50 protein-coding genes and 1 pseudogene (2 of these 51 cut by a window edge) are annotated in these 57,671 nt (G+C 40.7%); 23 read left to right on the plus strand and 28 right to left on the minus strand.

The genetic code is table 11. From position 1 onward, the window contains the following. From ntrB to H6G86_RS03015, 5 genes are all read left to right on the plus strand, one after another. On the plus strand, window positions 1–762 hold the 3' portion of the coding sequence (gene ntrB / locus H6G86_RS02995) for a nitrate ABC transporter permease (protein WP_190933036.1). 78 nt of this gene lie to the left of the window's left edge; the window shows 762 of its 840 coding nt (coding positions 79–840); its start codon lies beyond the left edge, outside the window; its stop codon occupies window positions 760–762. Window positions 763–871: 109 nt separating this feature from the next. Continuing rightward, window positions 872–2,872 carry an ABC transporter ATP-binding/substrate-binding protein gene (locus H6G86_RS03000; RefSeq protein WP_190933037.1) on the plus strand — a complete coding sequence of 667 codons (2,001 nt, stop codon included), beginning with the start codon at window positions 872–874 and terminating at the stop codon, window positions 2,870–2,872. Window positions 2,873–2,956: 84 nt separating this feature from the next. After that, window positions 2,957–3,259 (plus strand): hypothetical protein, encoded by a 303-nt coding sequence (locus H6G86_RS03005; RefSeq protein ID WP_190933038.1) that lies wholly within the window; start codon window positions 2,957–2,959, stop codon window positions 3,257–3,259. A 319-nt stretch (window positions 3,260–3,578) separates the two neighbouring features. Further along, window positions 3,579–4,436, plus strand: coding sequence for a nitrate ABC transporter ATP-binding protein (locus H6G86_RS03010; RefSeq protein WP_190933039.1), 858 nt, complete (start codon window positions 3,579–3,581; stop codon window positions 4,434–4,436). A 28-nt stretch (window positions 4,437–4,464) separates the two neighbouring features. Further along, on the plus strand, window positions 4,465–5,790 hold the full coding sequence (locus H6G86_RS03015; protein ID WP_190933040.1) for a DUF58 domain-containing protein: 1,326 nt from the start codon (window positions 4,465–4,467) through the stop codon (window positions 5,788–5,790). A gap of 222 nt (window positions 5,791–6,012) precedes the next feature. On the opposite strand, the gene H6G86_RS03020 is transcribed toward H6G86_RS03015, so the two are convergent. The 3 genes from H6G86_RS03020 to fabG all read right to left on the minus strand — a co-directional run bounded on the left by H6G86_RS03020 (window position 6,013) and on the right by fabG (window position 10,004). Continuing rightward, entirely contained in the window at window positions 6,013–7,230 is a 1,218-nt protein-coding gene (locus tag H6G86_RS03020) for a glutathione S-transferase family protein (RefSeq protein WP_190933041.1), read from the minus strand. A 532-nt stretch (window positions 7,231–7,762) separates the two neighbouring features. Further along, window positions 7,763–8,983: a chromate efflux transporter gene (chrA, locus tag H6G86_RS03025; RefSeq protein WP_190933042.1), complete on the minus strand. Its 1,221-nt coding sequence runs from the start codon at window positions 8,981–8,983 to the stop codon at window positions 7,763–7,765. Between the two features lie 274 nt (window positions 8,984–9,257). Then, a complete protein-coding gene (gene fabG / locus H6G86_RS03030) occupies window positions 9,258–10,004 on the minus strand; it encodes a 3-oxoacyl-[acyl-carrier-protein] reductase (protein WP_190933043.1) in 747 nt (248 codons plus the stop codon). 460 nt (window positions 10,005–10,464) lie between these two features. Between fabG and trxA the strand changes: the two genes are divergently transcribed. The 4 genes from trxA to H6G86_RS03050 all read left to right on the plus strand — a co-directional run bounded on the left by trxA (window position 10,465) and on the right by H6G86_RS03050 (window position 13,218). After that, complete coding sequence (trxA, locus tag H6G86_RS03035) at window positions 10,465–10,782, plus strand: thioredoxin (RefSeq protein WP_190933044.1); 318 nt, start codon at window positions 10,465–10,467, stop codon at window positions 10,780–10,782. A gap of 202 nt (window positions 10,783–10,984) precedes the next feature. After that, complete coding sequence (locus H6G86_RS03040; protein ID WP_190933045.1) at window positions 10,985–11,149, plus strand: hypothetical protein; 165 nt, start codon at window positions 10,985–10,987, stop codon at window positions 11,147–11,149. A gap of 194 nt (window positions 11,150–11,343) precedes the next feature. Beyond that, window positions 11,344–12,273: a hypothetical protein gene (locus H6G86_RS03045; RefSeq protein ID WP_190933046.1), complete on the plus strand. Its 930-nt coding sequence runs from the start codon at window positions 11,344–11,346 to the stop codon at window positions 12,271–12,273. 15 nt (window positions 12,274–12,288) lie between these two features. Continuing rightward, on the plus strand, window positions 12,289–13,218 hold the full coding sequence (locus H6G86_RS03050) for a GUN4 domain-containing protein (protein WP_190933047.1): 930 nt from the start codon (window positions 12,289–12,291) through the stop codon (window positions 13,216–13,218). 96 nt (window positions 13,219–13,314) lie between these two features. On the opposite strand, the gene H6G86_RS03055 is transcribed toward H6G86_RS03050, so the two are convergent. The 4 genes from H6G86_RS03055 to H6G86_RS03070 all read right to left on the minus strand — a co-directional run bounded on the left by H6G86_RS03055 (window position 13,315) and on the right by H6G86_RS03070 (window position 19,636). Continuing rightward, entirely contained in the window at window positions 13,315–15,234 is a 1,920-nt protein-coding gene (locus H6G86_RS03055; protein ID WP_190933123.1) for an iron uptake porin, read from the minus strand. Between the two features lie 1,115 nt (window positions 15,235–16,349). Next, window positions 16,350–17,108, minus strand: a complete 759-nt coding sequence (gene uppS / locus H6G86_RS03060) for an undecaprenyl pyrophosphate synthase (RefSeq protein ID WP_190933048.1) — start codon at window positions 17,106–17,108, stop codon at window positions 16,350–16,352. A gap of 23 nt (window positions 17,109–17,131) precedes the next feature. Then, window positions 17,132–18,070, minus strand: a complete 939-nt coding sequence (locus H6G86_RS03065) for a ferritin-like domain-containing protein (RefSeq protein ID WP_190933049.1) — start codon at window positions 18,068–18,070, stop codon at window positions 17,132–17,134. 309 nt (window positions 18,071–18,379) lie between these two features. Next, a complete protein-coding gene (locus tag H6G86_RS03070) occupies window positions 18,380–19,636 on the minus strand; it encodes an alkaline phosphatase PhoX (RefSeq protein ID WP_190933050.1) in 1,257 nt (418 codons plus the stop codon). 242 nt (window positions 19,637–19,878) lie between these two features. Here H6G86_RS03070 and H6G86_RS03075 point away from each other — a divergent pair, with 242 nt between their 5' ends. Then, window positions 19,879–20,277 (plus strand): hypothetical protein, encoded by a 399-nt coding sequence (locus H6G86_RS03075; RefSeq protein ID WP_190933051.1) that lies wholly within the window; start codon window positions 19,879–19,881, stop codon window positions 20,275–20,277. A gap of 247 nt (window positions 20,278–20,524) precedes the next feature. After that, on the plus strand, window positions 20,525–22,942 hold the full coding sequence (locus tag H6G86_RS03080; protein ID WP_190933052.1) for a helix-turn-helix domain-containing protein: 2,418 nt from the start codon (window positions 20,525–20,527) through the stop codon (window positions 22,940–22,942). Window positions 22,943–23,069: 127 nt separating this feature from the next. Here H6G86_RS03080 and H6G86_RS03085 read toward each other — a convergent pair whose 3' ends face one another. Further along, window positions 23,070–24,344, minus strand: coding sequence for a WGR domain-containing protein (locus H6G86_RS03085; protein WP_190933053.1), 1,275 nt, complete (start codon window positions 24,342–24,344; stop codon window positions 23,070–23,072). 308 nt (window positions 24,345–24,652) lie between these two features. Here H6G86_RS03085 and H6G86_RS03090 point away from each other — a divergent pair, with 308 nt between their 5' ends. Beyond that, window positions 24,653–25,717, plus strand: a complete 1,065-nt coding sequence (locus H6G86_RS03090) for a DUF3326 domain-containing protein (RefSeq protein WP_190933054.1) — start codon at window positions 24,653–24,655, stop codon at window positions 25,715–25,717. A gap of 94 nt (window positions 25,718–25,811) precedes the next feature. Continuing rightward, on the plus strand, window positions 25,812–26,414 hold the full coding sequence (locus H6G86_RS03095) for a CPBP family intramembrane glutamic endopeptidase (protein ID WP_190933055.1): 603 nt from the start codon (window positions 25,812–25,814) through the stop codon (window positions 26,412–26,414). Window positions 26,415–26,563: 149 nt separating this feature from the next. On the opposite strand, the gene H6G86_RS03100 is transcribed toward H6G86_RS03095, so the two are convergent. From H6G86_RS03100 to H6G86_RS03130, 7 genes and pseudogenes are all read right to left on the minus strand, one after another. Then, on the minus strand, window positions 26,564–27,310 hold the full coding sequence (locus tag H6G86_RS03100; RefSeq protein WP_190933056.1) for a creatininase family protein: 747 nt from the start codon (window positions 27,308–27,310) through the stop codon (window positions 26,564–26,566). Between the two features lie 562 nt (window positions 27,311–27,872). Further along, a pseudogene (locus H6G86_RS03105) lies at window positions 27,873–28,146 on the minus strand (cupin domain-containing protein). Between the two features lie 21 nt (window positions 28,147–28,167). Beyond that, complete coding sequence (locus tag H6G86_RS03110) at window positions 28,168–28,527, minus strand: Mo-dependent nitrogenase C-terminal domain-containing protein (RefSeq protein WP_190933057.1); 360 nt, start codon at window positions 28,525–28,527, stop codon at window positions 28,168–28,170. Window positions 28,528–29,208: 681 nt separating this feature from the next. Next, window positions 29,209–30,798: a protein kinase domain-containing protein gene (locus tag H6G86_RS03115; protein ID WP_190933058.1), complete on the minus strand. Its 1,590-nt coding sequence runs from the start codon at window positions 30,796–30,798 to the stop codon at window positions 29,209–29,211. A gap of 47 nt (window positions 30,799–30,845) precedes the next feature. Continuing rightward, the gene (locus H6G86_RS03120) at window positions 30,846–31,394 is read right to left on the minus strand and encodes a GIY-YIG nuclease family protein (RefSeq protein ID WP_190933059.1); all 549 of its coding nucleotides are present in this window, start codon (window positions 31,392–31,394) and stop codon (window positions 30,846–30,848) included. A 72-nt stretch (window positions 31,395–31,466) separates the two neighbouring features. Then, complete coding sequence (locus tag H6G86_RS03125; protein ID WP_190933060.1) at window positions 31,467–31,796, minus strand: hypothetical protein; 330 nt, start codon at window positions 31,794–31,796, stop codon at window positions 31,467–31,469. 660 nt (window positions 31,797–32,456) lie between these two features. Continuing rightward, the gene (locus H6G86_RS03130; protein ID WP_190933061.1) at window positions 32,457–32,657 is read right to left on the minus strand and encodes a hypothetical protein; all 201 of its coding nucleotides are present in this window, start codon (window positions 32,655–32,657) and stop codon (window positions 32,457–32,459) included. A 430-nt stretch (window positions 32,658–33,087) separates the two neighbouring features. Between H6G86_RS03130 and H6G86_RS03135 the strand changes: the two genes are divergently transcribed. After that, window positions 33,088–33,585: a GNAT family N-acetyltransferase gene (locus tag H6G86_RS03135; RefSeq protein WP_190933062.1), complete on the plus strand. Its 498-nt coding sequence runs from the start codon at window positions 33,088–33,090 to the stop codon at window positions 33,583–33,585. Between the two features lie 89 nt (window positions 33,586–33,674). On the opposite strand, the gene H6G86_RS03140 is transcribed toward H6G86_RS03135, so the two are convergent. Beyond that, window positions 33,675–34,298 (minus strand): class I SAM-dependent methyltransferase, encoded by a 624-nt coding sequence (locus H6G86_RS03140; protein WP_190933124.1) that lies wholly within the window; start codon window positions 34,296–34,298, stop codon window positions 33,675–33,677. Between the two features lie 374 nt (window positions 34,299–34,672). On the opposite strand from H6G86_RS03140, the gene H6G86_RS03145 reads away from it, so the two are divergent. The 5 genes from H6G86_RS03145 (at window position 34,673) to arsS (ending at window position 39,211) form a co-directional block, all read left to right on the plus strand. Continuing rightward, window positions 34,673–34,960, plus strand: coding sequence for a Mo-dependent nitrogenase C-terminal domain-containing protein (locus H6G86_RS03145; protein ID WP_190933063.1), 288 nt, complete (start codon window positions 34,673–34,675; stop codon window positions 34,958–34,960). Window positions 34,961–35,154: 194 nt separating this feature from the next. Continuing rightward, window positions 35,155–35,829 (plus strand): response regulator transcription factor, encoded by a 675-nt coding sequence (locus H6G86_RS03150; RefSeq protein ID WP_190933064.1) that lies wholly within the window; start codon window positions 35,155–35,157, stop codon window positions 35,827–35,829. Between the two features lie 265 nt (window positions 35,830–36,094). Next, on the plus strand, window positions 36,095–37,063 hold the full coding sequence (gene arsM / locus H6G86_RS03155; RefSeq protein ID WP_190933065.1) for an arsenosugar biosynthesis arsenite methyltransferase ArsM: 969 nt from the start codon (window positions 36,095–36,097) through the stop codon (window positions 37,061–37,063). Between the two features lie 146 nt (window positions 37,064–37,209). Further along, complete coding sequence (locus tag H6G86_RS03160) at window positions 37,210–38,169, plus strand: inorganic phosphate transporter (RefSeq protein WP_190933066.1); 960 nt, start codon at window positions 37,210–37,212, stop codon at window positions 38,167–38,169. A 52-nt stretch (window positions 38,170–38,221) separates the two neighbouring features. Next, entirely contained in the window at window positions 38,222–39,211 is a 990-nt protein-coding gene (arsS, locus tag H6G86_RS03165) for an arsenosugar biosynthesis radical SAM (seleno)protein ArsS (RefSeq protein ID WP_190933067.1), read from the plus strand. 254 nt (window positions 39,212–39,465) lie between these two features. Here arsS and H6G86_RS03170 read toward each other — a convergent pair whose 3' ends face one another. Continuing rightward, a complete protein-coding gene (locus tag H6G86_RS03170) occupies window positions 39,466–41,388 on the minus strand; it encodes a right-handed parallel beta-helix repeat-containing protein (protein WP_190933068.1) in 1,923 nt (640 codons plus the stop codon). A 464-nt stretch (window positions 41,389–41,852) separates the two neighbouring features. Between H6G86_RS03170 and H6G86_RS03175 the strand changes: the two genes are divergently transcribed. Together H6G86_RS03175 and H6G86_RS03180 are read left to right on the plus strand one after the other, a co-directional pair. Further along, window positions 41,853–42,857 carry a zinc-dependent alcohol dehydrogenase family protein gene (locus H6G86_RS03175; RefSeq protein WP_190933069.1) on the plus strand — a complete coding sequence of 335 codons (1,005 nt, stop codon included), beginning with the start codon at window positions 41,853–41,855 and terminating at the stop codon, window positions 42,855–42,857. Between the two features lie 9 nt (window positions 42,858–42,866). Further along, entirely contained in the window at window positions 42,867–45,086 is a 2,220-nt protein-coding gene (locus H6G86_RS03180) for a pentapeptide repeat-containing protein (protein WP_190933070.1), read from the plus strand. Between the two features lie 205 nt (window positions 45,087–45,291). On the opposite strand, the gene H6G86_RS03185 is transcribed toward H6G86_RS03180, so the two are convergent. From H6G86_RS03185 to ilvN, 6 genes are all read right to left on the minus strand, one after another. Then, complete coding sequence (locus tag H6G86_RS03185; protein WP_190933071.1) at window positions 45,292–46,428, minus strand: sensor histidine kinase; 1,137 nt, start codon at window positions 46,426–46,428, stop codon at window positions 45,292–45,294. A gap of 42 nt (window positions 46,429–46,470) precedes the next feature. After that, window positions 46,471–46,869: a hypothetical protein gene (locus H6G86_RS03190; protein ID WP_190933072.1), complete on the minus strand. Its 399-nt coding sequence runs from the start codon at window positions 46,867–46,869 to the stop codon at window positions 46,471–46,473. Further along, complete coding sequence (locus tag H6G86_RS03195) at window positions 46,870–47,370, minus strand: Rab family GTPase (RefSeq protein WP_190933073.1); 501 nt, start codon at window positions 47,368–47,370, stop codon at window positions 46,870–46,872. A gap of 14 nt (window positions 47,371–47,384) precedes the next feature. Beyond that, window positions 47,385–49,169, minus strand: a complete 1,785-nt coding sequence (locus H6G86_RS03200; RefSeq protein WP_190933074.1) for an OmpA family protein — start codon at window positions 49,167–49,169, stop codon at window positions 47,385–47,387. A 226-nt stretch (window positions 49,170–49,395) separates the two neighbouring features. Beyond that, window positions 49,396–50,004 (minus strand): hypothetical protein, encoded by a 609-nt coding sequence (locus H6G86_RS03205; RefSeq protein WP_190933075.1) that lies wholly within the window; start codon window positions 50,002–50,004, stop codon window positions 49,396–49,398. A 1,058-nt stretch (window positions 50,005–51,062) separates the two neighbouring features. Beyond that, window positions 51,063–51,581 carry an acetolactate synthase small subunit gene (gene ilvN / locus H6G86_RS03210; RefSeq protein ID WP_114080075.1) on the minus strand — a complete coding sequence of 173 codons (519 nt, stop codon included), beginning with the start codon at window positions 51,579–51,581 and terminating at the stop codon, window positions 51,063–51,065. Between the two features lie 346 nt (window positions 51,582–51,927). On the opposite strand from ilvN, the gene H6G86_RS03215 reads away from it, so the two are divergent. Continuing rightward, window positions 51,928–52,296, plus strand: a complete 369-nt coding sequence (locus H6G86_RS03215; RefSeq protein ID WP_114080076.1) for a BON domain-containing protein — start codon at window positions 51,928–51,930, stop codon at window positions 52,294–52,296. A 145-nt stretch (window positions 52,297–52,441) separates the two neighbouring features. Here H6G86_RS03215 and H6G86_RS03220 read toward each other — a convergent pair whose 3' ends face one another. The 4 genes from H6G86_RS03220 to H6G86_RS03235 all read right to left on the minus strand — a co-directional run bounded on the left by H6G86_RS03220 (window position 52,442) and on the right by H6G86_RS03235 (window position 55,273). Next, on the minus strand, window positions 52,442–53,395 hold the full coding sequence (locus H6G86_RS03220; protein WP_179072450.1) for an alpha/beta fold hydrolase: 954 nt from the start codon (window positions 53,393–53,395) through the stop codon (window positions 52,442–52,444). A 54-nt stretch (window positions 53,396–53,449) separates the two neighbouring features. Further along, on the minus strand, window positions 53,450–54,469 hold the full coding sequence (locus H6G86_RS03225; protein WP_190933076.1) for an aldo/keto reductase: 1,020 nt from the start codon (window positions 54,467–54,469) through the stop codon (window positions 53,450–53,452). A 198-nt stretch (window positions 54,470–54,667) separates the two neighbouring features. Continuing rightward, complete coding sequence (petJ, locus tag H6G86_RS03230; RefSeq protein ID WP_190933077.1) at window positions 54,668–55,003, minus strand: cytochrome c6 PetJ; 336 nt, start codon at window positions 55,001–55,003, stop codon at window positions 54,668–54,670. Window positions 55,004–55,048: 45 nt separating this feature from the next. Beyond that, entirely contained in the window at window positions 55,049–55,273 is a 225-nt protein-coding gene (locus H6G86_RS03235; RefSeq protein ID WP_163930055.1) for a hypothetical protein, read from the minus strand. A 324-nt stretch (window positions 55,274–55,597) separates the two neighbouring features. On the opposite strand from H6G86_RS03235, the gene H6G86_RS03240 reads away from it, so the two are divergent. Beyond that, window positions 55,598–56,398 carry a histidine kinase gene (locus H6G86_RS03240; protein WP_190933078.1) on the plus strand — a complete coding sequence of 267 codons (801 nt, stop codon included), beginning with the start codon at window positions 55,598–55,600 and terminating at the stop codon, window positions 56,396–56,398. 80 nt (window positions 56,399–56,478) lie between these two features. On the opposite strand, the gene H6G86_RS03245 is transcribed toward H6G86_RS03240, so the two are convergent. Continuing rightward, window positions 56,479–57,671, minus strand: partial view of a GAF domain-containing protein gene (locus H6G86_RS03245; RefSeq protein WP_190933079.1) — the end only. The gene runs 1,384 nt beyond the window's last position; only the last 1,193 of its 2,577 coding nucleotides appear in the window; its start codon lies beyond the right edge, outside the window; it ends in the stop codon at window positions 56,479–56,481.

A 57,671-nucleotide genomic window follows, 5' to 3' on the forward strand; every position in this document is an offset into this window, starting at 1 on the left:
GACCTGATACCACCAGCGATCGCCATCACAATCTTCCTCGTTCTCTGGCAACTCTTCGCTTGGATTCCAGGAGCCACATTACCAGGGCCAATACAAGTTATCCAAGACACTTGGGTTCTGATTTTCTGGCCTTTTTATGACAGAGGTGGCATTGATAAAGGTCTATTTTGGCAGATTCTCGCTAGTCTGCAACGGGTTGCGATCAGTTATACCCTAGCTGCGATCGTTGGTATTGGCTTGGGCATTTTGATTGGTGTCAATAGAACCATGTCCAAAGCTTTAGACCCCATCTTTCAACTACTGCGAACTGTACCCCCTCTAGCTTGGGTACCAATTTCTCTAGCAGCTTTACGACAAAACGAACCCGCAGCCTTATTCGTAATCTTCATTACCGCCATTTGGCCCATCTTAATTAACACTGCTGTCGGCGTTACCCAAATTCCCCAAGATTACAACAACGTCGCCAAAGTTCTGCAACTTAGCCGCAAAGAATATTTCACTAATATTTTGATTCCGGCGGCATTACCATACATCTTTACCGGCTTGAGAATTGCGATCGGTTTAGCTTGGTTAGCGATTATCGCCGCCGAAATCGTCATGTCCGGTATTGTCGGCATCGGCTTCTTTATCTGGGATGCCTATCAAAATAACAACGTCAGCGAAGTAATTTTGGCTCTAGTTTATATCGGCGTTGTTGGGTTGCTTCTAGATAAAGCGATGGGCTGGCTGCAAAACAAGATTTTACCAGCAGAGCAAAAATAGTGAATGGGGAATGGGGAATGGGAAATGGGAACTAAGAAAGATTTTTCCAATCCTTAATCCCCAATCATCTCTAATCTTCAATGCCCAAATACCAAATACCAAATATCTTATGTTTGTAGCTGTCGATCAAATTGAAAAAGTTTTTGAATTAACTGGTGGTGGCAAATATATCGCCCTCAAAGGAATCGACCTTCAAATTAAAAAAGGAGAATTCGTTTCTTTGATTGGTCACTCCGGTTGCGGCAAATCCACCTTATTAAATATGATTGCGGGTTTGGATTTGCCAACTGAGGGTATTGTCACTCTCGAAGGACAAAGAATCACCAAACCCGGCCCAGACAGAATGGTGGTTTTCCAAAATTACTCGCTATTGCCTTGGCGGACGGTAAGAGAAAATATTGCCCTCGCTGTGGACTCAGTAATGAAAGGTTCACCCGCAGCCGAACGCAACGCCATTATCGAAAAACATATAAATATGGTGGGTTTGCGTCCCCATGCTGATAAACAACCGGGAATGTTATCAGGTGGACAAAAGCAGCGAGTTGCGATCGCCCGCGCCTTAGCAATTCGTCCCAAATTACTCTTGCTAGATGAACCCTTTGGTGCGTTGGATGCACTCACACGCGGCAATTTGCAAGAACAACTGATGCAAATTTGCGAAGAAAATGAAGTTACCGCCGTGATGGTTACACATGATGTAGATGAAGCAGTGCTGTTATCTGACAGAATCGTGATGCTAACCAACGGCCCCGAATCTAAAATTGGTGACATTTTAGAAGTGGATATTCCCAGACCCCGTAAGCGGATGGAAGTAGTAGAACATCCCAGCTATTACAGCTTACGGAGTGAGATGATTTACTTCCTCAATCAGCAGAAGCGCATCAAGAAAATTCGGGCGCGGAAAACTGCCGACGTTGCCCGTCATGGATTAGAAAAAGTTAACCTAGAAATTGGCTTTTTACCTCTGACAGCTTGCGCCCCTTTAGCAGTTGCTAAAGAAAAAGGCTTCTTTCTCAAACATGGTTTAGATGAAGTTAACCTCGTGCGGGAAAGTAGCTGGCGGGGTATAGAAGATGGCATAAGTGGTGGTTACTTAGATGCGGCTCAAATGCCTTCAGGAATGCCAATGTGGTTAACCTTGGGAGGACATAATAACCAACCTCTGCCCGTTGTCACCGCCCTCACCATGACTCGCAACGGTAACGCCATTACCTTGGCAAAACACTTTTATGACCAAGGTGTGCAAACCTTATCAGATTTCAAAAGATACCTGCTTCGCACCCGCGAACAACGGCACACAATGGGAGTAGTACATGCCGCATCAATGCACAACTTGCTGCTGCGTTACTGGCTAGCGGCTGGTGGAATTGACCCGGATGGCGATGTGGATATGAAAACCATTCCCCCGGCGCAGATGGTAGCCGACCTCAAAGCCGGAAGTATTGATGGTTACTGCGTGGGGGAACCTTGGAACTACCGCGCTGCTGTGGAAAATGTCGGCTTTACCATTGCTACTGACTTAGAAGTTTGGTTGGGACACCCCGGTAAAGTTCTTGGTGTGCGGGAAGATTGGGCAGAAAATTATCCAAATACGCATATTGCCTTAACTAAAGCTTTGTTGGAAGCTTGCGTATATTGTGCAAATCCCGAAAATACCCAAGAAATTCGCCAAATTTTAGCAGGGCGAGATTATGTCAGCACTGATTTAGAATACATTCAACTCGAAGATCCAGATAGTCTCACCTGTGACTTAGACCATCCGTTGCGAGACTATGCCCATCACCAGTTTTATTCTGATTCTGCCATCAACCGCCCCAGTCGCACCGAACAAATTTGGATTATGAGTCAATTGGCGCGTTGGGGTGACACTCCTTTCCCCAGAAATTGGGTAGAAGTTGTGGAACGGGTGTGTCGCGTGCGTGTTTTCAGCACCGCCGCACGAGAATTAGGTTTGGATATTAGCTATATTCGCCAACCGATCAAACTGTTCGATGGTACTCCCTTTAACGCCGACGATCCGATCGCTTATCTCAACAACTTAAAAATTAAACGTGATTTTTCAATAGCGGAAGTTGTTCTTGATGCACCGAGAAGGAGACTTGCGTCATAAAAAAATCGTGAGAGAAAGAGGGAGTGGGAGAAGTAGGATATCACACGCGAACCTTTTATCTCCGTTAACGAGTCTTTGAACTGGATGAATCCACCTTTTATCTCCGTTAACGAGTATTTGAGCTGGATGAATCCACCTTTTATCTCCGTCAACGAGTATTTGAACTGGATGAATCCACCTTTTATCTCCGTTAACGAGTATTTGAACTGGATGAATCCACCTTTTATCTCCGTCAACGAGTATTTGAGCTGGATGAATCCACCTTTTATCTCCGTTAACGAGTATTTGAACTGGATGAATCCACCTTTTATCTCCGTCAACGAGTGTTTGAACTGGATGAATCCACCTTTTATCTCCGTTAATGATCTAACTTTTTACATCATCTGAAAAACCAGCAAAAGACCTAACCCCCTTCCCCCTTCCCTTGTAGGGAAGGGGAAAAATTCAAAGCCTCTCCCCTTCACACAAATCGAATTACCCCCCTTAATCCCCCCTTGGAAAGGGGGGAAAAAAGAAATCTAGTTCCCTCCCCTTTCTAAGGGGAGGGTTAGGGAGGGGTAAAACTTACGCTTAAACCCAGATGAGTAAACTATTTCAGACTTGTGTGTACACCGTAGCCTTCAAGGGGAGAGGTTTGGAGAGAGGTCAGAATATTCATTTTTGCATCGCGTACATTTAGCTTTTTAATCCCCAAATACCAAATACCATGCAAAACCGCAACTCAACAGCTACAAGCACACTAGGAAAACCATTCGCAGCTGCAACCACCAGCCGCAGACCTTTCCTAGAAATTAAAGACGTTACCAAAGTCTATCCCACAAAGAAAGGCCCCTTCACCGTACTCGATGGCGTTAACCTTAACGTCGAACAGGGCGAGTTTATTTGCGTCATCGGTCACTCTGGCTGTGGCAAATCGACACTACTAAATATGGTATCCGGTTTTAACTTTCCCACCTCCGGCGAAGTATTACTAGAAGGAGAACCCATTACCAAACCAGGCCCAGACAGAATGGTTGTCTTCCAAAACTATGCCCTGTTACCTTGGCGAACTGCTTTTGAAAACATTTATTTAGCTGTTAACGCCGTTTATCCCAACAAACCACAAGCCGAAAAAAGAGCGATCGTGCGCGATCATTTAGCAATGGTGGGACTGGCTGATGCAATGGAAAAGAAACCAATGCAAATGTCTGGCGGGATGAGACAACGGGTTTCCATCGCGCGTGCTTTGGCGATTCGTCCTAAAGTTTTAATTTTAGATGAACCTTTTGGGGCGCTGGATGCCATCACCAAAGAAGAGTTACAAGAAGAACTGCTGAAAATTTGGGGCGATAACCGTTGTACAGTGCTGATGATTACCCACGACATCGACGAGGCACTATTTTTAGCAGATAAATTGGTAATGATGACCAATGGCCCACACGCGAAAATCGGCGAAGTCATGGAAATTCCTTTTTCTCGTCCCCGCGATCGCGCCCGCATCATGGAAGATCCACAATACTACCAACTACGTAATTATGCCTTAGACTTCCTCTTTAATCGCTTTGCCCATGATGACGTAGGTTAAACTAATCGTCATTCTCCTAATTTCTAAAATGGTTCCTTCTAAACGAGTTTATTTATTGCTAATTTTAGGTATAGCGATCGCCCCGATCCTATACCTTTTTTTCAGCATTCAAGTAACCATCGCCATCATTGTGTTATTTAATGCCATCATTATTGGATTGATGATTGCAGATGGCTTGCAGGTGCGACGTTCTCGCGTACAAATTACCCGCGAATTACCATCCCGATTATCCATTGGGCGGGATAATCCGGTAATCCTAAAAGTAACATCGCCAAATACCAACGCCTTAATTGAAATCTGCGATTACTACCCAACAGGGTTTGCTGTATCAGCGCCTACACACCGGGCGATTATTCCCAGTAATACCACCCAAGAATTAACATATACCGTCAACCCAAAACAGCGCGGCGAGTTTCCTTGGGGAAATATTCAAGTCCGACAGTTGGGAATTTGGGGATTAGCTTGGGATGATTGGCAAATTTCCCAAAGTTTACCAGTGAAAGTTTATCCTGATTTGGTGGGATTGCGATCGCTCACAATTCGTTTGACATTGCAATCATCAGGATCAATGCGCCAATCTCGTAAAACTGGTATTGGTACAGAGTTTGCCGAACTGCGGAACTATCGCACTGGTGACGATTTGCGCTTTATTGATTGGAAAGCTACCGCCCGTCGGGTTGGTGCTTATGGGAATGCAACGCCACTGGTGAGGGTTTTAGAACCAGAACAAGAACAAACTTTACTAATCTTGCTCGATCGCGGGCGGTTGATGACTGCAAAGGTGCAGAACTTGCAGCGATTTGACTGGGGTTTGAATGCAACTTTATCCTTAGCATTGGCGGGGTTACATCGAGGCGATCGCGTGGGTGTTGGTGTATTTGACCGCCAAATGCACACGTGGATTCCCCCAGAACGTGGTCAACATCATTTGAATCAGCTAATCGATCGCCTAACTCCAATTCAACCAGTATTATTTGAATCTGATTATTTGGGGGCGGTAACAAATGTTTTGCAACGTCAAACTCGGAGGGCGCTTGTAGTCGTAATTACCGACTTAGTTGATATCACCGCCTCTACAGAACTCTTGGCTGCACTCTCCAAGTTAGCGCCTCGCTATCTGCCATTTTGTGTTACCTTGCGAGATCCACAAGTTGACCATTTGGCACACACTTTTACAGATAATGTTACAGAAGCTTATACTCGTGCAGTCGCACTCGATTTATTAATGCAAAGACAAGTAGCTTTTGCTCAATTGAAACAAAAAGGTGTATTGGTACTAGATGCACCAGCAAATCAAATTGCCGATCAGGTAGTTGAGCGATATCTGCAACTCAAAGCGCGGAATCAACTTTAGTAGAAACGCGAAATTGCACTTTGCGCCCCTTTTTGGTCTGGGGAAAGGTTAAAGGGCAATGGGGAAAGGAAAATTCAAACCCTTTCCCTTTCCCCTTTTCCCCTTAACCGACAAGTATTGTATACTAATGCGTCTCTACTAATTTTCAGAAAAAAGTGGTAGCTAGGAATTGTCCAGACTACCACTATGCGAGATCGGATCTTAACCTGTCGGTAGCGATCGCTAATAAAGAGATGCCAACACCTTATCTGCTGCTGCCCGGAATGCAGTTGCTGCACCAGCACTCATATCCCGTGGCGCACAGATGCGATTTCTCACATAGGCGAGTGTGATGGCTCCAACCGCAGCCACAGTCGGATCGGCGTTGTCTTTGCCGCCTACGCGCCCCCACGGTAATGCTGCACCATTGCCATTAATCAGATAGTCAGCCAGCAATCTGAGGTGGAAATCAACCGCTTCTTTAACGGCTGTTGTGTCGCCATTAACCGCCAATGCTTGCACCCCGGAGTTTTTCAGGATGTCTCCTAAAGCAACTTCTCGGTTATCAGTCAATCTCTCAGCCGCCTCTGCCCTAAATTGGATTTCCTGGCTAAGTGCTGGATCTGGGGGCAAAGGATTGCTGATTGGTATCACACCCCATCGACGACGTAGAAGTAGATTGTTGGTGGTATCATCCGATTTGACGCGGTGATAAGCAGGACGCTGTTTGAGTGCTTCAAACCAAGCGTTGATCCGAGGATACCGAGGATTTCCCTTGAGGTGATATCCCCGATAAACAGGTAAATTAGCCGCCAAGCGATCTAAATGAGGGCTATAGGTAATATCTACCACGCTAAATGTAGATAAAAAGTAGGGGCCAGAATATTTTCCTAGAAGTTGCTCAAGTTCGTCTAATTTAGCTTCAAAAGCTGTCTGTAAGCTTGCTAATTCATTCGGATCTTCAGGAGCTTGTCGGAGGAATTTATAAGCGATATCTCTCACACCATTGGTTTCAGCTTCTTCAAGCCACTGCCTAGCAACTGCGTTTTCCTCTGGGTCTTCAGGAAGCAAAGTTGAACCAAATTGTTCTTCTAATGCTAACAGAATGTCTTTAGATTCATAGACTAACTTTCCTTCAATTCTGGCAGCCGGAACAAGGGTTGTGGGAACTAAATCTGTATACCATTTAGGCTTGTTAGTCAAGTCGATAAACTCTGTTGTAAAGGGAATTTCTTTTTCTTCAAGAGCAAACCAAACCCGTTCGCAAAATGGACACCAAGAGTTAGTATCGCGGTAGAGCAATACTGGTGGTTCTGTATCTGGTGGTAGTTTATCAAGACTGCTAGGAATGGGAGCGGTGGAAGGGGATTGCCCTGGTCTACGCACCCGTCGGGCTGGGGTATTTTTTTGGGCAATTTCTAATAGTTCTTCCCAATTAGATACGGTGTTTTGAATTGACATATTTCACCTTGACAAATTTAGATTAGGGAATGGAAGTATAGATAAAAATTGGCACAAAGAATTTATCTTTAAATATTTAGAATTTTAAACTCAAATACGATGTCTGCTACTACACAAAGTAGCAAACTTTTTCTAGATATCACCCCTTAAGCTAGAAACTGGTATGTCTACTACCATGCTTATAGTCTCTAAACAGATAAAAACTTAATTGTTCAACTAGCGAAAAACTACTGCAACTTTACTGAATTACCGGAGTTAATGGTGATTATCACATGAAAATACTTTGAAAGCAAGATTTAGTATATCTATATTTTTAGCTTGTTTAAGAAGCTCTGGCGAAGGTCATGATACCAATTCTGTATGAAGCTGCGCCAAACTATATGAGGAACGTAGACACGTTGGCGAAGCCTCTCGAAGAGAAGCGGCTTCCCGCAGGTTAGGACACAAAGAAAGAAGAAGCTAAGAAAATTTGGCGCAGCCTCACCAAGAAATCGGATGATTCCAGAATTCTGTTTTGAGAAAATATGCAATTTTAACGAGTGTAGCCCAAGAGTGTAGCGCCCCATCCAATAAAAGCACTACCAAAGACTAGCCATGCAGCATTGATGCGGAAGTGAATAGCTAAAATGGCTGAGACGATCGCGATCGCCAAGCCGAGAAAATCTACAAATGGGGCTTGTGGTAATGTTAAGGTGGCTGCACCCAGTTGCAGGGTGGTAACAACCATTAGCGCTACAGCGCTAACATTCACAGCATCCAAAAATGCTCTACTCCAAGAAGAGGCCCGTAAGCGGGGAATTAAGGGATTCAGGGCAGCAACGAAAACAAAAGAAGGTAGAAAAATTCCGATTGTGGCAATAATTGCGCCAGGGATGCCGGCAATGATATAACCAATAAACGTAGCAGTCGAAAGTACTGGCCCAGGAGTAAATTGACCAATTGCGATCGCATCTAGTAACTGCTGTTGTGTCAGCCAGCCATATTCTTGAACTAATCCTCCTTGGAGAAAAGCCACCAAAAGGTAGCCACCACCAAACAAGACACTACCGACTTTCAGAAAAAACCAACCTAACTGCCATAAAGAAACGTTGGTTGCAGTAGATGCGGTAGCTACCGATGCAGCAACAACCGTTGATGCCTTTAAAGTCGCACCGGTAGTGAGACTAGCAATTAGAAAGTTGGCTTTATCTCCTGGTTTGTCGTTTTTATCGCCAGAATGTAACCAAACCATACCCAGCAATCCCCCAACTAATAGGGCAATTACTTCATTTAATTTGAATAATAATGTTATTAACGCCACAGCCAAAGCAATCACTAACAATTGGCGAGTTTTCACAGCCTTTTTTGCCAAGCCCCAGAGGGCATTAATAATGATTGCTAAAACAGCCGGTTTAATCCCATAAAGGAGCGGAGCTACTTGAGGTAAAGTGCCGTAGGCAACATAAACCCAAGCAAATCCCCCAGTAATTAGAACCGCAGGTAAGACAAAACATACACCTGAGACAATCAGCCCCAACCAACCTGCATAGATGTATCCTATGTGGATAGCCATTTCTGTGGAATTTGGCCCAGGAATTAGGTTAGTTGCGCCCAGCAAATCCAGAAAATGCTCCCTTGTCAACCACTGACGACGCTTAACCACTTCATCTTCAATCATGGCAATATGGGCAACCGGGCCCCCAAAGCCGATAACGCCAAGTTTAAAAAACAGTTTGGCGAGTTCACCCAAACGACTTGGTGCTGAGTTAGTCATCTTTGCTAGGAAATATTTTTCATTCAGTTTTAGACTAATCTTTTAAGATTAGGGCTTATACCATTTCACAAAATGCTGGATACAAATAGATTTGTCTCTAATTCTGTCCCCTGCGGTCTATTTCTATCAACCTGAAAGTGAAAGGGTATTACGCACTCACTCTACAGAAGAATTATGTTGTGTGTCAACGTAAATATATCTCTTCAGATGAAGGCAGGAGGAAAACTACCCTCTGTCTCCTGCCTCCTTGCAATGACTCTTAACTTAGCACTACTTAAGCCATGACCATTCCGCCATCGACGTTAAAAACTTGTCCGGTGATATAGTTGGCGGCGGGGTCGGCGGCTAGGAAGCGCACCATCCCAGCGACTTCTTCGGGCTGACCGAAGCGACCGAGGGGGATGTATTTTAGGATATCTTCGGGGTTATTGAGATTGCTGGTCATGTCGGTGGTGATGAAGCCAGGGGCGACGGCGTTAACGGTAATACCGCGAGTAGCCAGTTCTTTGGCAACGCTTTTGGTGAAGCCGATTACACCGGCTTTGGCGGCGCTGTAGTTGGACTGACCTGGGTTGCCCATCTGCCCAGCAACGGAGGTAATGTTAATAATTCGCCCCGATCGCTGTTTGAGCATGATTTTACTGACGGCGCGTGTACATAAGAAAACACCAGTTAAATTTAGGTCTATCACAGCTTGCCAATCTTCTGGCTTTAACCGCAAAAGTAGTGTGTCGCGGGTTATCCCTGCGTTATTGACTAAGATATCCACACGGCTAAACTTTTCCATAACGGCGTTAACTAGTGCATCTACTTGATCGCTTTTAGAAACGTCTGCTTGGATAGCGATCGCCTGACCTCCCGCATCTGTAATTTCTGTAACAACTGCCTCAGCCGCAGCACTCGAACTAGCATAATTGACAACTGCGATCGCTCCTTGTGAAGCTAATTCAATTGCGATCGCTTTGCCAATTCCTCGTGATGCACCTGTGACAATTGCGACTTTACCTTGTAATAATGTCATTTAATGTTCCTCAATCTTAGAAATACCGCGCTAATTATCTTATGGTGATTTAGGGAACATCTGAATATTGTCTAGATAAAATCTCACTCTTTAGGAAGACAATCTTGCTGTCATCCTGCAAATTAGATATTTTATAGATAAGTTATTCTTTGTATTTAGCTTTGGGATAAGGCAATAGTTATAAGGGTTTTAGCCTAGTTAATTTTTCTTTACATAATATGATTTTATTGTGCCAACTTCCCTTATTTAGACAGCTAAAATAGGTTTAAATACATATCTAATCCATATACACAAACACACACAATACATGGATTTTATTATAAAAATTTAAGATTTTTGCGGATAAATCAATCTATATTGAGTAATCTAATATTTTCCCAACAAAACCCATAAACTTGTACCGATTTTATTTACTAAGAATTACTATTGAAACAAACAATTGAAAATCGGCGTGTGTCACATGGCAACTAAAAAAGAATTTAACAGCTTTGAAGAGATGCTGTCTGCTTCTGATGTACCTGTATTAGTAGATTTTTACGCTGACTGGTGTGGCCCATGCCAAATGATGGTGCCAATTTTAGAGCAAGTCAATCTCCAACTTAAGGATCGCCTACGGATTGTCAAAATTGATACGGAAAAGTACACAGATTTGGCTACTGAGTACAAAATTGCCTCTCTTCCAACCTTAGTATTGTTTAAGCAAGGTCAACCTGTGGACAGGATAGAGGGAGTGATGCAAGCACCGCAGTTGGTGCAATATCTACAAACAAAGATTTAAGCTAATACTTAGAATTTGGTTTTGCTTCTTAGAGGCGCGAAATATCGCGTCTCTTTTAGTAAATAGTGGTTGAACTTCTAGCAGATAAAATCTTAAGTAAATATTAAGCATATTTACTTATACGTCTAGAGAAAGTAGTTTAGAAACAGAGATAGATATATTGTATAGATATAACAAAATATCTTGACAAGAAAAGCAATATATGAATAATAAGCAGGAAAGGACTGACAAAGCCTATATTTGGGTAAATATTAATTTTGATAAGGTTAAATACAGAATAAATGCGGTAACTTGCCAGATTGAGCGGGTTATACAAAAGCACCAACTTTCAAATCAACCTGGTAACTCAGGTAAAAAAAACAATTAGGTTATGTGTGAGGCGATATCTATGATGGGCTACGCACTTTATTTTGAGCGTAGCGAACCAAAGCATCTCACCAGTTTTGCATAAAAGATTTTGGGCAAAAAGACAATATTTTTATTTGATAATTGTCCACCAAATTTCTACTTGTTTATTAGTCATTATCTTATCCTCGACACTCCTTTTCAGGAGTGTTATTTTTGGGAGGATATTTGCTTGCTAGTTATGGTGTCAAAGGGTGTAAAGAAATGATGGGATGGCTATTTGGAGGTCTTGTCAAACAATTTGAGGGTGCAGCTAAGGAGGTTGTGAGAGAAAGTAGTCAAGAAATAGCTAACTTGTTTGATGACAAACTTTACCCTTTAGCAGACAAGCTTGATTATATAGCTCAAGAAAGCATTAATCATGCCATAGAAAGAAGCGAGGAATTAGAAAGTAAGGTTAAAGCTGACATTGAATATCTGTTGAATACCACAGATGAAAAAGTTAAACATCACCTTGACAAAATAGATAAAATCCGTGAAAAAGCCCTCACGGAGACTGTTAATAGAACTAATTTTTATCTAGAGAACAGAATTAATCAAATGTCACTAGCTGTAATGCAGGCGATTAGTTTGTCTCAAAACAGCATTGAGCAGAGTTTGGAAAAAATCGAATATTTGGAAAATAAGTTATTTCAAGATGCTAATCAAATAGTTGATAAAATATCTGAACTGATAGATGGCAAACTTGAACTAATTCGCAATGAATTAAAAAAATATTTAGTTCACGCTTTACCCAGTCCTCTTGATAAATGTAGACAAAGGCTCAAAATAGCATGGAAGCCTGGTGGTCTATTTTCTGATATTGAGCTTTATGAGTTAAGCGAATGCTATGAACTGAGTAAGTTAGATGAAAATACTTCTATTGACGAGGTATTGAAAATTTATGGACAATTACAACAAAATGCCGCTATGATGGCTGCTTTAGTAAGGAATTCTCCAGAATTAAAAAACAGAGCTGTTAAAGATTGGATAAAATATGGTTTACTTTGCAAGTTTTGGCGTAGCACAATGAATCGTTATGACTTCAAAAATAATGTTATATCAGAGTATAAGTTGTCACAAATATTATTAATAGATAATCAATAAAATCAACAAGTTTTTATGTTCAAAGCAGGTAATGATAACTGGAAAACACCATTAGGATATTACGAAAAAGCAATTGAAGAACTCAGGCGTAGCCGTGAAGAGTTACAGGATATGAAAGCAAATAATAATTTGCATAATATTGAATCAAATCTTGCAAGCTTCCAAACGGAAATAAAGGAATTAAAATCTAATCTTCAGACGATGCAGGAGCGATTGACAAATACTGAAGAAACAGCAATAGAAGCTCAGATTAGGTCAGCTGAGACTCAAAAAGCCTCACTAGCTGTTCAAACTGAATTACAAGCTTTGAAAGAAATTATGACTGATGAACAAAAATCAAATTATAAAATTCTTGAAGAATTACGTCAAATAAAAGAGCAAATATCCCAATTTCCATCTCACGCTTTGGAAAGAGATTCGCAAACATTAATTATTAAATCTTTATCAGATGTACAGTTACATCTGTCTAAATTGGCAGCAGAATTAACTCTTGTATCTCATACTTCTGGTATTGATTACAGAAAATTGCAAGAATTACTAGCAGAAAAAAAATGGCAAGAAGCTGATAGAGAAACTTACTTTACGATGCTCAAAATATGTGATCGTGAAGAAGAAGGTTTTTTAGATAGTGGAGAAATCCAAAAATTTCCTCGTCATGACCTTTATATTATTAATAAGCTTTGGGTTCAATATAGTGAAGGTAGATTTGGTTTCAGTGTCCAACAAGGTCTTTGGCAAGCCAAGAAAGATTGTAAGCGCTTTGCTTATAAAGTTGGATGGCTAGCAAGTCTTGCCAATAGTGAATGGGTTAAATATGAAGAATATACTTTCAGCCTAGACGCACCTAAAGGACACTTTCCATCTATATCTCGGTTAGTGGGTTTGGATTCTAGAAATATTAGTGCGCTTCAGCGCCGACTTAATATTTTTCTGTCACGATATTAGTAAGACAGGGCAATATTGTTATTACTGCGAACTTTGTTACCCAATCCCAAAATCCCCCAAATTATTGGGGGATTTTGACTCTCTACTCCCAATCTCTTAAAAGGTAAAAGTAGTCCGAAGTACGCCTACAGTCGTAGTGTCATTGTTGCTGTTACCTTCTGGGTTAAAAAGAACAAACGCACCAGGGGTAATGCTGATATTATCGCTAACTTGAAAGCGGTAATAAGCTTCTAAATGGTAAGGAGTGGCCCGATTCTCGCCTGTGGGGGTAAGTTGAGCAGAACCACCAGTATCACTACGGAAAAGCGGCTGACCAAAAAGAATCCCAGCAGTGTTTCCTGACTTGAATAAATCTCTGAAGTGAACTCCCGCCATCCAACTTGTAAAGGTGGTGGAAGCATTCACGCTATTTGAAGCAGCATCAACAAATAGTGCTGCACCGTAGCCAGATAAGGCTATTTTGGGAGACAATCGCCATGTAACCGTACCCCCAACAGAGTTGAGTTTGACTGGTGTCCCAGCCTCAACACCAGCTAAAGCACCAATATCAGCACTGATTAATCCTGTACCTAAAATATTGATTTCATGATAACTATTGGCATAGTTTAGACCAATATCTAGGTCAGGACTGGGCTTGAAGGTTAACTGTGCGGCAATAACACTACTACCACTGAATAAACCTCCTCCCAAAGGTGTAGTAGAAACTCCTGGTAGTGCCTCACTAGCAGCTTTTTGGGGTAAATTGGCATTTACACTACCGTATAAAGCTCGTAAATCCAAATTCGGGGAAATACTATAAATAAAGCCCGCCGCCGATGCTAAACCAGTACCCGAAGTCCCACCAGAAACCCGTAGCACAGGATTCAAGTTGCCAAAACGAGATATTGACTCTTGTCCTTCACCATAAAAAGGCGTAATTGCTGGGAAAGCATCTGATGTTTCCGCCGCAGTTCCCGCAAACAAGGTTAATTTATTAGCGACGGGAAAAATATACAGTAATTTGTAAAGCTGAACACTGTTTGCGCCAACGCTCGACAAAGTATTGACATTTAACCCTGGAAATTGCGGCTCAAAACTGGTACGAGCGCTACTAGAACTTAAAAGCGGCGAAGCTAATCCTAAACTTTGTTGTAAGCTACCCTGTCCATCGACTCCACCCAAAAAGTTATAGGCTTGCAATCCAGTAATTAATGAATCTTTACCAGTAAAGCTAGTGGTGAGATTTAATCGCACTCTATTGACTAGGATGATGTTCGGGTCACTGTCATTAGGAGCGCCACCACTAGCACCAACACCAGCAATAATTACCTCACCATTGAGTTTGGTCGTAGTAGAAAACTGATTTGCTTCTAGTTCTGCTGTGCGAGCTTCTACAGCATCTACTCGACCACGCAATGTTGACAATTCCGCCGCAAATTGTTCTTGTAGTTTCTGCAACGCGGCTAAATCTTCTTTCTTGACCAAATCACCAGTTGCAGTCGCAATCAGTTCGTTGATTCGGTCTAAACAAGCATTTAAGCCAGCAGCAAATTCATAGCGAGTCATCGCCCGATTACCGCGATAGGTTTGATTGGGATAACCTGCGATACAACCATAGCGCTCAACTAAAGATTGGAGTGCCTGAAAAGCCCAATCGGTCGGCTGTACATCAGACAATTGGGATACGGATGTTACTTGTGCAAGTTTGTCTGAGGATGGAGATGATCTTGCGGATTGTGCTGTGATTGGCTGCCAAAAATTAACAGCAGAATCTACTCCTAAATCTTGATTTTTTTGCTGCTGATTGACTGAGGATAAATTTTTTTGACTATCGTTAGCTATCAGCAATTGACTGGAGATATTATTTGCCAAATTGCTTTGATAAGAATCATTTTTTTGATAGCTGCCATCATCTTGATTAACAGCTACGTTTTTATCTGCAATTTCTAAACTAGGAATGGCTTGCACAGGTGACAACCCGGCAATTAAACACAAAAATCCCATCCCACTAGCAGAAGCTAGTAGATATTTTGCCATCATAACTCCTAACACCGATAAAATAGGGGAAAAATTAATTGCGATTTTAAAATTGATTGATAAGTAAATTTAAAGTAAATCTAGCAAGTGAGTCTTGTTAACTTTAAATTTTGGATATCAGGATTTTTTCTGAATTGACTTACCAGAACATCAGCTTATATCGCAAGTATTAAATAATAGTAAATACTATTTTTGGAAAGAATTAACAAAAGATTATATTGATAGTTTTTATAGTTACTATAGCAAATAATAAATGGTTTTTGAACACTAAGCTCCGTAGGATGCTTGATTCATAAGCCTTCCAAATTTTCTCTGTTCAAATATAAAATCGGGTTGCTATATTGACAAAATAATAATTAAATAAGTCTGATTTTATGATAAAGAATATAGGTATTGAGCCAAGGATTTGATATCGTTGGCGAATGTAATACATATTTGTATTCTAAAGTATTATGTAAGCTCAAACGTTCAATCTGCCGTTGCAGCTTTTAGGTGTAACACTTTCGCCAACAGTATCAGCATTTCGGCTCAATACCTACCAAAGAATAATTGATTCAAAAAAATTAAGAGAGCGCGATCGCAGATCGATTGGGGTACAGGTAAGATCGGGAGGAAAACGGTGCAAATAAGTTTTCTCACGGTTGTTAACCAGTTTCATCCAAGAGAAGCTTTATAGCGATCGCATACAGAAAATTTTTAAACTAGGAGCGAAAGATACCACATTTTGGCAAAAGAAGCAACACCTTACAGTAAGTACTATTTTTAACAAAACATTTGTAACTACCCTTGCAGTTTATTTACCCACCGCCTGCTATTCTTATAGTTACTTCGGTCTGTCATAGCAGATAGATTATCCTCAATAATGTTTTAATTTATTAGCGCTCATATACCATCCTGGTACTATGGGTGCTTTTACTTTATGCTTGATAGCAGCAACCAACCTAGTAGTCTGCCAACCCAAAAATGCTGCGTGATGGCTGGGGAAAGGGTAAGGGGTAAGAGGGATTTGAAACCTTTCCCCCTTCCCCTTTACCCCGCCAATTTCACTTGGCGAACTACTAGTCCCCTTCCCGCGTCGGGAAGGGGGAAATTTAATGGAGAGGTTTCCAAATACCCTAAGCTGACAGTGAAGCTTTAACTTGACCAAAACGGCGATCGCGACTTTGGTAGCTCAACAAAGCCTGATGAAATGCTTCTCGATTAAAATCTGGCCAAAGAATATCGGTGAAATACATCTCTGTATACGCCATTTGCCACAAAAGAAAATTACTCAATCGCATCTCACCGCTAGTACGAATCAGCAAATCGGGTTCTGGAGTATCTGCTGTATAGAGGTGTTGTTCTACAAGACTTTCATTCACTTGTTCCGCACTGAGTTGGCCCTGTTCTACGAGTTGAGCTACTTGACGGCAAACTCTGGTAATTTCGTTGCGGCTACCGTAGTTGACCGCAACAGTAAAGTGAATTGCTTGATTATTCAACGTCTCTGTCATTGAACGTTCCATTTCCGTCTGTAGAGACTTGGGTAAAGCCGATAAATCTCCAATAAATGATATTCGTACACCTTCTTGATGCATCTGAGCCAACTCGCGATGTAATAATCGCTCAAACAACAGCATCAGAAAATCTACTTCTTCAATAGGACGCTGCCAATTTTCTGTTGAGAAAGCGTAGGCTGTCAACGCTTTGATTCCCCAATCCTTGCAGCAACGTAATAGTTCTTTGAGCGTACTTGCTCCTTGGCGATGTCCAGCAATGCGCGGTAATCCTCGACTGGTTGCCCATCTTCCGTTACCATCCATAATAACGGCGATATGCTGGGGTATTTTTTGGGGATTTAAATCGCTGGGTAATTTTGATTTGTTATTTGTCATTTGTCATTTGTCCTTTGTTTTTACTAATGAGTGGTTTCAAATAAATTTTGTAAGTACTCTGGTGTGAGGGTGTTGTTCCAACTCCACAGACGACGCATTGTATAAGTGAAGGTGAAGAGGAGAGTTGCTTTGTTAGTCAATGACCAAGCATTCCAGTTGAGGGTAGCCATCATGCGGCGAAGGGTACGCATGAGGTTGTTGCGCTGATAATTTTGCGATCGCGTTTTGATGAGTGTGCGTCCAATTCGCATCAAGCCAGTATCAGGAAAAGTCCAAACTCCAAACCCCCAGAATTTGGTCATGTGGTTGATTTCATCCTGTGCTAGCTCCTCTAAAACATCCTGGAGTGCGCCAGTGGTGTGAGCCATCAACCAAATATAAAGACAGGTTGCACCGTATTCTGTGGCAATGCGGTGTAAGCCGTGGCGATATAAGTCTTCGTGAGCGTCATCTGTGGGGAGATAGCTTCTAACAGTCCGAAGTCTTGGGGTAATTTTCTCGCCTGTTAATTGGGTGTAGATTTTGATTAATGCAGGTGTGTGCTGACGTTCTTCCTTTTCCCACAAACCAAGTTCCAGCAATTCGCCATCTTTACCGACAGTTCCACCAACAAACCGAGCCATCTGAGGATGCAATTTTTCTAAATACTGGCGACTAGTTTGGCTATAGCCGCGAATTGGTGCTTCTGTATCCATTGCACCTATCAATATAGATAAAAATATCTCTGCATCTAAGCCGATAATTTGATTGCGGTTAATCGTCTGCCAATCAATGGGTTTCCAGGGACGGGGTTGGGGATTGGCAAACTGTATCGATAAATCTTGCAGACGTTCATGTAGTTTTTCGACTGCAATATATCTATCTATGAGTGAACGAATGCGGCGCTGTGTTTGCAAATAATGAGGGCTAGGATAGCTTTGACCTGCTAAGTCTTCTGTGATTGGGCTGAAGGTGTTAAGCATATTTTTATACTTAATTTTTTATCTCTATGCCCAATAGCCTAAGCGATCGCACTTCCTTTTGTCAGTCGGCTGAAGTCGGCAGTTTGATGTGATAGGGTTGCAAAAGTCGGTGAAAAAGTCTTTAGTCTAGTTGTAATCACCTACAATCAAGGTATTTTCAAACCAGGATTAACTGACTCTTAATCAGCAACGCCAGATATACTGTCCCAGTAATGGTTCTAAGTTTTTTACGTCAGACTGTCTGATTGAAGTCACACTAGGAGTTTAGCCAGAGCGATCGCTCTGGCTAGGCTGAAACAGGATGTAGCGTTACCAGGGCCCCCAGATAGCAAAGGTTATTCCTGGACTCTGCATATTGACAAACATCGTCTGACCATCGGGGGAGAAGCAGACCCCGGCGAACTCTGATGTGTTGAGGGCATTTTTAGCAAACTTATAAAGACTTCCACTGGGAGTGATGCCCAGAATGTAATCCGTTCCATCTCCATCTTCACAGAGGAAGATGTCCCGGTTGGGGAAAACCACAAGATTGTCTGGATTGTCTAGCACACCAGAATTGTTGGGTTCAATATAGAGTTCAACGGTATTATTGGCGGGCGAATAACGCCAAATCTGCCCATTTCCAGAACTACTACCACTTTTGCAAGTGAAGTAGACATAACCACCGCCATAAAAGATGCCTTCCCCACCTGAAAACCTAGCGGCACCGCTGTTATACCCTGCTGTTCTGACAGTATCAGATGTGGGATCAGGATTGCTAATCAGTACCCAGTTCACCGCCCTAGGCGTATTTTTTGGGAAATCCGTAGCTGTGTTGATTCCAGACGACCCCGTAATCCTTAAAGCGTATAGCGAGCCACCAGCACTCAGGTTGTTGCTTTGGTTGGGAATGAAGCGGTAGAAAAGCCCATCACTCCGGTCTTCTGTCATGTAGATATACCCTGTATTGGGGTCTACAGCAGCAGCCTCGTGATTAAAACGCCCCATAGCGGTTAGTGGGACGGGAGTGACAAAAGTATTTGCACTACTGGGAACTTCAAACACATAACCATGCTTCTTGCCGTTATTGGTTTCAAAAGTTTCCTCGCAGGTTAACCATGACCCTGAAGGCGTAGGGCCACCAGCACAGTTGCGAATAGTTCCCGCTAGGACACCGCGATGTTCTACCAGGTTGCGGGAAGAATTAACAACCAATTTAGTACAACCGCCCCTTCCATTTGAGTTGTACTTGCTGCCACTGGGAGCGCCCACACCATTACCAGAAGTACCGAGTTCATGATTGCGAATTAGAATCGTATTGCCATTAGACCCGGCAAAAGCACCCATACCATCATGACCACCCGGTACTAGGTAACTATCATTCATCGTTTGACCTGTTTCGGACAGTCTGCGGTAAGTGAATCCAGCTGGCAAATCTAATACTCCGTTGGGGTCGGTCACTAAATTGCCGTAGGGACCCGCAGCGATCGCAGGTTTAGCATAGAATGCTTGCAAAGGAGATAGAAGGACAGCACCTGTAGCAGATGCCCCTGCCAGGGTAAAAAACTGCCGTCTTGATATATTCAATGTATACTCCCTGATATTTTGAACGAGGCTTAATTTGTTACAAATAGCCAGCCTTAATTATCTAGGAGGAGCAGGTTTTCCAAATTAATAAGAGGTTAAAAAAAGATTATTCAAGGCATTTAAGTTAGACAAATTTCTAAACTTATCTCCTTAATATTTTTTCTTCGTCAAGTGATTATTTGTATGTAATAAGTGAAGTTCCGGTTCTATCGTTACAATTATGTAAAATTAATAATACAAAAATGATAGAGTTACAAATTGACTCTCCATCAGAAACAATAATAGACGCTCAGAAATACTGGAACGCCACTAGTATTTTTCTAGAAATAGGAGCAAGTTATAAGTTTGAAGTACAAGGAGAACAGTTTTGGTATGATGCCAAGATTAGAAGTGATGCAGATGGGTATACAAAACCGTGGCTACGTTGGGCTGAGATGTTCCGCAGAAAACCAAACGAAAACTGGTTTTCCCTAATTGGGAATATTGGCCAGTCTGGTGAACAAGAGTTCTTAATTGGAAAGAAATTGGAGAAATATAAAGCTACTTCAAGTGGGGAGTTGTTTTGTTATGCCAATGATGTCCCAATAATGTATTTTAACAATCATGGAACTTTAATTTTGACTATTACAAGATTGAGCTAATTGACAAACGTATTAAAAAACTAGTGATGCTAAATTAATTTTTTGGGTCGATTAAGTGGCTTTTGCAAGAGACTCCATTAGTTGCACTCACAAGAAGCAATGAAAATTGCGGCTGAATTTTGAATAAAGTTTGCAAAAGTCGGGAAAAAAGTCGGATTTACAGAATCTTATCCGAAAACTCTAGCAATATAACTGTAGAGTAATTTATAGTTGTCCCTAAAATCTGAACTCCCCTCGTCGTTACACAATGGACGCTGAAGCAGCATTAGCATGGTTAGATGCCACAATTCCTCCGCAGACTGGGGAACGGTTGAGCGATTTGCAAAAAGTGATTCTTGTGCAAGTTTGGTTGGGTAGAAAATACTTGGATATCGCTCATTCTTACGGTTGTACGGAAGGACACGCCAAGGATGCTGGTTCTCAGTTATGGAAGCTGCTTTCTAAGGTATTGCGAGAAAAGATAACCAAAAGTAATTGTCGCGCTACTTTGGAACGGGTTCTGAGAAAAACGACTGCAATATCATCTAGTCTGATTGATTACTCGCGATCGCCCCAACCCACCCCAAAATTAGAGGATACCAATTTTATTGGACGAGCAGAAGCGATCGCTCAACTGAATAATTTGGTAAATCAAGGATCAAAAGTCATTGTTATCCAAGGAGAGGGAGGCTTAGGCAAAACTACTCTAGCGCAGCAATATCTCCATCAGGGGTTTGACTTGGTTTTGGAACTACTGATGGCGAAGGAAACGCAAAATATCACCCCCGCCGAACGAGTAGTAGAGGAATGGCTCAAACAAGATTTTGATCAAGAACCTGGGGTAGAATTTGGGGTTACATTGGGACGACTCAAGCGCGAACTCCACAATCGGCGGATTGGGGTGTTAATTGACAATCTCGAACCTGCATTAGATCAACAAGGTAAGTTGATTGCTTCTCACCGCAACTATGTAGAACTATTGCGGGTGTTGGCTGATGCTAGGGTGCAATCTGTTACTTTGATTACAAGCCGCGATCGCCTTTGTGAACCCGGGTTGAATGTGAATCACTATCGGCTTCCTGGTTTAGATCAAAGCGCATGGCTACAGTTTTTTAGCAACCGGGGATTAGCCATCGACTCGCCAACCTTGCAAATCATGCATCGCACTTATGGCGGTAATGCTAAAGCAATGGGAATTCTCTGCGGTTCGATTCAGGAGGATTTTGGCGGTGACATGGTTCTTTATTGGCAAGAAAATCATGCCGATCCTTTAGCAGCAACGGACTTAAAAAATTTAGCGGTTAGTCAAATCAATCGTTTGCAAGCCCTCGACCCTCAAGCATATCGCTTACTTTGCCGTTTGGGATGTTATCGTTACCAAGATATACCTACTATCCCATCACAAGGGTTATTTTGTTTACTTTGGGATGTTCCACCCGATCAACATCGCCAAATCATCGCCTCGTTGAGAAATCGGTCTTTGGTGGAGTGCGATAAAGGTGAATACTGGCTGCATCCGGTGATTCGTGCTGAAGCGATCGCACGTTTACGCCCCAGCGATGAATGGGAAATTGCCAATCACAAAGCCGCAGAATTCTGGACAGCTAGTATTAAACAAATTGAAACCTTTAAAGATGCTTTACAAGCTCTGGAAGCATATTATCATTATATAGAAATTAATGAGTTTGAGTTAGCAGGTAAGGTAATTTTAAAAAGCAGAAATAATCAATGGCAACAATTTTTGCCTCTTGGTAGTACGTTGTATCGGATGGGTTTAATTCAACCGATACTGGCGGCAATTAATCAAGTTGTTAACAATCTGGAAAATAACCAAAACCTCAGCGAACTCTATAATATACTGGGCGATCTATATTGGATAACAGGTAAAATTAGTCAAGCGATCGCTTGTCAAGAAAAGACTATTACTCTGGCAACCCAAGCACTAAAATCACTTATACCTCAGCCAGAAAATAAACATCCAGTTTACTATCTGAGGATGCTAGAGGTAGATTCTTTATTAAGTATTGGTCTTTACAAAATAGATTTGTGGGAACTAGAGGCAGCCGCAAATTTATTTCAACAAGTAATTTGTTTAGCTCAAAATACTGAGCATCATCGCTGGGCAGAGAAAGCATCAGTTTGTTTAGCTTTAGTGTATTCTTATTTAGGTTTGCGTGATGCCTCATTTGCATTAGCAGATGTAGCTTATCAGAATATTACGAACGAAAAGCTGGGAGAACAGACTGGGAGATTTGTATATTTCATGCAAATTTTGGGTCAAACATACGTCAATTTAGGAGAGTTTTATCAAGCAAATAAAATATTACACCAAGCTTTAATTTTTGCTGAAGAAAGCCACTATATGCAAGTGAAAGCAAAGACACTCAATGGTTTAGCAGAAATAAATCGACAACAAGCAGATTTTGAATTAGCCCTGGCTCATCATAGAGAAGCAATCGAACTGTTGGATAAAATAGGTGCTAAGTGCGATCTAGCTGAAGCTTATTATCAATTAGGTTTAACTTATCAAAAGATGGCAAAATCTGATGAAAGTAAACTTAATTTTAATCAAGGAATTCAGCTATTTACTGAAATAAAAGCTCCGAAGCAAGTTGAAAAAATTTCAATTCCACAATCTGGTTTATTTATCTGCGTTAGCAGGCAGTATAACAGTGATAATATATAAAATATTGAGTTGCTTATAGTTTCTGAATGAGGCAATAGGCAATAGGAAAGAAGGCTTTTGAGTTGTATTTTTCAAAAATAAAATATGAGTCCTATAGTAAATTAATAATCAGGCGCATGAAAATTTCCTAGCTGCAAGCCCAAACAAAAACAAATTCATGCTTGTGTGATTTGCACTGAAGAATGTGTCCAGTACCCATATCTCCAAACGAATAAGGGATATTATCCTTAGAAGCCAGTTGAAAAACCTGACGCATAGGTTCCTGACAAATGGGGCAACCAGGACATTCCATTCCCTGTACCCATTCTGGATAACCCCCTAGTTTATCTCCTTCTACAGGTGTAATGCGATCGCAAAAATCATCCAGATCCTCAAAACCTAGTCGCTCAATCACTTCATCTTCTAGCATTTCATTTCCCAATTTATCCCAACCATAAACCAAGGCTACAAGGTCTTCCAACTGGGGATAATCTTCCACTTCTTGCCAATCAATAATAGTTTTAGCAGAAAAATGAACTCCATAGTTTTTCCCATAAATCATTGGTAAATGTGGAATAGCGGCTTCTGAGGTCGGTGAAATCATCCGAATCAGCACATTGGGGATGGGATAGGCGGCTCTACCATAGGAGACTGGAGCGCGTTGGATAATTCCTTCACAGCCACTAGGTATACAATGAAACATTTGTATTAATCCAGTACCATATTCCGTTTGTACTGGCTCTGGTAATTCGCTCAAGTTCAATTGAAAAAAGAGTTGCATAGATGAGCCACCACAACTTGGGCAAGTTGGCCAAGATTCATTTTCAGCCAACCAAGGACGACCCGCGAATTTAGAAGATAGTAGCGAATCATCCCCTTCTCTGACTATAGGTTTCCAAGCTGGACACGTGAATTGAGATATATCCAAATCTTTGTGTTCAGAGGGATTTTGTTTATTCTTTACTGTTTGCACATAACCTTTCTTCAGTTTCTCATTAATTTTTTTAGATGCTGCTAACCGTGCTTTTTCTACAGTAGGGTAGGTACTAGTAGAAGACTGCCCTTGTGTCCCAATTCGACCATAATTAATGACTACTTCTGTGAACTTAACGACGACTTCGTAAAACTTGTGAGATTTACTGTCAGTAAATTCTAAATATACTCTCTGCGTTAATAGTGTTTCTGTTATAGGAGGAGTTGTAGAAATTTCATCTATAGAGGAAGAACAAATAGGTTCATATTGACGAAGAATTCCTAAGTAAAAATTCTCCGCCTCAGTCTGGTCACTCAACTTATAAGTTTCCAAATTTTCTCCCACCGTATCGGGATAGAATTTTATGAGATTGACTATACAACCCTCTAAACAAATTAAATATTTTATTCCTGTATGAAATGTTAATAAACGCTGTTTGAATAAAAGCATTTTTCTGTGGCACTCAATTTACTATTACAAATTAGCAAACATATAGAATTTTAAGACTTATAACAATTTAATGTGAAGCTGCACTAAATGAGTAACTCTCTATTCTTGGCGCTCTTCTCTTCGAGACGCTTCGCGTTCACGTAGTGTCTCGTAGAGAAGGCGTACTTGGCGGTTCGTTTTTCCATTATTTTGAGTCACAGCAAAACACTTTTCAAGCAACTTAAAAATTAGAAACGCAATTAATCGCGTCTGTACAAGAGTTAGGAGTTAGTATTTGATGGCTTCTGATTCATAACTCATAACTCAATATGCGTCCATACACCGCTATCTTAATCGTACCAACTGGCATTGGGGCTGCCATTGGGGGTTATGCAGGAGATGCTTTACCTGTTGCCAAAGTCATCGCACAGGTTTGTGATCGCCTAATTACTCACCCCAATGTCCTGAATGGTGCAAGTTTATACTGGAATCTTCCAAATACTTTCTATGTTGAAGGTTACGGGCTTGACAAATTCGCCTTTGGATGCTGGGGTTTACGTCCAGTCCGCAACAACAAAGTAGGTTTGCTTTTAGACCAAGGCATTGAGCCAGAGTTGCGGCTACGGCATATACAAGCAGCTGATGCAGTCAGAGCTACTCTGGGATTGACCCTAACAGATTATGTAATTACTGATGCACCATTAAATGTAGAATTACGGACTACAGCATCGGGAGCTAGTTGGGGAACAATTGGCAATCCGGATAGCTTGTTACGAGCAGCCGAGATATTAATTCAAAAAGCGGGGGCAGAAGCGATCGCAGTTGTTGCCCGTTTCCCCGATGATATGGACTCAGAAGCAGTACAAAAATATCGCCACGGTGAAGGCGTTGATCCCCTAGCGGGTGCAGAAGCCGTAATTAGCCATTTGCTAGTGCGAACCTTTCAAATTCCTTGCGCCCATTCTCCCGCCCTTTTGAGCGAACCTCCACAACCTGATTTATCTCCCCGTTCCGCCGCCGAAGAATTAGGCTATACCTTTTTGCCCTGCGTCCTTGTCGGATTAAGTCGTGCCCCACAATTTATAATAGATAAAGGAGCGATTGCATCAGATAAAGGAGATATTTGGGCAGATGAAGTCGATGCTGCGATCACACCTGCAAATGCTTGTGGTAGCAGTGCCTTACTGAGTTTAAGTCAAAGACGATGCCAAATAATTACGGTAGAAGAAAATAAAACTCTAATCAAAGTTCCTCCCCAACCGTTGGGGATCAAAGTTATACAGGTAAACTCATATTTAGAAGCAGTAGGCGTATTAGTAGCACACAAAGCAGGCATTAACCCCTCCGCTCTCCGTCCCAAGCTATCACCTTTGCAGCCAGTAATTAAAAGTTAGGAGTTAGGAGAGACGCGATTAATCGCGTCTGTACAAGAGTTAGAGTTCTATCTTCCCCCTACCCGCTTCCCCCTGCCCCTTCCCCTAAAAACCTGTGATTGAACAACAAAAACAAGAGCCAGAAATTCCATATCTGACACGCATCCAAGTACTTGGGGCGATGGGAGCGACTGCAATCATTTTGTTGATAGTCGCCAAACTGTCGTTGCACTTTGGTAACTTTTCCCTCTTTTCCTGGAAGTGGGACGAGAAAGATTTGCTGTTGGGTGTAGGATTGGGATTTATCATTACCGCGTTAAGTGGCATAGCTTATCGCGTTTGGACTCCCTATCGAAAAAGTGCAGATTATTATCTAGAAGTGGTACTGAAGCCCTTAGCGTTACCAGACTTAATTTGGCTCGGTTTACTACCGGGGTTGAGTGAAGAATTGTTATTTCGAGGTGTAATGCTGTCAGCTTTAGGATTAGATCATCTGGCTGTCATTGTATCTAGTTTTTGCTTTGGCATCTTGCATTTTAGTGGTTCTCAACAATGGCCTTATGTGATTTGGGCAACAATTGTCGGGATGATATTGGCATATAGTGCCTTGCTTACGGGCAATCTATTAGTGCCGATTGTCGCTCACATGATTACCAATTGGATTTCTAGCTATTTCTGGAAAATGTTGCAATTGCGGCAATTAAAAAATAAATTTTGAGCTTGTAGAAATTAGTGCGTAGGCATAGCCCCAATACTTTTTGGTTAACAGGGAAAGGCAAAGGGAAAGGGTACAAATGCAGGACTCACACATTAGATAGAGTTTCTACTTTCTGCCCCCTGCCCCCTGCCCCTTTCCCCCTGCCCCCTTCAATCTGCGTTCACAAACTCCAAATATCCATTGCTGAGTTCTTTCACCGCCAAATCATAAAATTGCTTTCCGTGTTCTGGTGTTGCTAAACCAGGATTTGATCCCATACGTCCATCTGGATAACGCACTCGAAAGTCAGCTGCGCTATAAATCCTGTGTCCGCTTGCAACTTCTGGTGAAAGGGGTGCTTGCTTAATTGCCTGTGGATAAACGTATTGAGTGAGGGCTACTTCACTTGGTGTTGCATGAGAACCTTCTTGATCCCCATATAACTCTTTAGCTAGTTTATATACAGAACCGCACATAAACCAGTTTGCCACTTGACACTGCACTTGTTGAGCATTGGCAATCTGCAAATTTTCTAAATGAGCATAAGTTTCGGAGAACGCCGCTTTGAGGGTGGCAATATTACCACCGTGTCCGTTGATAAAGTAGAACTTGCTAAAACCAGCTTTGGCTAAACAAGTTACATAATCTCGAACTACTTGAATTAATGTGCTAGGACGCAGACTGATTGTGCCAGGAAAAGCAGTATGATGCAGTGCCATCCCCACATTGATTGTAGGGCCAACGATCGCGCCAGTTGCATCACCCACACCAGCTGCGATCGCTTCTGCACAAATGGCATCAGTACCAATTAACCCCGTTGGCCCATGTTGTTCTGTAGAACCAATAGGGAAAATAATCCCCTTCGACTGCTGTAAATAAGCTTCGACTTCTTGCCAAGTACTCAAATGCAGTAACATTTTTAATGATTTTCCTCAATAAAATTGTGGTAAGACGAAATCTTCCTCTGCTGAATAGCATCTCAATACTTTTCGGTTAAGGGGAAAAGGGGAAAGGGAAAGGGTTTGAATTTCCCTTTCCCCATTGCCCTTTAACCTTTCCCCAGACCAAAAGAGAGATTATTGGGTTTATCCGAAAAGTATTGAACTCCCACTAACTTGATTATGAACTCCTAAGATTCCCAGTAGTGGCGATCGCTATGATAAATTTCAAGAACAAGATCCCCGACTTCGCAAAAATTGTCGGGGATCAATGAATTTCATATTTTTAGATATCTGCCATCAACTTTCTGCCAAATATGGAGAAAATGAGGCTATCTATTTTTATAAATATTGTTTAGGGGATGGAGTCGCAACGAGTTTTGACAGATATGGATATAAGCAATTTACCAAATATGCTACTTTATCCTACGATCCTCGTTGCGAACCCCACCTATAAGAAAAACCTAAATTTATGAGATGTTGTGAGATGTTGGTTTTGTAGATCATCAAGAAAAGAACGGGGATCAATTTTAAGTCTTGATTAATCAAAGTAATAATGTTTTTTCACGTCGCTTGTAATTTCCCAGGTACAGGACATTCCAGCCGGAAAAATCACCAAATCGCCTTTACCCATTTGCACTGGTTGTCTACCATCAGGAGTAACAACCACATCGCCTTCCAAAAAGTAGCAAGTTTCTTGAGAATCATAAGTCCAAGGGAATTTTGAGACTTCCTTTCTCCAAATATTCCATTTATAGACACCTAACTCATTGAGGCGTTCAAGTCTTAGGCTGATGCTCAATTTGAATTTCCATGTTGCGTTTTTCTAGTTATGTTCAGCAGTAGGATTGAATATCCTCTCCACACTGATCTACTAAATAACACAAAGCGCGAAAACGCAAGAAGACAAGTTCGTTATAAAGGGGATTGAGTTTGCACATTGGCGGAATGTGTCCTATTGTGCGACCAAAAAGCTTGATATCACGCTCGAATGGACACTGAGCAGGAATCAGTTTAGCAATAAATTTCGCTAATTTCCGGTTCTGAATCTCAATTTCATCCAGCCATTGACGTAATGGTTGCAATAAATCTAATTTAGGTTTAGCTAATTCTTTTTTGCTATCTGCTTGATTATTTTGTCCTAAAGGTTGAATAAATGCAGGCAAAAAAATACGCTGATTATTGATTTTAAGCATAGTAGTAGGCAAGGTTTTCCTTGTGTAGATGAACTATTTGCCGAATTGGGATATTACCATCTAATCTGTCGAGCCAATTTGCATTATGCTTGGAAATTATGCAGAAAAATAAGCACAATGCAAAGAATTTGCATACATCTTTGGAGGGAAATTGTCTAACTAATTGTTATTTAAGCCCACCAAATCGGGAAGAACTGTCCCGTTAAATACAAAATAACAAAGAAATTATAAAAATGGCATTTCTTTAACTTATGGATTGCTAATGTTCGAGATAGCAATTTTATATATTAAATATAAATGCCTGGTTCTGAAACGGCCTAGTATCTAGAGATGGAATTTGGCGTAGAAAAAAACAGTTTAGCTCTCACTCCATATAGGCTTCGGTAGGACTAGTCTTTAATATCTAGCGATTTTAGGCTATTAAATATCTAGTCATTTGTCTGGTTTATTACACCAGACAACCTAGATATTATCTAATAAGTAGCAATAAATCCTTTGATAAGTTCAAGCTAATATAATTAGAAGTTATAGCATTTACAAGAATATTTGCAATAAATGTATCGAGTGTAACCGCTTACACTAGTACGACCCTAACAACATATAAGGCTAATATTTGATTGATTTTTGAAAAAACTCCGTGCAATTCAAAAAGCCTTCTTTCCAGTTGCCTCTTGCCTAAACTTATTTCTTAAAATATCTCAAGCCGTAACGTTCTTGATATTTGTTGATATACTCGATATTCTGTTGCTCTAATTTTGACAGTAATTTAGATGGAAACGCTTTTGGTGAATATATAGGTTTATACCAAGGTTGGTTGTCAAAATAATCTTGTAATCCAGGAGTATCAAAACGGCGGCCGTGACTGGCAAAAATCGAATTTCGCATAATATCTAGTTCAAAACCGTCTTTACCGTCCAAATCTGCATCAGTTACAAGCCTTTGGGAAAGCCATAAATAAGTGTTGACAGTCGTGGTACCAACTGGCGGTATTGATGTCGTTGGGGCGGGTGTAATTTGAGTAGGAACAGATGAGGTTTGAGTAGGAATAGATGGGGTTTGAGTAGGAACAGATGGGGTTTGAGTAGGAATAGATGGGGTTTGAGTAGGAACAGATGGGGTTTGAGTAGGAACAGATGAAGTTTGAGTAAGAACAGATGGGGTAGTTGGTATAGATTTAGGAGTTTCTGTCACTGGGGCGGTGACATTTGACGGAGTTTCTGAAGGTAATACCGTTTTGTCTGCTGTAGATTGAGTAGGTTTTGTTAATACCTGGCTAATAATCACAGATGCACCGATTAGCCCACCTGCAATCAAACTGCCCATAAGGATATTATTCTGACTATTACCTTGAGGATTCGGTTGTGGTTTGACAGGTAATGTCTGAGGTGGTGGTGCAGAAACTATAGTCGGTTGAGTCAAGATGGGTTGCGTTGGTGGAATTGGATTTGCGATGTTCTGCAAAGTATCCAGCATTGCTCTAGCTGTGGGGTAGCGATCGCGCGGATGATATGCGATCGCTTTATCAATCACTCCTGCTAAGATTGGACTAACATGACTCGCATACTGTCGCCACACAATTTCACCTGTCTGGGAATCCGTCTCTAGTTGTTGCGCCTGTTTACCAGTGAGTAAATAAATTATCGTCATTCCTAAACTGTATAAATCACTCGAATAAACTGGCCTACCTGCGGCTTGTTCGCTGGGCATATAGCCAGGTGTACCAATCACAATCGAACTGGTAGGATTGCCTTGAGAATTTACTACAGTTCCCATTGACTCCCGGATAGCGCCAAAATCAATCAGCACTGGTTTACCATCACGATGACGCACAATGATGTTATCGGGTTTAATATCGCGGTGAACGATGTGCTTAGAGTGAACATAATCCAGCACGGGTAATAAATTCATGAATAATTCCTGGACAGCGCCTTCACTAAATAGCCCCTGCTTTTGAACTTTTCCAGTTAGAGTATCGCCTTCAACCCACTCCTGAACTAAGTAAAATTGTCCGCCAGAGGAAAAATAGGCATACAATGCTGGAATTTGGTCATTTGCACCACCGAGTTCTTCGAGAATAGCTGCTTCCCGTTGAAACCTCTCTTGCACTAACTGGTAAATTTGGGGATTATTGTGAATTGGTCTTAGCTGTTTAACCACACAACGGCGCTTTGAGGGCATATAGGTATCTTCTGCTAGATAGGTTTCACCAAACCCACCAGCGCCCAGTGTGCGGATAACTTGATAGCGATCGTTCAATAGCTGTATTGTCATGGGAGATTATAAGCGATATTCATAAGATAGTTTTCCCAAAACAACCTTCATTTCAAATCTAGTAAACCTTCTTCTTTCAATTTAGGATTGAAGCGAATTTGCATTTGTAAACCACGCACTTCTAATAATTGCGTTGAAATTTCTGCTTCTACTCTCCGCGCCACATTTTTAATAATTTTCATTTGTGCTAATTCATCATTAGCTGGATTTTGATATTTTGCCTGTTCTTCAGATGTCATTATCAATTTGACATCAATGGGATGAGTCCATTTTTCCTTGTTATCCCCATTTCCCCAAGGTACACCGCCATTTTCAGCAATCCAAGCATTTTCAGTATTTTCTAAAATTGTGCGACTAGGGCGTTCAATAGTTTGAACTTTGACCCAATAGCATTGCTGTGGCTGACGGACTAAATGTTGCTTGAGGCTAAGATAAACATCACGAGAGTATCCTACAAATTGCAGTACTTTTTCTTGGTCAAAAATAGCATATACACCGATTTTACCTTGAAATTGTTCAGGTAATTGACCGCTATCATCAATGTAAGGAATGTATTCCAGGGCTGCCAAAGAAGAAAGATTCGTTTCAAGAGCCATACATCAAATATTAAACTTACTATTTGCCTTCAGAATGGAAAATTGCTAATTAGGGAAAAACTCTCTTTAAAATTACCCATTACCCAATTTTTGGTAAATTGCACAAAGGCGACTGGGTTTAAAAATTTTAGCACTAAACATGAAATTTGGTGGTACATTGATGATGGCATATTCATCAGATTCATGATACTTTTCAAACTCTACTGGCATTCCTTTAGTTGTAGTTAAGCTATAAGGAACTGGTTGGAAAATTAATTCTGTAAATTTAATTTGCTCACACTGCAATTGTTGACGAATTTGATTTAAGAAAGCATCGCTTGTCAATAAGTTGAACAAAGTTTCTTGGGCTTGTGCTTCAAGAGTGAAACTGCCATCAAAGTTCTGGACTATTTTAAGAGACATTTTCTGTATAGGTAGTTCTTAACGACTCAGTGAAAAATCACTACTTTAAGATCAGCCTATTGGATTGTGGGACTTCTGTCAGCCACTAGAGGAAGCTGGCATGATTAAGAATCATGAAGTTGAGCAGATTTTCAGGGATAGGTGATTTTCCCTTAGCACTGTGCTGATAAAATTCAGACATCATATTCAAAAATATTAATTAGGACTTACGCAAAAAAGCAGCGAAAGCCTTGATTTACCATAGGGGTAATTTATGTAGACATGGAGCGGCTACTACTCTACGAGTTCTCCAACGGATTACCCGCAGAGTATTGCCCCTACAGCGTATAGCTTTGCGTAAGCCCTAACTACAGCTATTTTCCTGTCCTAGGGGCAATTCATTAATTGCCCCTACAGAGTCGTCTATCTACCTGAAAATTCCTGTAAATGCAAGGAAAATCATTTTTTTAGTCCGAAGTAAAATAAAATACATAATAATGCAAAAATACAAAAGCGCTGCCTAGATTGGGCTGCACCTACGAACTTACCGCACCAAGTTCTCATAAAAAAATGAGTGAATAATCGTGATATAAACCACAACTATCCACTCAAAGTTTAGTAAATCGGGGTTGGTAGAAAAAACCCAAGAAGATGATTCCAACTTGGGAAATTTAATACTAATTAACGTGACTCAGTTCCTTGATTAGGGCTACCTGCTATACCATCCTCTCCTGGTGCTTCTGGTGTAGCAGTGGGTTTAGCATCACTCTTTTCAGCATCGCCAGTTTTGCGGATACTTTCGTCGATGGGGGTTTGGTAGCCGCCAGAAGAACTAGGCGTAGTTTCTTGATTATCAGATTTTTGTTTTTGTTGTTCAGCCATGATTACATTCCTAATTATTTATTCTTAGGATTATCTTAAGAAGATTAAGAGTTTGAGTACATCTATCCAGAATATAGTTATGGGTGATTATCACCTCTATCGAAAGTATTGTTTGGTACTATTCATTGATGCTGACAAAAACCCAAAAATGTAGAGTTTGATAGCCTTAGAACGCTTGCTGTCGTTAAAGGACAACTTAAAACAGATTTGATATCCAAGGTGCTTTTAAAATTGCTTTATTGACAGTTGACAGGGAATGGTAATTAATCTACATGACTCATATTTGATTGCGTGAAAAACTCCATACAACTCAAAAAGCCTTCTTGCCTATTGCCTTCCTACACAAGTAAATATGCTTACGCCACGCTGCGCGAACAAAAAGCAAAAATATCGTGTGATGATTATGATCCAAACGATTAAAGTGTAATTCATGAACCAGAGTAATCCACCGTTACCATCTGGATGTGTGCTTCGCAAGGCAACCTTGGCAGATAAATGGTCGATTCGATTGCTGGTATTCTCAGCGAAACTCGACCCAACCCAATTAAACTGGCAGCAATTTTGGGTAATTGAATGCGGTGATAATCTCGTAGCTTGCGGACAGCTACGTAATTTTTCAGGGGCACAAGAACTTGGTAGTTTGGTCGTTGCATCAGCTTGGAGAGGTCGCGGTTTAGGTACTTTGCTAACGCAGCATTTGATTAATACAGCAACGCAACCACTTTATCTTGAATGTTTAGGTGAACGATTGGCACAGTTTTACAGTCGGTTTAATTTTGCACCAATATCTTTTGAAGACTTGCCACAACTTCCCAGAACAACAGGCTTGTCTACGCTCAACGATAAATTTAGATTGTCGCAATTAGCTAAAAAGCTGCTCAAAGTTCCTGTGGTGTTTATGGAATATCGAGGTCATACTAATTCGTAATTCGTAATTCGTAATTCGTAATTAAGATATAGAGAACAATGACTGATACAAGCTGTTTACAATCTTTTACTCTTTCCAATTCTCTATTTTCAAATTGGGGGTTTAGCAAAAATTGTTAGTAATACTGGCCCTAATAAATAGTGGTGACTCAAACACAATAGCCCAGCAGAAGAGCCAAGAAGTTGACGTTGATTAGGGCTGTAGAGTCTAATTCCACGGGGAGTAAGTGGCAATAATTGAGGCTCTGCCTCTTTTTTAGAAGTAATGTTAATGTCAACTAAGTAGAAGCGTCCACCGGGAGAAAGTACCCGTGCTATCTCACTAACTACCTGTTTCGGTTCCAAATAGTGCAAGAAGCTGATAGTGCTGAAGACAGCATCAAATTGACCATCAGCAAAGGGAAGAGACTCAGCTTTGCCCTCGATATAAATTAAACGTGGACGGTGGTGGTTGCTCTGTCTTGCTAACCGCAACATATTAGCAGAGAAATCCAATCCAGTACCCCGCAGGTCAGGAAACTGAGTAGCAAGGCGCTCAAGTAAGCGGCCAGTACCACAACCGATATCAAGTACATTTGCTGGCTTTGGTAAATCGACGTACTCCAGCAAGCGTTTGTGAATGGCTCGATAAAACACTGAAGGAAAGAGCCAGTCATAACTTGGTGCCCATCGGTCAAAAAGTAGCTTTTTGTTACTCAAGAAGTTATCAGTCATAAGTTTTCGCAAGTTCCTTAAAGCTTGATGCTTTTTTAGAGTAAGTTTAGCTGCGCCTCCCAGAATTTGGTTATAGTTTTGCAGTTCGGCAATATCTAGCCTAGCGTTTGGCACAATATAGCGGTTCTTGACCCAGTGAGTTACAGCTTTAGCCGATTCATTTGTTGCAAAAGTTTTTGGAAATTGTAGAAATCATCAGGAATTTTGACCCTTGAATGTGTAGTTTACAGTGTACCTAGAGATTCATTCTATCTCTGTAGAGAACGAACGAACTAGGAATCAGTGCATAAAACTATAGAACCTAAGTGTATGTATTTATAGAGGTTCAAATAGAACAAACTCAATCTAGTTTGAAATTATTAAGGTGAAAAATTATGACAAGCTTTATTCAAGTCCGGTCACACAATGATTTACTACACCCAGTACGCGAGTGGTTGGAAAAGATAGAAATTCATAACTCTAAATTGGCTCATTTCTTGTGCAAAGCTATTCCTTCTCAGTGTCCCTTTGAGCAAGATATCACACTGTTTGGTCGGAAGCTATTTCATATCCCTCCGATGTGTAAATTAAATCCCCTATACGAGGAAGTGGTTGGTTTGCGTTTTAAAGCGCTCTGTTATCTTGCCGATAAATGTGGTGAAGATGTCACAAGCTATTGCTAATAGTCAGTTTGATCGTTCTTTGATTAAGCAGCCATCGGTATTTTCAAATATACTGTTGTTACTTACTCAGGTTTATACTAAGCTAACGTACACCTAATTTAGATGTTTGGCTATGTAAGTAGCTGGCACCTCGCTCAAGTGTTTCCAGACCGTATTGTTGCTTACCGTACCCTGCTGAAATCATTAACATCATCATGACGCACATCTTACTGGTTGAAGATGAAGTCAAACTGGCGCGATTTGTCGAATTAGAATTAAATTATGAAGGCTATCAAGTCAGTATTGCCTACGATGGATTAACTGCACTCACCGCAGCGCGTGAGTTACATCTAGATTTAGTAATTGTAGACTGGGTGTTGCCTGGCTTATCGGGGTTAGAAATTTGCCACCACCTGCGAAATATTAGTGATAAATTGCCAATAATATTATTAACCGTCAAAGATGAAGTAAGCGATCGCATTGTAGGCTTAGACGCTGGTGCTGATGATTACCTCGTTAAGCCCTTCAGTGTTGATGAATTATTGGCCAGAGTTGGCACTCACCTGCGAAGAAATTGGCAAGTAGACAGCGCAGATGTTTTAGAATTTGAAGACTTGAGTTTAAATCGTCGCACGCGCCAAGTGTACCGAGATCAAAGGTTAATTGAGTTAACTGCTAAGGAATTTGATTTACTGGAATATTTACTGGCCCATCCACGACAGCTAATTACCTGCGATCGCATTTTACAAGAAGTCTGGGCTTACGACTTCATAGGCGATGCCAACATCATCGAACTTCATATACGCTACCTGCGTCTGAAACTTGAAGCCAATAACGAAAAGTGTCTCATTCAAACTGTGAGTGGTGTCGGCTACACATTGCATGATTGAATTTGAGATGGGAAAGAGGACTTGGGGACAAGGAGAATTGGGGACAAGGGGAAAGACTTGTTGTAAGTTCTAAACTTTTGTCCCCTTGTCCCCTTGTCCCCCTTCTCCCTCATCCCCTATCCAGTGTGAAATAACGATAAAACCTCAAAGTTTTCTGTTCTAGGAAGATTTGGGGTTTTTGGCAATCTGAGCAATAACTCATCCAACTCAGGGTTAATTATATTAGGATGCACAAAGCTGTCATCATCTAAAAATCTAAAACTGCATGACTTATCTAGAAACAGCAGCGCAATTTTACCGCGAAGTTGCCGAAACCCCGCAAGTTGGACTTTGTTGTGTACAAAGTACACCCCTGCAACTACCAGGGTTGAAAATTCCTTTGGCTATGCAGGAAATGAACTATGGTTGTGGCACTACCGTTCACTCCACCGAACTAGGAAATCAGCCTACTGTGCTTTATGTCGGCGTTGGTGGCGGTTTAGAAGCGTTGCAATTCGCTTATTTTTCCCGCTATGCAGGTGCTGTAATTGCCGTTGAACCTGTTGGGGCCATGCGGGAAGCAGCCGCACGCAATCTGGAAATTGCTACTCAAGAAAACCCGTGGTTTGACACGAGTTTTGTAGAAATCCGCGAAGGTGATGCTTTTAACTTACCCGTTGCTGATGCTAGCGTCGATATTGTGGCGCAGAATTGCCTTTTCAACATCTTTGAACCAGAAGATTTAAACCGTGCTTTAAAAGAAGCCTATCGGGTATTAAAACCAGGTGGACGTTTGCAGATGAGCGATCCAATTGCCACTAGCCAGATTCCAGCACATCTTCAACAAGATGAACGACTCAGAGCCATGTGTTTATCAGGCGCATTCACATATCAAGAGTATACTGAACTGATTACAAATGCTGGCTTTGGTCAAGTTGAAATTCGCGCTCGTCGTCCTTATCGTCTACTAGATTCTCAGACTTATAATTTAGACGAACACCTACTTTTAGAAAGCCTGGATTCTGTCTCCTTTAAAGTTGATATTCCAGAAGATGGTGCTTGTATTTTCACGGGAAAAACAGCAATTTATGCTGGCTCGGAACCCTTTTTCGATGACTCAGCAGGACACTTACTTCAGCGAGGTATTCCCGCAGCAGTGTGTGATAAAACTGCCGCTAAACTTGCAGCTATCAAGCCAGCAGAAATAATTGTTACTAACTCCACCTGGCACTATAGCGGTGGTGGTTGCTGTTAATTTCTTAAAAAAGAATTCAAGTGTCAGTAGGTAGAATTATTTGTAATTCTGTGCAACTGGAGAATGAATGCCCAATTTGAATATTTCACTAATTGCATTCTTGATTCTGAATTCTAGATTCTGACTTCTTTCTTACAAACCCCAAAATGTTGTTAATTAGTTTATTTATCGCTACGCTTTTTTTAGCATATTCGAATGGTGCCAATGACAACTTTAAAGGGGTAGCAACGTTGTTTGGTAGCCGAACTAGCAGCTATCAAACAGCAATTCTGTGGGCAACTTTCACAACTTTAGGTGGTGCGGCAACTGCAACTTTTTTGGCGAGTACACTAATTAAAAACTTCTCTGGTAAAGGATTAGTGCCTGATGCGATCACTAATTCACCAGAATTTCATCTCGCAGTTGCGATCGCAACTGGTCTAACTGTACTGATAGCCACCCTTATGGGGTTTCCCATTTCCACAACTCACAGTTTAATAGGTGCGCTGGTTGGCGCTGGATTAGTTGCGATCGGACTCAAAGTTAATTTTGCCGTTTTGGGAACTTCCTTTGTTTTGCCTTTATTTCTCAGTCCGATCATTGCCATTCCCTTCGGAGCAGCAATTTACAGCTTATCTGGCTATATCAATTCCAAATGGAATCTACCAGTCAATCAAAAAATGATTGATACTTGCCATTTTCTCAGCGCCGGAGTTGTGAGTTTTGCTAGAGGATTAAATGATACTCCCAAGATTTCCTCACTCATTCTAGTTATTGAGTATTTTTCAGTTCAGGGAGGAATGATCACAATTGCGATCGCAATGGCACTTGGCGGTTTACTCAACTCCCAAAAAGTTGCTGTCACCATGAGTGAAAAGATTACCTCATTGAATCATTTTCAAGGCTTATCAGCAAATATAGTAACTGGAATTCTAGTGATTTCAGCTAGTCTGTTTGGACTTCCTGTTTCCACCACTCATGTTTCAGTTGGTTCTATTTTTGGAGTCGGTTTGACTGGCAAAAAAGCCAATATGCATGTTTTTTATCAGATACTATTATCGTGGATTTTAACTTTACCTACTGCTGCAATTATTAGTGGAATAATTTATCGATTATTACAAGGTTAGAGAAATTGAATAGATTATTGCCATATTTGCCATATTTAAGGAATAGTAGCTAATGCAAACTCAATCAAAAATTACACCATTTAAGAATAAACTCAATTCCCCTTTCAAAAAAAAGGGGATCTCTGTTTTACAAATTAATCTAGGTAAGCGTTGTAACCTTGCCTGTACACACTGTCATGTCGAAGCTGGGCCAAAACGTACAGAAGAGCTTTCTCCTGAAATTTGCGAACAATTGATTTCGCTAATCCATAAATTTCCCGAAATTAAAATTGTAGATTTGACTGGTGGCGCACCAGAAATGAATTATGGATTTAAGCCATTAGTAGAAGCAGCAAGAGCAACCGGCAAGCAGGTGATTGTCCGGTCTAATTTGACTATTTATTTTGAAGATGGATTTGCTGATTTACCAGAATATTTTGCTCAACACCAAATAAGAGTTGTGGCTTCCCTACCATGCTATTTAGCAGATAATGTTGATAAAATGCGTGGTTCTGGCGTTTTTGATAGTTCCGTTAAAGCTTTGCAGTGGCTTAACCAACTCGGCTATGGTAAAGATAAAAATTTAATTTTGGACTTGGTATTCAATCCCCAGTTACCCATTACTGAAAAATTTTCCTTAGCTCCCGAACAGACCAACCTAGAACAAGATTACAAAATGTTCTTACAAGAACATTTTAATATTGTATTTAACAACCTCTTCACCATTACCAACCTACCAGTTGGTAGAACCAAAATACATTTAGAACGGAGAAAACTGTACAGTAGCTATTTGCAGTTTTTAGAGTCAAATTTTAATCCTGGCACAGTTGAACATTTGATGTGCCGCGATCAACTTTCAATTGACTATCTAGGAAATGTATATGATTGTGACTTTAACCAGATGATGAATTTGCCTGCAAAAACTGATAATTCTGCAACCTTAACAGTTAGCAAATTGCTAGAAGCTGGCAGTATAGACCTGATTAGTGAGATCCAAACTGCTGCTTATTGCTATGGTTGTACTGCTGGGTGTGGTTCTAGTTGTGGTGGTGCTTTGCTCTAAGGCCCCTAAAAAAAGTCTGTTACCAAAATTGTTACCAGTGCGTTGTTGTTGGGCTGTTACTTTATGATGAGATTTAGTTAAGCTCCTTACACCACACTGAAAACCGTGAAGCATTATGTTTCGCGGTTTTTTCCCCTTTTGTACAGTGAAAAATTAAATGATGTTGAGATAAATTCGTGTCATCAAATAAATCCTTATATAAGGTTTTTTCCCTTTTAACCTTTTCCCTTTCCCCCAAAACCCAACAAGTATTTTTACCACTCCCATCGACCGATGTCAGGTGCCGAACCAGAGTAAGGAAGTCCTACATTTGTTCCTCTATCCACCACAAGACTGCGTGACGAAGCCGCCTTGTAGTAAGAGTTCCAACGGTCGCCTGTACTTGTAAATCTTGGATCGCCCTGGATGTTTGTCGCATTAGCCGCGAATCGGATCTGCCAAGTTGGTTTTGCTGGGTTCGTATTCCTGCGGAGATTATTAGTGAAAGCAATGTTTTTACCTCCTTGCACATCGTCTCCTTGAGAGTTCAAGAACACATTATTTTTGATCGATATTCTGTCTACGGAGTCGAGCTGTAGGCTATTCCCTAAGGTATCGAACACGTTGTTGTGAATCTTGATGTTGGTAGCTAAATCGGGAATGAAGACGGCAGCACTGTTCCCGAAACCAAATTGAACTTTACGAGCAACATTTGTGAAAATATTATTGTGGATGTTGATGTTGTGATTTTCTATACTTCCGCCCCATGCTTTCCCTCCCCAGATCGCAATACCGAAGCCCTTATCCTGAAAGTAGGAGTCGGATATCTCAACTCCACTCAAGGCAACCTCAATTGACTCCTTAACACTCTGTCCGTCAAGATCTTTTATTCTTACGTTTCGCATCTTGAGATTGCTTGGGTGTGTAGCTGTCGGCTGGTAATCATTCATTACTGCATGATTAACCATCGATAACCACGTATTACAGGTAACGTTGTAGATTTCGTTTCCATAACTCAAATTCCAAAGTTCAATAGAAGCATCCTCGCTCCACTGGGAATCAACTTCCGGAACCTGGATGTCGCAATCGTGAATTTTCACGTTACGTACATGACCTACATGCATGAACTTGATGCCGTATCCTTTATTTTCTCGGATAGTAATGTTGTAGATGTCAGCGCCATCCAGTCCTCCAAGTCTCAGGTTCCCGGTAGATCCTCCCGATACTCCATCTGCTGCGGAGTTAATAAACTTGCAATCATATATCGTTGTGTTCTTCATCCACTTCCCCTCTGGAAGAGGGACGAACCACCACATATTGCCACGGGTAAAAACTGCACCGCTATGCTGGAAATCTTTGAACGTGACATTATGCATAGTCACGTTATTACGATTTTCCACCCAGACACCGGCTTTGATGGTCTTGCCGTTCCCGTCTATGGTGAAGCCGCTTAAGGTCTGATTGCCGTCTGTCGCCTCAATCATCTCGGAAGGAGCCCCGTACCTAGGGCTCGAGCCGGAGTAGCTAGGCGAGACAAGCTGAATAATGCTTCCATAATGCAAAAGACTCCAGTCGGTGCTACCTGTGTTTATTCCTGGAGCCGGAATCGCACTGTTGCTAGTGATAGTCACGCTTGATTCACCTGCTCCCTCGATATTCACACCTGGCGGAAGTACCGTCGCTTCCGTTTCCCTATAGACACCTGCGTTCAAGTAAATCGTGTAGTTTTGATTCGGTTGAACTCGTTTTGCTGCATACGCCAACGTCCTCAATGGCTTGCCTAGCGATCCATCGCCTCCGGTGTCGCTTCCCGTGGGAGACACGTAGACGTACAAGCTCGTGGTAGATTGGGTAGCCGCAATTTTAGGATTAGTCCTTTGACCATTCTTCTCCCTAAACAAATAGAAAAGGTTGAAATTACTATCATTAGGAGGAACCCTAAAAATCAGGTCTTTATCATTTGCGCCTCCCCCATACCTCGTACCGTAAAGCTTACCATCGTTGTTTTGTACAGATTCTGCCTCTGAATTGGAACCATAGGACTTGTTACTGCTATTAAACGAATGAATAACGGTAGGTGTAATGTTAGCGATCGCAGGAGTTTTTTGGGTAGTTACTAACTGGGTTGTGACTACAGCTACCAAAGCAATAGTAGTTAAAGCTGCGTAGGAAAGAAGGGAGCGTAGAGTCTTTATCATTACTCAAAGGAGAGAAAAGCTATGGACGCAAGGGAGGGGAGAAATGAGGAAAGAATGACAGGAAAAAGAATAGAAGGCTTTCCACCGTAAGAAGTACTGCGGCGGGGAACTCTTCCTCATCTTTAGAAGGAGGAAGTAATACTACTTGGAAATTTTTATCCAGTACCTATTGATAGATAAACTGTAAAAAACGTACCATTCTATCTTTCACCTGAGTATTAAGATTTATTCGTGTGAATTTACGTCCTCTACCCTAGAGTCCACACTCTTATGGCTAGCGGTAGCGGGGCGTTTAGCCCGTGAAGAGTTAGGAGTTACGAATTCTCCCCCTGCCTTAACAGATAAATTTGCTTAACTGAACCATATTGCGCTATACAGCAGTTTTCCTTTAGACAGAACTTTGTGTCTACCCCTTGCGCTAAAGTTGCATAAGAACGTGCATCTAAAGCCAGGAGGAAAGAGTTGTGAAAGCAGTCTTGATGACAGCAGCTGGCAGTCCCGAAGTTCTACAAATACAGGAAGTGCCAAATCCTACTGTTCCAGGAAATACTGAACTTTTAGTGCGTTTGGTAGCGGCTGGCATTAACCCCATTGACACTAAACTTCGTAGCCGAGGCACTTTCTACCCCGATCGCACGCCGACTATTTTAGGATGTGATGGTGCTGGTGTAGTTGAGGCTGTGGGTGCTGGTGTTCAGCGTTTTCGCCCAGGCGATGAAGTATATTTTTGCTATGGCGGCTTGGGCGCACACCAAGGAAATTATGCTGAATATACCGTTGTGGATGAGCGGTTTGTGGCACGTAAACCTGCCTCTATCTCCTTTGCTGAAGCAGCCGCAGCACCTTTAGTATTAATCACCGCCTGGGAAGCTTTATACGAAAGGGGACGATTATCACCTGGGGAACGGGTTTTCATTCATGCTGGTGCTGGTGGTGTCGGTCATGTAGCAATTCAATTAGCGAAACTCAAAGGTGCTACTGTTTCTACCACAGTGGGTTCTGAAGCAAAGGCTAATTTCGTCAAAGAACTCGGTGCTGATCATGTAATTTTTTACAAACAAACAGACTTTGTGCAAGCGGTATTAGATTGGACTGGCGGCGAAGGCGTAGACTTGGCTTTTGATACCGTAGGCGGCGAAACCTTTCACAAAACCTTTCCCGCAGTGCGAGTATATGGTGATATTGTGACGATTCTCGAACCCGATGCCAATACTGTTTGGAAAACTGCTAGATTACGCAATCTCCGCATTGGTTTAGAATTAATGCTGACACCAGCGTTGCTAGGATTGGAAGACAGCCTCCAGCACCATGCAGAAATTCTCGAACAATGTGCTACCTGGATCGATGAAGGTAAGTTAAAAATTCATGTTACTCACAAGTTTCCTTTAAAAGAAGCAGCTAAGGCGCACCAACTAATTGAAAGCGGTTCTGTGACGGGTAAAATTGTTCTACTGATTAGCGACGAATGATCGAACAATTTGCATAATTTATTTTTTAAACATAGATGCACCCAGAGGTTAAACGCAAAGATACCCAGAAACCTTTCTCTGCGTACCTCTGCGCTTCTCTTTGCGTTCCTTTGCGTTTTACTCCTCCTCCCCCTACCTACTTCAGCAGCACAAACGCAACCAGAACGTACACCCCTAACTCTGGAATTATTACAAGAACGTCTACATACACCAGCACTCCGCGAAGGCAATTTTACAGTAGATTTGCAGAAGATGGTGATTGATTTGCGCCCCGAAAACGCTAGCTTTCGTGATGCTTTTTACCAATTACTACGAAAAGAGCTAGGTACAAAACCTCTGGGTTTAGACCTCAGCTATGCCCTGATTTTAGGGGATTTTGTGGGTAGCGATTTGGGTTTAAGAACCTCCTTGTACGCCCAAGCTATTGCTCCGATTTTCACAGCTACTGAAAAACAAGAACTAGAACGTTTGCGCTTTATTTGTCTAGAATCACTAGCGAACTCCAAAGATTGTCGATCGCTTTTGGGAACAGAGCCAACCCCATCCAGTGAAATTGCTGTCTTTCGTGGTGTCTTGAAACTTGTGCAAACTCGCTTCAATGGCGAAATGAAGTTTTCTAATACATTCTTTCTTCAGTCTGTAGATGCTCAAGGTGCAACTTTTCTCCAATCCACGAATTGGGCTGAAACCCGGTTTGGTCGTCCCGTCAGCTTTAGTGGTACTAAATTTAAGCAACCAAGCAATTTTCAGGGCAGTATTTTTTTTGAAAAAGCTAATTTTAAACAAACCCAATTTCAAGAATTCGCTGATTTTCAAGGGAGTATCTTTGAAAAGATTGCTAACTTCAACCAAGCAACTTTTAAACAATTGGCTAAATTTAGTAGTGTGAAGTGGCAAGAAAATGCTGATTTTTCTGATGTCCGCTTTGCCAATCAAGCCCAGTTTACTAAAGCAAATTTTAATCAGTTTCTCTTTTTAACAGATGCGACTTTTGAGCAAGCTCTCATATTTCGAGAAGTGGAGTTTAATCAATCAGTTAATTTACAAGGTGCAAGCATTCTCAACCAAGCAGATTTTAGCGATGCCAGGTTTTCTAAAGAAGCTTGTCTAAGCGTACCTGGTTTAACTTTTAACTCTAACCAAGCAAAAATTTTAGGTAATCCCGGTCAAATTGGTAAGATGTTCTGCATTCCTACATTGCAAGGTAATCAAAATATCTTGCGGAATTTGGGGCAAAATTTCCGTCAGCAACAACAAGTTGCCGATGCGAATGAACTGGAATACACAAAACAACAGCTGCGATTAGTAGAAATGAGCCGCCGTTTGACAGCTACAAATATTAATAGTGCAAGTGTTGCAAGTTTGATTAAACTGGGTTTTTCCGCAACTCAAGCCGCAGCGATCGCCCAGCGTCGTCTGATAAAATCCTTTCGCAACAGCAGTGAGTTATTGACTTTAGCAGACATCGGTTTAGAAAAATACACACAACTGAGCGATCGCTTAATTGTTGGCGAAGCCCTTTCTATTGGTGGTTGGTTACTGCAAGCTTGGAGTTGGTTGGGATTGAGTGTACTGCTGTTGTTGAGTGGCTATGGGACAAATTTTTGGTTAGTGTTTGGCGTGGGAGGAGTTGCGATCGCCTATTTTGGCTTACTATTTTGGCTAGTGGATCGCTATCGCCGCCTGCATCCTGTAGCAATTATTCCCACATCTTACGAAACTATTGCGATATTAATCAGTTTTAGCGTTTTAGAATTCTTGAGCTTACTAGCCATCTTTCGCAATGCTCAACAACCTTGGCTGACACTGGGGTGTCTTTTCATAATTCTTGTCCCCGTACCACTGGCATTATTGATCCGACTTTACCAACAAGGTCGTTATCACGATTTAATGAACGTTTCTTACTTCACCGAAGATGGCACATTTCGCCAGTTACGATTGTTGATTGGACGTTTACCAGTGATACCAAGGAATCAGACATTTCGTGAACGATATATGCCTCTACTGAGCGATCGGCGTTGGAACTGGCTCAACTACTATGATTTTAGTCTCAACAACTTAGTGAAATTAGGATTTAACGACATTCGCCTGCGAGACGAACACTTACCAGGTATCATCTCTGCACTAGCTTGGTATGAATGGAGTTTAGGTGTAATTTACATTACTCTTGTTTTGTGGACTCTTTCTCGCACAATTCCGGGATTGAATTTGCTAATTTATCTAAAGTAGCTTACCAGGCGATTAGCAGTAATGAATCTATTAACTGGGGATACTTTTAACTCATCAAAAATATGGGTCTGAAACCCCGTGCTTCACGCAATGCTTTAAAGTAACTCGTCAAGGAGTAATGAGTAATGAGTGGATGAAAAATGGGTATTTACTCATTACTCATTACTTATTACTTATTACTCATTACTCCAAAATCACCGTGCGTTCACGCCGGGGAGTATGTCAACACTGATGCTAGTCTTGGCAAGCGGAACCAAAATCTAGAACCACCTTCAAGACGAGGTAAATAACCAATCATACCTCCCCAGCGTTCAAGTGTGATTCTACAAAAATAAAGACCTAAACCAACTCTTCCTGATTTACCTTTGCCTTGAGAGAACTTTTGAAATAAATTCTTTTCCATTTCTGGCGGTACACCCAAACCACAATCATCTATAGTAAATAAAACATATTGCCCATCCAACTGTAGGCCAATAGTCACAATAGAATCTGGGTTACTATATCTATAAGCATTTTCTACTAAATTAGAAATCACTCTATCTAAACGAGATTTATCTGCCATAACTTTCCAGTCTGTTGTCATATCAATATTGCTAGCAAGCTGTAATTGTATATTATTAAGGGCAAAGTTAAGTTTTGAAAATTCAATTACCTCTTGTATAGAACTTAAGATATTAGGTGCTTCTTCAATATCGATATGAGAATTTTCTGCTAATGCTGCTTCAGTAGAAAAAGCGTCTAAAATATCTTTAATCAGCATCTCTTGTTTTAGACATTGCTTTATACCAGTTTCTAAATATTCTTTTCCTTTAGGTGTTAAGTTTTCAAATTCTAGTAGCGCAAAACAGCAGTTTATAGCGCTCAATTCTACTGCTATATCATGGATAAGACAATGAATTAGAACATCTTTTTTTTGATTATCCTTAAGTAATTGCTGATAAATCAATTGATATTCTCTAGCTTTTTGGAGTACATACTGCTGTTCTTGATCAGAATCTTCCAAAGCCTCGATCAATAAAAATTTTCTATTATTCACACAAATTGCATAAGCTTTAAATTGATATTCTTGTCCATCTGCATCTATTTCAGTCCATAAACCTGAACTGAGTTTTTTAGTATTATTGTTAGTCCAAAATTTTTCGGCATCAATTAAAAAATTATTTAAAAAAGAAAACTCTTCCTGTGGTATTGAGATATTCATTCCTGATGCTAAAATCTTACAAGAAAATTGATTTAACCAATTAGGTAAATTACCAATAATTTTAAATAAACCTGCATCAATTTGCTCTAACGCCAGAATGTTCAAAGCTGTGAGCATATCATCCGTGATAGGTGTATTCATGAGTTAAACCTGATATAATAAATTAATTTTGACTCTAGTTTATTAATTTAACTTTCTATTTAATTTTTCCTGTAATAGTCTGAAATCATTTGCTTTTTGCTGAATAGGAAAGAGGTAGTCTCTATCACAGCTACTATCTAACAGCAATACCCAATCTGCTTCCTTCGTCGGTAATATATGAACATCTACACAACTGCCATACTCTGTTTGGATGAATGGTAGAAATATGGAAGTATCATCTAATGGGAGTAACCCTTCTAGAAAAACAACTTGCTCTTTTGCATTTTTGCCTTTATGGAGGTTAGTAATTCCATAATCTGCCAACTTTCCACCCCAAGTTAAGAGGCTACCATCTTTATTAACCAACAGATAGCCAAGAGAAGACTCTGCTGTTAGCAAATTTAGAATATAGGCAATTACAAAAACAGGGACATCCAACATTTAGCAATCCAATATTTTTTTAGCGAGAGTTTGAAAAGCTTCTTCTACACCAATACCATGTTTGGCACTTGTTTTAATCACAGTCCAACCCTTTTGTGTAACATCATCTATCTCAGCAGGTTCAATTTCCCATTCATCCGTTATATCCAACTTGTTTATGACTAAAATAAAGGGAACCCGACCAATGGCATCTTCTATTTTTATTTGTAAGTCAAAAGCTTTTTGTAAAGTATTATATCTGGTACCATCTACAACTAATAAATAACCAGCAGAACCTCGCAAGTAAGACATTTGTAATTCTTGAAACTCATCTTCTCCATAGATATCCCAAAGGATAAGGTTGATTTTTTTATCTTGAATATCTATAGCTTTTTTATCAATTTTTACACCCACAGTAGTATGATATTTTTCAGAAAAAATACTGTGGACAAACATTGCCACTAAACTAGTTTTACCTGTAGCAAATGCACCTATCATACAAATTTTTTTCTGGATAACCATAAATTGATATAATTTTATTTAGAGGTATTATTTATTAATACTTTGAAAGATACTCTCCGATTAAATTCTTTAGATTCTGGCGTTAATTCTGGCAGGGAAGTTAGGCTAGAACTTACAGTTAGTGCTTGAAATTGGTTTGTCTTGATTCCTTGGGATTTTAAATAAGATAGAATTTTATTAGCGCGGGCTTGACTGAGCGGTCTATTTCTTCGTTCTGTTCCAGCACTATTAGTATGTCCAATTATTTGAATCTGCACATTTTTATCTAAATACTTGGCAATATCCAAACATTTGCGGATTGATAAAAACAAATTAGGCAATTTGTCAATTTCACCAGGCATCAACTCAGTTGTTCCTTCTGTAAAAAAAAATATTTCTTTTTCTATCTTTATTTTAGATAACTCTAACTCGCTAAGTTCTATTTCTACGAGTTTTTGGTCTTGAAATTGGGTAACACCAGGAATAAATATCCATAATTTCCGTGCTTCTAAAATCCATTTACGGGATGCATAACCAGTTACATTAAGAATACCGTTGTTATCAACCCTTAATGATACAGTCTGGGGAGGATGCAACAATTTTTCAACTCTTTTGGCAGTAAATTGTGGCTCTAAAGACAAATAAGGTTGCCACTGGCTAATTACTATTTTGGGATTAAGATTTGTTTGTTGTATTAGTGTATTGGGATCTACTGCTAAGGGATCGCGCATTCCCGAAATAAAATATTTGCCAAAAGCTTGCTTGGTGTTAATCACAACAATTCCTGGCAGAGAATTGAGTTTTTGGAGATATGCTTGCCAACGAAGTTGTTCTCTGATTGCAAAAAAGCCCCAAGTTCCACAAGCGATCGCGATCGCGCCCAAGAAAGCCCAGGCATAGGTATAATTTTTTTTAGCCGCAGATTTATACTGAACTACCAGACAAGCTTCTAAATAAGGCAGGCTGGCCTGAAATACTTCTGTTTCCCCTGTAAAATTTTTAATTTCTCTACCTAGCTTTAGGTGAATTTTTTCTATCGCTTCTTGCAAAACTAACCTTAATTCTTGAGGAGGATTCCCTCGAATCATCGCTGCTACTAGAGCTTGCGGCCCCTCTTCAATCCAAATTATGACTTCTCCAAAGCGTAAACTTTTTAACCCATCTACTTTTTGTACCTTAAAGGAATCTTTGACAAAATCCTGGATAGCTGTCAACATCGCAGCTACTAAATCTGGATCTTGAACTGTTATCTGCGTTGTTACTAAATGTTGCAGCAATAACCCTGATTTTTTATGAATCAAAAAGATTTGTTCAACTCGATAAACTAGCGTCCGTAACAGCACAATTTCCGCAAATGATTTTCCTGTGCGTTGTGCTTCTAGCCTCCATTTAAAGCTCTGTGGAGACAAGCTATGTTCCAGAGTTTGATTCATCGATTGCATCATTTCCTCAAGAGCCGTGGAAATCGCCTTGCGAGTAGCTGGCCCAATAACTGGAAATAATGCATCTGAAAGCACATTGTGGTCTTGTTTAACAGAAACTTCAATGGCATTTTCCACAGTTGATACCATTACTTCCCCAAGTTGTTTATCTTGCTTTGAGCGCAAGATAACAGCTTCTGGAAGCATCTTGCTAATATCTTCTGGTAGAATTTGAGGGTTTTCTAATCGCTCATAAAGTGTTTTAAGTTTAGTCGGCTCAATATCCAGAAGCAAACTACGGAGTATAGTTAGTTCATCATTAAGTTCGAAGGTTTGGTTGTTGCTGTCCAAACCTTCAGAGGATGCTTTCGGTATTGGATTTTTTGAATAGTCATTCATTACCAAAATTCCCCAATTCACAATTTATCATCAAGTAGCATTCTGTTGTAAACAGAAGAGATGTACCGATAGGTAAAAATCTTTTAACCTTAGAATAGAGGATATTTTGAAAGTATTCTTGTCTTAAAACTTTTAAATTCTTTTAAGTTCCCCTTTCTCATAGGGGTAAGGAGAATATAAAAGTGCCAAAATTCATAGTGAAAAAATTTTCAAACAACTCCTTAGCTCAAGACTTATTTTCTGCATTCAGCCGGATAGCTAACTCTGTAAACATAGCCGCAAGATTTGAACGATCCGTTTTCTCTCTGCGAAGTTCTTGAGCTTCCCGTTCTATTAAAGCTACTATTTCCTGAGATTTTTGTTGTATCTCATCTTGTAAGCTTTTAGATTGGTTGAGAATCTGCTCGCGCAACTCTCGTTGACTATTAGTTGATTGTTCATCAAATTGAGTAATCTTTTTTTCTAAAGATATAATTATGCTTTTACTTTCTTCAGCAACTGCTTTTACCTGAGAGTCACGCTCGTCCTGCTCATTTTTTAGGCGCTGCGTTAAAGAATCAACTTCTTGTTTAATATAAATTTCTAAAGCGTCTAGACGTTTTCTTGTTTCATCTCGCACGTTGCCCAATTCTTTAATTAGACGTTCTTCTAGACGGGTAAATCTTCTTTCCGTATCCCGTATTTGATTGCCAAAAAGAATTTCTCTAACTTTATCTAAGTTTCTACCTTCACTCATACTGTTATTACTAAATTGCAACTCATTTATGTTTGCATTCGAATTCTGTTTTTCTATATTTGATGAATTATTATTGATGTATTCTTCAGGTGAGTTCATATTTTTAATTCCTTGGGAAACTAAATTTTGGTTTGATGTTAATTTTGATACTATATCCACAGCAGAGGTACTAATAAGTATAAATTATATTTATACGTAAAAAATTACATCTACTTGAATATATAGGAAAACATCCAATCTTTAGCCAAAGTAATGATGAATTTCGCAAGCTACTTATGGAGAAGCCGATTTTTCATTCTTATCTGCAAAACCTCGCTTCCATTCCTCTTCCTGCTCTGACTACGGTGTACACACAAGTTAAATTATCTCTCTTAATCTCCCTGATGTATTGGCTACAGTGTACACCAGTCAAAAAACTCGATTTTCCATTGTTCTTTCGTTCGCATTGCTTCAGCTTGCATAAGTAAGCGGGCGTAAATAATTGTCGTTGGGATCAGGCAACAGGCAATAGATATAAGGATATTAGCCTAGTTCATTTTTCTTTACATAGTTTTATTTTATTGTGCTAAAGTACTTAGATGTTAATAGTATAAGTTTGCACTTAAATAACATTGCACTAAGTGTAGAAAACTTCAATATCAATACTTATTGAGAGCAAAAGAAAGGTATCTAAATTGCAATTAAGATTAATAATTAACGAATTCAATCTCCATATTTTCAAAATAAAAGTGCAAATTTAAACGAGAAAATTCAATTTAAATTTATAAGTCTGAAATTAGATATATGAAAAAATTGAGAAATTATTGTCCCAAAATTAATTTGATAATTTGATTAAGGAAATATTGCAATACTACTCGGTTAAGAATATTTTAAAGTTGTAAAGTATACTATAAACCCCGCTTCCATTCCTCTCCCCGAAAGGTCGAGAGGCTTTGAATTCAGCCTTTTTGCGTCGGGTAGAGGGTCAAGGGTTAGGTCTTTGATGACTTTGACTGTTTCGTTTCACATAATACTTTTCAAACATCCTCTCAGCGTTCGATTGAGCTATCACTCTAAATTCTCCTGCAATTTTTTTATAGTCCCTCAGCAAAAGTCATAGTAACAATTGCCACTATGACTTCTGCTGTCTTTGATTTATGTGCTGATTAAAATCCCAACTAAACTTTTGCTTCCAAAGACTTGAGTAACTCGGTATTCACACCTGACTCACGAGTCAGGGCAATTTTGCCAGTGCGGGCGATTTCTCTTAAACCAAATTTTTGCAACACCTGCACGATCGCTACCATTTTACCTGGATCTCCCACAACTTCTAAGGTAAGAGAATCTTCTGCTACATCCACGACTCGCGCCCGGAAAATCTGAGACAGTTCAATCACTTCTGAGCGATTGCTGCTACTAGCATTCACTTTCACAAGCATCAATTCTCGCTCGACGCAAGGAGTTTCGGTAATATCCTGTACCTTGAGGACATTGACTAACTTGTATAGTTGCTTGGTGAGTTGCTCGATGACGCGATCGTCACCAGGTACAACCATTGTAATTCGGGAGACTCCTCCCTGTTCAGCAGGGCCAACAGCAAGGCTTTCAATATTAAAACCACGACGGGCGAATAAACCAGAAATGCGGGAAAGAACACCCGCCTCATCTTCTACGAGAACTGAAAGGGTATGTTTCATCTTCGCCAACAGAGGCTAGAACAGGATTTGAGGAACGCAGAAACTAGTACCGCTTTGCAGAATTCACTCATTCAAAAGTCAAAATTCATTGAGTTACAAACTCTTGACATTTTGTCAAATGTATGTTGATTTCTGTTGTGGCGTACTACTGCACTAATTATCAGTGCGACCTTTTATTGTAAACTCAATAGCTGCACTCATTGCATTCTCTAGAAATAAAAAATTGGGCAAAAGTTATCCTGCAAGGAGGAATTTTATGGAATGGATATCTTTTGATTGGTAGATGCGGCATTTTCGTAAAGCTTTTATACTCCACTCAATAAGCCTCTAATTGGAGAAAAATTTTATGAGTTGGTTACAAAGACTATTTGGAATGGAAAAACCTCAAAATGCAGAAGTAAATCCTACTCCGCAGTCAATAGCACAAACTCCTAGTAGTACTGCTGCTCCTACTGCTACTCAATCCATACCCCCAGAACGTTTGGGATTAAGTGGCGAATATGACCAAAGTGGGTTGGCAAAGCGGGTAGCTTTGGCATTTGATGAAGATCCCCAACTTGATGATGTTAATACTCTTTGGGTTGCTCAAACGGGTAGCACTGTAGTATTGAAAGGCAAAGTTCCCAGTCAAGAAATTCTTAATAAGATGATTTCTGTAGCTCGTTCTGTGCATGGAACTACAGATGTTGACACTAACCAAGCCACGATTGGCTAGGTGTTAAGTAATTCCCAATTCGATGGTCGCAAGGATATTTGGTGGCGCGATCGCTCCCATTGCATAACAAAAGCCTCATATCTATCTCTTAACAGGGTCGCCAACAACGCTAGCTGATGAATGCGCGGTATAAACAAAGGCCCTCTTAGACAGTTTCCGGCAAAGCTGGGAAAGTGTAAGGGGGTTGGCGGTCGCTAACCCATCTCTCAATCCAATCTACAATAGCTTGGTTGACTTGCTCAGGACATTCATCATGGGGACAATGGCCCACATCTGCTAAGTTCAGCACTTCCAATTTTTGGTTGTATTGGGCAAATCGGTTAGCAAGGGCTGGGGGAACAAACCGATCCTTTTGTCCCCAAATTAACAACATCGGAATTGTTAAGGTTGGTAATACTGTCTTCACACTAGGACTAAAGTTAATTCCGATCGCAGCTTTGAACAAAGCACTAAAAGCCCTGGCTGAACCTCTGTCTTGGGGAGGCCCAGCTAAAATTTCTATCAGTTCATCGGTAATCGCCTCTGGGTTAGCGTAGGCAAGACTAGCCCAGCGACGCAGCACCCCTGGACGGCGCACGAAGTTAAACACAGGTTTAAGAACTAATGGCGAAGCGACCACATTTTTAATTGCTCTGACAAGCGGCCGCAACACGGGAGGAATTGCTTCTTGTTCTAGGGAAGGGTCGGGTAAACTCATCATCACTATACCCAGCACCATGTCAGGATGAGCGGCGGCGGCGGCCATGGAAATCAGTGAACCGTTGGAATTGCCTACTAAAATCGCCGGTTGACGGATAAAAGTTTTCCAAAAATCGTAAACCTGCTCAACCCACAAGTCAATGCTGTAATTAGCTGCGGCTTTTTCAGAAGCGCCAAAACCCAGCATATCAATGGCGTAAACTGTGTGATGTTCAGCCAACACTTCTAAATTATGTCGCCAATGACCAATGGAAGCGCCAAAGCCATGTAACAGAATCAGAGGTTGTGTTTTGTGGTTATTTTGGCTAGGACGAATGTAAGTATAGCGGGTTTGCCAGCCCCGCCAAACCCAATCTCTTTGATTACCAACCCGTTCTTGCCAGTGCAGTGTAGTGGTCACGGTCTTCTTTAATTCATCAGCATGAAGATACTATTATTACCTGTTTTCTGATAATTATCGCCGATACTCGTCGCCACAATCGCCGATCATCTGATACAAATCTCGTGACTGTCGAGATACGGCGTTGATGCGATCGCGATCGTCAGCATCTAAACTAAAACTAAATACTTTGGCGTTATCTTCTATATGTTCAGATACGCCAAGTCTGGCACCAACTATCACACCACCCACGGTTGGCTGATCTAAAATGTAACGCACAGCCACGTTTGAGATACTTACTTTATGCTTATTAGCAATTTCCTTCAGGATAGCTAGCAACTCTTGAAATAATTGCCAACCACCCCAAGCATCAATCATATTTTTATATTTTTTCAAACTAGCAGTGGACAGATCAGATCCTCGCGGTTCCGGTTTACCCAAATAGTTTTCTGATAACAAGCTGCCGCACAGTGTACCGTAAGTAAAAAGCTTGATGTCATGCTGCTGACAAAATTCCGCCATATTAACTTCGGGACGGCGATCAATAAGGGAAAATTGCACTTGATTAGAAACGATTTTGATACCTGCTTCAGTAATAAGCTTCAAATTTTCCGTGTCAAAATTAGTTAAACCTAGATGCTTAATTTTACCCTCAGTCTGGAGTTCTGCCATATATTTTAGGGCATCTAAGTAATTTTTATCCTGATATTCCCACCAGTGGAATTGCATCAAATCTAACGATTCCACATTCATTCTTCTCAGGGAAATATCAATGTTTTCCTCAACCAGTTTCTTTGTCATTTTACCTGGACGAGGTACCCATTTTGTAAAGGCTTGCACCTTAGATAAAGCGTCTTTGCCACGAGTATCAATTAGTTGACAGCGAAACTCACCAATAAAGTCCTCAGCAGGCCCATAATGATCTGCTAAATCCCAAGTAGTAAAGCCTGCATCTAAATATTTGAACATAGTCTCAATGGCAGCTTGGGGATTGATCCGTCCGTGTGCGCCGGAGACTTGCCACATACCATTTAATATGCGACAGATGTTTAAATCAGGAGTGAATTGGAGACGGCTCGCTGCGGGTAAGTTCATTTTCAATTTTAGGAGTTAGAAGTTGGAAGTGAGCAGATTTAATAATTAGTGAGTTGAAAAGCGGTTTTTTACAGCCTTTTAACTTTTCTACTTTATTATGAATGATTTACGACGACTAGAGTTAATAACTGCTAATTTTTTAACTCTTAACTCTTGTAAAGACACAGATTTTTCGCGTCTCTCCTAACTCCTAACTTTCTAACGCCAGCCTTTTTCAGCTTGTTCGAGAACGTAAGCAGCAACATCTGTAATTTGCTGCTCAGTAAGGCGATCTTTGTAGGCTGACATATTATTTTTACCATTGGTAACTATAGATGTAACTGCCTCTATTGAATCCATACCATACTTTTTCAGCGCTTGCTTTTTGAGATTTTTACCCCGCCTAACTATGTTGCTGCCGTTAATATGACAATCAGCACAATGAAGACTAAATATTTGTTCACCGTTAACTATGTCTGCTGCCATAGCAGGCATAGTAAAAGCGCTGAACAATAGCAGAAATGTTACTAATACTAATGTGAGTAGTTTTTTCAATCAACGTCTCCTAATTTCGAATACTGGTTGTATCAGAATCAATTACTACAGGGATTCAAAGTCAGTTGTAAATCCTGCAAAATTTGCACAATCTTCTTGAAAGGCTTCTGCATCGCTAACATCCTCAATTTTATAAGACATGATGCGTGTACCATCTGGCATTTTTTTGGAACCAATTAATTCTCCTTGATACTTCTGGGCGATCGCTTTAAATTCAGTACCATAGAGCTTCCAGGCATCACTTGAACAAGTAATATTTACTCGCCACATATTTTACTGTCAATTATTACCAACAAGCATTAATCATCTCACAAATTGGCACTATGTTACAGTTCAAGCAATACTGCGTAGTTTTTTTCTAAAATTTTTTATTTTTAGATTGGGTTGAGTAACGAAACCCAATCTTTTGTAGTGTTTGTAGGGTTTAAATTTGTGCAAATATTCTTAACCGAGCAGTATTGACAGTTCACCTCTTCGGAACTGTAATTTTCTATCTAAAGGAAGTACCAAGCCCGATCTGGCTACGCCATAATGTTGATGTAAGAACATTTCTAGAAAGTTTTATCCCAATTAGTTAAATTCTAAGAGTTGAAAATGCCTAACAATATCAAAGAAAAAATTCAAGCAGACTTGCAACAAGCTAAAGAAACTGGACAATTAAGAACCGATCGGATTCGAGAAATTGTTAAATCCGCAGTTTCTCAAGTAGGCTCTGAGTTTAAACAAGGTTCTACTGAACTTCGTAGCCTGGTTAGAGATGCTGTTTCTGCTGTCATTGAAAACTTCCAAGAAAAGGGTAGCGAACTCAAAGATGAAGTGACAGCTTCTATTGAAGGAGCGCTAGAAGGAATTAATACTCAAAGACACGAAGCTATTGCTAAAACTCAAACAGATATCAAGCGGCTCCAAGCTCAACTAGATGGTGAAGAAGAAGAACTCCAGCAAGAGGTTGATGTAATCTTGGCAGAGATTGAAGAGACGGGTAAAGAAAGACCAGCTAGTACCAAAACTGCAATTGATTCTGCTGTCAATGCCATTAAAGATAGTGAAGAAGTCGGGTTATTAAAGAAACGTTACGCGCAATTGCAAGCCCAGCTAGCTATTGTCAGAGCTAATATGGCTGCACGCTATGGCGGACGTTCTATGGAGGTTCAAGATTATCTAGATGAGGCTAAACACTGGTACGATAAAGCTCGTCCTCAAGCAGAGTCTGTAGCTGTACAGGTAGAACAGAAGCGATCGCAGCTAGAAGACAAACTAGGCGAAGCTGGTACATCTCTGGCGAGAAAAGAGCGCCAAATCAAACAAACCTTAAGGGAGTTACTTCTAACGGCAGCTGACTTATTCAAAGATAAGGAACCTGCTAATAAAGAGCGCGAGACTATTCATAAATAGACTACTATACGCGGTAGGGGCAATTCATTTAACCGCAAATTGGCAAATGAATTTCCCCTAGAAAATCTTTCTTTTCATTATTAGGTAGAGTTAGCTTCAGTAGCTTGATACGCTTGCAGGAGCCTAGCATGATCGAGAGTAAATCCTACTTGCATAGCTATCTGGGTAAACAAATCAATCTCAGGCTGTTGCCAATCACGGGGCCCAGAACACTGATGTGCAATTAACAAGCCAAATAACTGCTCATCTTTGATAATGGGTGCAACCAAATTTGCCTTCACAGCGAAAGATTCGAGCAGTTTAATGTGACAATCAGCCAAACTTGACTTATGAATGTTGTTGATTGCGACAACACGACCAGACTGGTACTTTTCTATATAGCCTTGAGTAAAACAGGAATCGTGGATTTTAGACCGCAAAACTTTGGGATAACCTGGAACCACTGATTCGGCAATGATAATTCCGAACCAATTAGCATAAAAGCTATAAACTAGTACTCGGTCAGTACTCAAAGCCTTCCGAACCTCTTCCACAGTAGTTTTCAGGACATCCTCTTCTTCGAGTGATTGGCGAATTCTGCGGGTAATATCCACCAATAATTGACTTCGCATAGCTTCAGCTTCGATTCGTTGCAGGAGTCTTGCATGGTCAAGAGCAAATCCCACTTGCATCGCTATCTGAGCAAATAAATCGATCTCAGATTGTTTCCAGTCACGGGGTCTGGAGCATTGATGTGCAATTAATAAGCCAAACAACTGCTCATCCTTGAGAATGGGAGCTACCAAATTTGCTTTCACACCAAAGGATTCGAGTAACTTAATGTGACAATCAGCTAAACCGACTTCGTAAATGTTATTTATTGCCAGAACGCGACCAGACTGATACTCTTCTACATAGCCTTGACCAAAACATGGATCTTCGATTTCAGCCCGCAAAATTTTTGGATAGGTGAGAACAACTGATTCGGCAATTACAGTTCCAGACCAATTAGCATTAAAGCTATAAACCATCACTCGATCTGTACTAAGTACTTTGCGAACCTCTTCGACAGTGGTTTTCAAGACATCTTCTTCGTTGAGCGATTGACGAATGCTGCCGATAGTATCCGCTAGCAACTGACTTTGCATACCCTCAGCTTCAATGCGTTGCAACAGTCTTGCATGGTCGAGAGCAAATCCTACTTGCATTGCTATCTGAGCAAATAAATCAATTTCAGGCTGTTGCCAATCACGCGGCCTAGAGCATTGATGGGCAATTAATAAGCCAAATAGCT

The sequence above is a fragment of the Nostoc sp. FACHB-133 genome (genome assembly GCF_014698055.1).
Classification (GTDB): domain Bacteria; phylum Cyanobacteriota; class Cyanobacteriia; order Cyanobacteriales; family Nostocaceae; genus Nostoc.

Excerpts from the sequence above, each read along its gene's own strand:
- H6G86_RS03050 (WP_190933047.1), top strand. The coding sequence starts at position 12,289 with ATGTTCAAAGCAGGTAATGATAACTGGAAAACACCATTAGGATATTAC.
- H6G86_RS03140 (WP_190933124.1), bottom strand. The coding sequence starts at position 34,298 with ATGACTGATAACTTCTTGAGTAACAAAAAGCTACTTTTTGACCGATGG.
- H6G86_RS03100 (WP_190933056.1), bottom strand. The coding sequence starts at position 27,310 with ATGTTACTGCATTTGAGTACTTGGCAAGAAGTCGAAGCTTATTTACAG.
- uppS (WP_190933048.1), bottom strand. The coding sequence starts at position 17,108 with ATGACAAATAACAAATCAAAATTACCCAGCGATTTAAATCCCCAAAAA.
- H6G86_RS03160 (WP_190933066.1), top strand. The coding sequence starts at position 37,210 with ATGTTGTTAATTAGTTTATTTATCGCTACGCTTTTTTTAGCATATTCG.
- chrA (WP_190933042.1), bottom strand. The coding sequence starts at position 8,983 with ATGACTAACTCAGCACCAAGTCGTTTGGGTGAACTCGCCAAACTGTTT.
- H6G86_RS03195 (WP_190933073.1), bottom strand. The coding sequence starts at position 47,370 with ATGGTTATCCAGAAAAAAATTTGTATGATAGGTGCATTTGCTACAGGT.
- H6G86_RS03225 (WP_190933076.1), bottom strand. The coding sequence starts at position 54,469 with ATGAACTTACCCGCAGCGAGCCGTCTCCAATTCACTCCTGATTTAAAC.
- H6G86_RS03020 (WP_190933041.1), bottom strand. The coding sequence starts at position 7,230 with ATGTCAATTCAAAACACCGTATCTAATTGGGAAGAACTATTAGAAATT.
- H6G86_RS03005 (WP_190933038.1), top strand. The coding sequence starts at position 2,957 with ATGAATCCACCTTTTATCTCCGTTAACGAGTATTTGAGCTGGATGAAT.
- H6G86_RS03240 (WP_190933078.1), top strand. The coding sequence starts at position 55,598 with ATGCCTAACAATATCAAAGAAAAAATTCAAGCAGACTTGCAACAAGCT.
- H6G86_RS03080 (WP_190933052.1), top strand. The coding sequence starts at position 20,525 with ATGGACGCTGAAGCAGCATTAGCATGGTTAGATGCCACAATTCCTCCG.
- H6G86_RS03235 (WP_163930055.1), bottom strand. The coding sequence starts at position 55,273 with ATGTGGCGAGTAAATATTACTTGTTCAAGTGATGCCTGGAAGCTCTAT.
- arsS (WP_190933067.1), top strand. The coding sequence starts at position 38,222 with ATGCAAACTCAATCAAAAATTACACCATTTAAGAATAAACTCAATTCC.
- H6G86_RS03110 (WP_190933057.1), bottom strand. The coding sequence starts at position 28,527 with ATGCTTAAAATCAATAATCAGCGTATTTTTTTGCCTGCATTTATTCAA.
- H6G86_RS03010 (WP_190933039.1), top strand. The coding sequence starts at position 3,579 with ATGCAAAACCGCAACTCAACAGCTACAAGCACACTAGGAAAACCATTC.
- H6G86_RS03190 (WP_190933072.1), bottom strand. The coding sequence starts at position 46,869 with ATGTTGGATGTCCCTGTTTTTGTAATTGCCTATATTCTAAATTTGCTA.
- H6G86_RS03205 (WP_190933075.1), bottom strand. The coding sequence starts at position 50,004 with ATGAACTCACCTGAAGAATACATCAATAATAATTCATCAAATATAGAA.
- H6G86_RS03090 (WP_190933054.1), top strand. The coding sequence starts at position 24,653 with ATGCGTCCATACACCGCTATCTTAATCGTACCAACTGGCATTGGGGCT.
- H6G86_RS03015 (WP_190933040.1), top strand. The coding sequence starts at position 4,465 with ATGGTTCCTTCTAAACGAGTTTATTTATTGCTAATTTTAGGTATAGCG.
- H6G86_RS03040 (WP_190933045.1), top strand. The coding sequence starts at position 10,985 with ATGAATAATAAGCAGGAAAGGACTGACAAAGCCTATATTTGGGTAAAT.
- H6G86_RS03120 (WP_190933059.1), bottom strand. The coding sequence starts at position 31,394 with ATGGCTCTTGAAACGAATCTTTCTTCTTTGGCAGCCCTGGAATACATT.
- H6G86_RS03055 (WP_190933123.1), bottom strand. The coding sequence starts at position 15,234 with ATGGCAAAATATCTACTAGCTTCTGCTAGTGGGATGGGATTTTTGTGT.
- H6G86_RS03085 (WP_190933053.1), bottom strand. The coding sequence starts at position 24,344 with ATGCTTTTATTCAAACAGCGTTTATTAACATTTCATACAGGAATAAAA.
- H6G86_RS03075 (WP_190933051.1), top strand. The coding sequence starts at position 19,879 with ATGATAGAGTTACAAATTGACTCTCCATCAGAAACAATAATAGACGCT.
- H6G86_RS03215 (WP_114080076.1), top strand. The coding sequence starts at position 51,928 with ATGAGTTGGTTACAAAGACTATTTGGAATGGAAAAACCTCAAAATGCA.
- trxA (WP_190933044.1), top strand. The coding sequence starts at position 10,465 with ATGGCAACTAAAAAAGAATTTAACAGCTTTGAAGAGATGCTGTCTGCT.
- H6G86_RS03170 (WP_190933068.1), bottom strand. The coding sequence starts at position 41,388 with ATGATAAAGACTCTACGCTCCCTTCTTTCCTACGCAGCTTTAACTACT.
- H6G86_RS03115 (WP_190933058.1), bottom strand. The coding sequence starts at position 30,798 with ATGACAATACAGCTATTGAACGATCGCTATCAAGTTATCCGCACACTG.
- H6G86_RS03185 (WP_190933071.1), bottom strand. The coding sequence starts at position 46,428 with ATGAATACACCTATCACGGATGATATGCTCACAGCTTTGAACATTCTG.
- H6G86_RS03135 (WP_190933062.1), top strand. The coding sequence starts at position 33,088 with ATGAACCAGAGTAATCCACCGTTACCATCTGGATGTGTGCTTCGCAAG.
- H6G86_RS03000 (WP_190933037.1), top strand. The coding sequence starts at position 872 with ATGTTTGTAGCTGTCGATCAAATTGAAAAAGTTTTTGAATTAACTGGT.
- H6G86_RS03125 (WP_190933060.1), bottom strand. The coding sequence starts at position 31,796 with ATGTCTCTTAAAATAGTCCAGAACTTTGATGGCAGTTTCACTCTTGAA.
- fabG (WP_190933043.1), bottom strand. The coding sequence starts at position 10,004 with ATGACATTATTACAAGGTAAAGTCGCAATTGTCACAGGTGCATCACGA.
- H6G86_RS03130 (WP_190933061.1), bottom strand. The coding sequence starts at position 32,657 with ATGGCTGAACAACAAAAACAAAAATCTGATAATCAAGAAACTACGCCT.
- ilvN (WP_114080075.1), bottom strand. The coding sequence starts at position 51,581 with ATGAAACATACCCTTTCAGTTCTCGTAGAAGATGAGGCGGGTGTTCTT.
- H6G86_RS03145 (WP_190933063.1), top strand. The coding sequence starts at position 34,673 with ATGACAAGCTTTATTCAAGTCCGGTCACACAATGATTTACTACACCCA.
- arsM (WP_190933065.1), top strand. The coding sequence starts at position 36,095 with ATGACTTATCTAGAAACAGCAGCGCAATTTTACCGCGAAGTTGCCGAA.
- H6G86_RS03150 (WP_190933064.1), top strand. The coding sequence starts at position 35,155 with ATGACGCACATCTTACTGGTTGAAGATGAAGTCAAACTGGCGCGATTT.
- H6G86_RS03065 (WP_190933049.1), bottom strand. The coding sequence starts at position 18,070 with ATGCTTAACACCTTCAGCCCAATCACAGAAGACTTAGCAGGTCAAAGC.
- H6G86_RS03200 (WP_190933074.1), bottom strand. The coding sequence starts at position 49,169 with ATGAATGACTATTCAAAAAATCCAATACCGAAAGCATCCTCTGAAGGT.